The organism is Streptomyces sp. NPDC056224, assembly GCF_042267665.1.
Classification (GTDB): Bacteria; Actinomycetota; Actinomycetes; order Streptomycetales; family Streptomycetaceae; genus Streptomyces.
This window is the reverse complement of record NZ_JBHJTK010000003.1, coordinates 227452-283626: the sequence shown is the minus strand read 5'-3', so window position 1 is coordinate 283626 and position 56175 is coordinate 227452. Positions and strand designations below refer to the sequence as shown.

General features: G+C 73.3%; 51 protein-coding genes and 1 tRNA gene (2 of these 52 cut by a window edge). 25 read left to right on the top strand and 27 right to left on the bottom strand.

Going from position 1 to position 56175, the window contains the following annotated elements:
• Positions 1–2026, top strand: partial view of a malto-oligosyltrehalose synthase gene (gene treY, locus ACFCZ1_RS06905; RefSeq protein WP_376677320.1) — the 3' portion only. The gene continues 278 nt to the left of window position 1, outside the view; 2026 of the gene's 2304 nt are visible here — the last part of the coding sequence; its start codon lies off the left edge, out of view; its stop codon occupies positions 2024–2026.
• Between the two features lie 696 nt (positions 2027–2722).
• Positions 2723–4021 (top strand): M14 family zinc carboxypeptidase, encoded by a 1299-nt coding sequence (locus ACFCZ1_RS06900; RefSeq protein WP_376677319.1) that lies wholly within the window; start codon positions 2723–2725, stop codon positions 4019–4021.
• On the opposite strand, the gene ACFCZ1_RS06895 is transcribed toward ACFCZ1_RS06900, so the two are convergent.
• The 3 genes from ACFCZ1_RS06895 to ACFCZ1_RS06885 all read right to left on the bottom strand — a co-directional run bounded on the left by ACFCZ1_RS06895 (position 4018) and on the right by ACFCZ1_RS06885 (position 6215).
• Complete coding sequence (locus ACFCZ1_RS06895) at positions 4018–4227, bottom strand: hypothetical protein (RefSeq protein ID WP_376677318.1); 210 nt, start codon at positions 4225–4227, stop codon at positions 4018–4020. The two genes, ACFCZ1_RS06900 and ACFCZ1_RS06895, sit on opposite strands and share 4 nt — an antisense overlap.
• 166 nt (positions 4228–4393) lie before the next feature.
• Complete coding sequence (locus ACFCZ1_RS06890; protein ID WP_376677317.1) at positions 4394–4852, bottom strand: SRPBCC domain-containing protein; 459 nt, start codon at positions 4850–4852, stop codon at positions 4394–4396.
• A gap of 799 nt (positions 4853–5651) precedes the next feature.
• Positions 5652–6215 carry an FHA domain-containing protein gene (locus tag ACFCZ1_RS06885; protein ID WP_376677316.1) on the bottom strand — a complete coding sequence of 188 codons (564 nt, stop codon included), beginning with the start codon at positions 6213–6215 and terminating at the stop codon, positions 5652–5654.
• A gap of 110 nt (positions 6216–6325) precedes the next feature.
• Here ACFCZ1_RS06885 and treZ point away from each other — a divergent pair, with 110 nt between their 5' ends.
• Positions 6326–8074, top strand: a complete 1749-nt coding sequence (gene treZ / locus ACFCZ1_RS06880; protein ID WP_376677315.1) for a malto-oligosyltrehalose trehalohydrolase — start codon at positions 6326–6328, stop codon at positions 8072–8074.
• 50 nt (positions 8075–8124) lie between these two features.
• Here the strand turns inward: treZ and ACFCZ1_RS06875 are convergent, their stop codons facing one another.
• Both ACFCZ1_RS06875 and ACFCZ1_RS06870 read right to left on the bottom strand, forming a co-directional pair.
• Positions 8125–9267: a M24 family metallopeptidase gene (locus ACFCZ1_RS06875; protein ID WP_376677314.1), complete on the bottom strand. Its 1143-nt coding sequence runs from the start codon at positions 9265–9267 to the stop codon at positions 8125–8127.
• Positions 9264–10115, bottom strand: a complete 852-nt coding sequence (locus tag ACFCZ1_RS06870; protein WP_376677313.1) for a LysR family transcriptional regulator — start codon at positions 10113–10115, stop codon at positions 9264–9266. The genes ACFCZ1_RS06875 and ACFCZ1_RS06870 overlap by 4 nt, the downstream gene beginning before the upstream one ends.
• A gap of 87 nt (positions 10116–10202) precedes the next feature.
• Between ACFCZ1_RS06870 and ACFCZ1_RS06865 the strand changes: the two genes are divergently transcribed.
• Positions 10203–10997 (top strand): hypothetical protein, encoded by a 795-nt coding sequence (locus ACFCZ1_RS06865; RefSeq protein WP_376677312.1) that lies wholly within the window; start codon positions 10203–10205, stop codon positions 10995–10997.
• 74 nt (positions 10998–11071) lie between these two features.
• Positions 11072–11144: transfer RNA gene (locus ACFCZ1_RS06860), tRNA-His, on the top strand.
• 112 nt (positions 11145–11256) lie between these two features.
• Here the strand turns inward: ACFCZ1_RS06860 and ACFCZ1_RS06855 are convergent.
• The 4 genes from ACFCZ1_RS06855 to ACFCZ1_RS06840 form a co-directional block, all read right to left on the bottom strand.
• Positions 11257–11595, bottom strand: a complete 339-nt coding sequence (locus ACFCZ1_RS06855) for an XRE family transcriptional regulator (protein WP_376677311.1) — start codon at positions 11593–11595, stop codon at positions 11257–11259.
• A complete protein-coding gene (locus ACFCZ1_RS06850; protein ID WP_376677400.1) occupies positions 11592–11816 on the bottom strand; it encodes a type II toxin-antitoxin system RelE/ParE family toxin in 225 nt (74 codons plus the stop codon). Before ACFCZ1_RS06850 ends, ACFCZ1_RS06855 begins: the two co-directional genes overlap by 4 nt.
• Positions 11789–11944: a hypothetical protein gene (locus ACFCZ1_RS06845; protein ID WP_376677310.1), complete on the bottom strand. Its 156-nt coding sequence runs from the start codon at positions 11942–11944 to the stop codon at positions 11789–11791. Before ACFCZ1_RS06845 ends, ACFCZ1_RS06850 begins: the two co-directional genes overlap by 28 nt.
• A gap of 95 nt (positions 11945–12039) precedes the next feature.
• On the bottom strand, positions 12040–14100 hold the full coding sequence (locus tag ACFCZ1_RS06840; protein WP_376677309.1) for a phosphocholine-specific phospholipase C: 2061 nt from the start codon (positions 14098–14100) through the stop codon (positions 12040–12042).
• A gap of 303 nt (positions 14101–14403) precedes the next feature.
• On the opposite strand from ACFCZ1_RS06840, the gene ACFCZ1_RS06835 reads away from it, so the two are divergent.
• The 5 genes from ACFCZ1_RS06835 to ACFCZ1_RS06815 are packed head-to-tail and all read left to right on the top strand — an operon-like array spanning position 14404 to position 19700.
• Positions 14404–15426, top strand: coding sequence for a 3-oxoacyl-ACP synthase III family protein (locus tag ACFCZ1_RS06835; RefSeq protein WP_376677308.1), 1023 nt, complete (start codon positions 14404–14406; stop codon positions 15424–15426).
• Entirely contained in the window at positions 15423–16166 is a 744-nt protein-coding gene (locus ACFCZ1_RS06830; RefSeq protein WP_376677307.1) for a glycosyltransferase, read from the top strand. Before ACFCZ1_RS06835 ends, ACFCZ1_RS06830 begins: the two co-directional genes overlap by 4 nt.
• On the top strand, positions 16166–17641 hold the full coding sequence (locus ACFCZ1_RS06825) for a class I adenylate-forming enzyme family protein (protein ID WP_376677306.1): 1476 nt from the start codon (positions 16166–16168) through the stop codon (positions 17639–17641). Before ACFCZ1_RS06830 ends, ACFCZ1_RS06825 begins: the two co-directional genes overlap by 1 nt.
• Positions 17638–18768, top strand: a complete 1131-nt coding sequence (locus tag ACFCZ1_RS06820; protein WP_376677305.1) for a cytochrome P450 — start codon at positions 17638–17640, stop codon at positions 18766–18768. Before ACFCZ1_RS06825 ends, ACFCZ1_RS06820 begins: the two co-directional genes overlap by 4 nt.
• Positions 18765–19700 (top strand): NAD-dependent epimerase/dehydratase family protein, encoded by a 936-nt coding sequence (locus tag ACFCZ1_RS06815; RefSeq protein WP_376677304.1) that lies wholly within the window; start codon positions 18765–18767, stop codon positions 19698–19700. Before ACFCZ1_RS06820 ends, ACFCZ1_RS06815 begins: the two co-directional genes overlap by 4 nt.
• Here ACFCZ1_RS06815 and ACFCZ1_RS06810 read toward each other — a convergent pair.
• From ACFCZ1_RS06810 to ACFCZ1_RS06775, 8 genes are all read right to left on the bottom strand, one after another.
• Positions 19672–20265 carry an ATP/GTP-binding protein gene (locus ACFCZ1_RS06810; RefSeq protein WP_376677303.1) on the bottom strand — a complete coding sequence of 198 codons (594 nt, stop codon included), beginning with the start codon at positions 20263–20265 and terminating at the stop codon, positions 19672–19674. The genes ACFCZ1_RS06815 and ACFCZ1_RS06810 overlap by 29 nt on opposite strands.
• Positions 20252–20626 carry a DUF742 domain-containing protein gene (locus ACFCZ1_RS06805; protein WP_376677302.1) on the bottom strand — a complete coding sequence of 125 codons (375 nt, stop codon included), beginning with the start codon at positions 20624–20626 and terminating at the stop codon, positions 20252–20254. The genes ACFCZ1_RS06810 and ACFCZ1_RS06805 overlap by 14 nt, the downstream gene beginning before the upstream one ends.
• Positions 20626–21039 carry a roadblock/LC7 domain-containing protein gene (locus ACFCZ1_RS06800; RefSeq protein ID WP_376677301.1) on the bottom strand — a complete coding sequence of 138 codons (414 nt, stop codon included), beginning with the start codon at positions 21037–21039 and terminating at the stop codon, positions 20626–20628. The genes ACFCZ1_RS06805 and ACFCZ1_RS06800 overlap by 1 nt, the downstream gene beginning before the upstream one ends.
• Positions 21036–23402, bottom strand: coding sequence for a nitrate- and nitrite sensing domain-containing protein (locus tag ACFCZ1_RS06795; protein ID WP_376677300.1), 2367 nt, complete (start codon positions 23400–23402; stop codon positions 21036–21038). The genes ACFCZ1_RS06800 and ACFCZ1_RS06795 overlap by 4 nt, the downstream gene beginning before the upstream one ends.
• 260 nt (positions 23403–23662) lie before the next feature.
• Complete coding sequence (gene msrB / locus ACFCZ1_RS06790) at positions 23663–24070, bottom strand: peptide-methionine (R)-S-oxide reductase MsrB (protein WP_376677299.1); 408 nt, start codon at positions 24068–24070, stop codon at positions 23663–23665.
• A gap of 15 nt (positions 24071–24085) precedes the next feature.
• Positions 24086–25483: a UDP-N-acetylmuramate--L-alanine ligase gene (murC, locus tag ACFCZ1_RS06785; RefSeq protein WP_376677298.1), complete on the bottom strand. Its 1398-nt coding sequence runs from the start codon at positions 25481–25483 to the stop codon at positions 24086–24088.
• A gap of 59 nt (positions 25484–25542) precedes the next feature.
• Complete coding sequence (locus tag ACFCZ1_RS06780) at positions 25543–26010, bottom strand: indole-3-glycerol phosphate synthase (protein WP_376677297.1); 468 nt, start codon at positions 26008–26010, stop codon at positions 25543–25545.
• A 135-nt stretch (positions 26011–26145) separates the two neighbouring features.
• Positions 26146–26928: a pyrimidine reductase family protein gene (locus tag ACFCZ1_RS06775; RefSeq protein WP_376677296.1), complete on the bottom strand. Its 783-nt coding sequence runs from the start codon at positions 26926–26928 to the stop codon at positions 26146–26148.
• A 36-nt stretch (positions 26929–26964) separates the two neighbouring features.
• Here ACFCZ1_RS06775 and zapE point away from each other — a divergent pair, with 36 nt between their 5' ends.
• From zapE to ACFCZ1_RS06755, 4 genes are all read left to right on the top strand, one after another.
• Positions 26965–28068 (top strand): cell division protein ZapE, encoded by a 1104-nt coding sequence (gene zapE, locus ACFCZ1_RS06770; protein ID WP_376677295.1) that lies wholly within the window; start codon positions 26965–26967, stop codon positions 28066–28068.
• A gap of 62 nt (positions 28069–28130) precedes the next feature.
• Positions 28131–28559, top strand: a complete 429-nt coding sequence (locus ACFCZ1_RS06765) for an OsmC family protein (RefSeq protein WP_376677294.1) — start codon at positions 28131–28133, stop codon at positions 28557–28559.
• 129 nt (positions 28560–28688) lie between these two features.
• Positions 28689–30044 (top strand): alkaline phosphatase PhoX, encoded by a 1356-nt coding sequence (locus ACFCZ1_RS06760; RefSeq protein ID WP_376677293.1) that lies wholly within the window; start codon positions 28689–28691, stop codon positions 30042–30044.
• A 217-nt stretch (positions 30045–30261) separates the two neighbouring features.
• Positions 30262–31182: a polysaccharide deacetylase family protein gene (locus ACFCZ1_RS06755; protein ID WP_376677292.1), complete on the top strand. Its 921-nt coding sequence runs from the start codon at positions 30262–30264 to the stop codon at positions 31180–31182.
• Between the two features lie 9 nt (positions 31183–31191).
• On the opposite strand, the gene ACFCZ1_RS06750 is transcribed toward ACFCZ1_RS06755, so the two are convergent.
• The 3 genes from ACFCZ1_RS06750 to ACFCZ1_RS06740 are packed head-to-tail and all read right to left on the bottom strand — an operon-like array spanning position 31192 to position 32281.
• Entirely contained in the window at positions 31192–31383 is a 192-nt protein-coding gene (locus ACFCZ1_RS06750) for a hypothetical protein (protein WP_376677291.1), read from the bottom strand.
• 14 nt (positions 31384–31397) lie between these two features.
• Positions 31398–31595, bottom strand: a complete 198-nt coding sequence (locus ACFCZ1_RS06745; protein WP_376677290.1) for a hypothetical protein — start codon at positions 31593–31595, stop codon at positions 31398–31400.
• A gap of 11 nt (positions 31596–31606) precedes the next feature.
• Entirely contained in the window at positions 31607–32281 is a 675-nt protein-coding gene (locus tag ACFCZ1_RS06740; protein WP_376677289.1) for an AIM24 family protein, read from the bottom strand.
• Between the two features lie 71 nt (positions 32282–32352).
• On the opposite strand from ACFCZ1_RS06740, the gene ACFCZ1_RS06735 reads away from it, so the two are divergent.
• The 3 genes from ACFCZ1_RS06735 (at position 32353) to ACFCZ1_RS06725 (ending at position 35686) form a co-directional block, all read left to right on the top strand.
• The gene (locus ACFCZ1_RS06735; RefSeq protein WP_376677288.1) at positions 32353–33105 is read left to right on the top strand and encodes an aminoacyl-tRNA hydrolase; all 753 of its coding nucleotides are present in this window, start codon (positions 32353–32355) and stop codon (positions 33103–33105) included.
• Positions 33106–33236: 131 nt separating this feature from the next.
• A complete protein-coding gene (locus ACFCZ1_RS06730) occupies positions 33237–34622 on the top strand; it encodes a DUF692 domain-containing protein (protein ID WP_376677287.1) in 1386 nt (461 codons plus the stop codon).
• Positions 34619–35686 (top strand): TIGR04222 domain-containing membrane protein, encoded by a 1068-nt coding sequence (locus ACFCZ1_RS06725; protein WP_376677286.1) that lies wholly within the window; start codon positions 34619–34621, stop codon positions 35684–35686. The genes ACFCZ1_RS06730 and ACFCZ1_RS06725 overlap by 4 nt, the downstream gene beginning before the upstream one ends.
• A 556-nt stretch (positions 35687–36242) precedes the next feature.
• On the opposite strand, the gene hemQ is transcribed toward ACFCZ1_RS06725, so the two are convergent.
• Positions 36243–36956 carry a hydrogen peroxide-dependent heme synthase gene (hemQ, locus tag ACFCZ1_RS06720; protein ID WP_376677285.1) on the bottom strand — a complete coding sequence of 238 codons (714 nt, stop codon included), beginning with the start codon at positions 36954–36956 and terminating at the stop codon, positions 36243–36245.
• Positions 36957–36960: 4 nt separating this feature from the next.
• Positions 36961–38418 carry a protoporphyrinogen oxidase gene (gene hemG / locus ACFCZ1_RS06715; protein WP_376677284.1) on the bottom strand — a complete coding sequence of 486 codons (1458 nt, stop codon included), beginning with the start codon at positions 38416–38418 and terminating at the stop codon, positions 36961–36963.
• Between the two features lie 154 nt (positions 38419–38572).
• On the opposite strand from hemG, the gene ACFCZ1_RS06710 reads away from it, so the two are divergent.
• Both ACFCZ1_RS06710 and ACFCZ1_RS06705 read left to right on the top strand, forming a co-directional pair.
• Positions 38573–39562 (top strand): DUF4349 domain-containing protein, encoded by a 990-nt coding sequence (locus ACFCZ1_RS06710; RefSeq protein ID WP_376677283.1) that lies wholly within the window; start codon positions 38573–38575, stop codon positions 39560–39562.
• Positions 39563–39624: 62 nt separating this feature from the next.
• A complete protein-coding gene (locus ACFCZ1_RS06705) occupies positions 39625–41025 on the top strand; it encodes an FAD-dependent oxidoreductase (protein WP_376677282.1) in 1401 nt (466 codons plus the stop codon).
• On the opposite strand, the gene ACFCZ1_RS06700 is transcribed toward ACFCZ1_RS06705, so the two are convergent.
• Together ACFCZ1_RS06700 and hemE are read right to left on the bottom strand one after the other, a co-directional pair.
• Entirely contained in the window at positions 40938–42146 is a 1209-nt protein-coding gene (locus ACFCZ1_RS06700; RefSeq protein ID WP_376677281.1) for an NADAR family protein, read from the bottom strand. The two genes, ACFCZ1_RS06705 and ACFCZ1_RS06700, sit on opposite strands and share 88 nt — an antisense overlap.
• Before the next feature lie 40 nt (positions 42147–42186).
• On the bottom strand, positions 42187–43251 hold the full coding sequence (gene hemE / locus ACFCZ1_RS06695) for a uroporphyrinogen decarboxylase (RefSeq protein ID WP_376677280.1): 1065 nt from the start codon (positions 43249–43251) through the stop codon (positions 42187–42189).
• A gap of 91 nt (positions 43252–43342) precedes the next feature.
• Here hemE and ACFCZ1_RS06690 point away from each other — a divergent pair, with 91 nt between their 5' ends.
• The 6 genes from ACFCZ1_RS06690 (at position 43343) to ACFCZ1_RS06665 (ending at position 51275) form a co-directional block, all read left to right on the top strand.
• Positions 43343–43999 carry a DUF3000 domain-containing protein gene (locus tag ACFCZ1_RS06690; RefSeq protein WP_376677279.1) on the top strand — a complete coding sequence of 219 codons (657 nt, stop codon included), beginning with the start codon at positions 43343–43345 and terminating at the stop codon, positions 43997–43999.
• Positions 44000–44305: 306 nt separating this feature from the next.
• Positions 44306–44968: a response regulator transcription factor gene (locus tag ACFCZ1_RS06685; RefSeq protein WP_069922445.1), complete on the top strand. Its 663-nt coding sequence runs from the start codon at positions 44306–44308 to the stop codon at positions 44966–44968.
• A gap of 124 nt (positions 44969–45092) precedes the next feature.
• Entirely contained in the window at positions 45093–46376 is a 1284-nt protein-coding gene (locus ACFCZ1_RS06680) for an HRDC domain-containing protein (protein WP_376677278.1), read from the top strand.
• Positions 46377–46790: 414 nt separating this feature from the next.
• Complete coding sequence (locus ACFCZ1_RS06675; RefSeq protein WP_376677277.1) at positions 46791–48017, top strand: thiolase family protein; 1227 nt, start codon at positions 46791–46793, stop codon at positions 48015–48017.
• The gene (locus tag ACFCZ1_RS06670; protein ID WP_376677276.1) at positions 48014–50143 is read left to right on the top strand and encodes a 3-hydroxyacyl-CoA dehydrogenase NAD-binding domain-containing protein; all 2130 of its coding nucleotides are present in this window, start codon (positions 48014–48016) and stop codon (positions 50141–50143) included. The genes ACFCZ1_RS06675 and ACFCZ1_RS06670 overlap by 4 nt, the downstream gene beginning before the upstream one ends.
• Positions 50144–50234: 91 nt before the next feature.
• Positions 50235–51275, top strand: coding sequence for an LCP family protein (locus ACFCZ1_RS06665; RefSeq protein WP_376677275.1), 1041 nt, complete (start codon positions 50235–50237; stop codon positions 51273–51275).
• 87 nt (positions 51276–51362) lie between these two features.
• Here ACFCZ1_RS06665 and ACFCZ1_RS06660 read toward each other — a convergent pair whose 3' ends face one another.
• The 3 genes from ACFCZ1_RS06660 to ACFCZ1_RS06650 form a co-directional block, all read right to left on the bottom strand.
• A complete protein-coding gene (locus ACFCZ1_RS06660; RefSeq protein ID WP_376677274.1) occupies positions 51363–52859 on the bottom strand; it encodes an amino acid permease in 1497 nt (498 codons plus the stop codon).
• Positions 52860–52977: 118 nt separating this feature from the next.
• Positions 52978–54894: a 1-deoxy-D-xylulose-5-phosphate synthase gene (gene dxs / locus ACFCZ1_RS06655; protein WP_376677273.1), complete on the bottom strand. Its 1917-nt coding sequence runs from the start codon at positions 54892–54894 to the stop codon at positions 52978–52980.
• A gap of 228 nt (positions 54895–55122) precedes the next feature.
• A protein-coding gene (locus tag ACFCZ1_RS06650) for a sugar ABC transporter permease (protein WP_376677399.1) crosses the window boundary here: on the bottom strand, positions 55123–56175 show its 3' portion. Its footprint extends 237 nt past the window's final position; the window shows 1053 of its 1290 coding nt (coding positions 238–1290); its start codon lies beyond the right edge, outside the window; it ends in the stop codon at positions 55123–55125.

The window sequence follows — 56175 nt, the reverse complement described above, 5'->3', positions numbered from 1 at the left end:
CCGGGCGCACGGAATGGGCCTGGTGCTCGACATCGTGCCCAATCACATGGCGGTGCCCGCGCCCCTGCGGCTGAACCGGCCGCTGTGGGAGGTCCTGCGGGACGGGCCACGGTCGCCGTTCGCGCGCTGGTTCGACATCGACTGGGAGGCGGGCGGCGGCCAGGTGCTGCTGCCGGTGCTCGCCGGGCCCGTGGAGTCCTGCGACCTGCGGGCCGACGGCGAGGTGTTGCGCTACGGGGAGCAGGAGTTCCCGCTGCGGGAGGGCACCGCGGGGCTCGGGCTGCCCGAACTGCTGGCCGCGCAGTGGTACCGGCCGGCCTGGTGGCGGGAGGCCCGGACGCACCTCAACTACCGGCGTTTCTTCACCATTTCGGATCTGATCGGGGTTCGGGTGGAGGACCCGGAGGTCTTCACCGCCACCCATGCGAAGGTGCTGGAGCTGGTCCGGGACGGGGTGGCCGAGGGGCTGCGGATCGACCACGTGGACGGACTGGCGGACCCGGAGGGGTACCTGCGGCGGCTGCGCGCGGCGGCGGGACCGCACTGCTGGGTGGTGGTGGAGAAGATCCTGGCCCGCCACGAGCGGCTGCCGCCCGCGTGGCCGGTGGCGGGGACCACCGGGTACGACGCGCTCTACCGGGTGGACGGGGTGTTCACCGACCCGGCGGGCGCCACCGAACTGGCCCGGCGCTACGAGGAGTCGACGGGATCCCCGGAGTGGGCGCGGACGGCGGAGGCATGCGCGCGGGAGGTGCTGACCGGTGACCTGGCCGCCGAGCTGGCCACGCTGGAGCGGCAGGCTGGCCCGGAACGAGCGCCCGCGGTACGGGAGTTGCTGATCGCCTATCCGGTCTACCGGCCGTATCCCGGCGATGACGGGCCCGATCCGCGGGCCCTGGAGCGGGCGGCCGCGGCGGCCGGGCCGGCCGCGGTGGCCGGCGTACGGGAGCTGCTGCTGCGCGATCCCGCCTTCGCGGCCCGCTTCGCCCAGACCTCGGCCGCGCTGCGCGCCAAGTCCCTGGAGGACCGGGCCTTCTACCGGTACGCGCCCCTGCTGTCCGCCACCGAGGTCGGCGGGGACCCGGGGCGGCCGGCGGTGCCGGCCGAGGAGTTCCACGCGTACTGCGCACGCCTGGACCGGGACTGGCCCAGGTCCGGGACGGTTCTGTCCACGCACGACACCAAGCGCAGTGCGGACGTCCGGGCCCGGATCTCGGTGCTGTCGCAGGCGCCGGGGCCGATGGACGGGGTCGGTGGCCCGGATCCCCGGCTGGCGTGGACGGCCCGGCAGACCGCGCTGGGCCTCGGGGAGGTCCCGCAGGCCGCGCCCCGGCTGGCCGAGGCGCTGCTCAAGGGGGTCCGCGAGGCCGCCCTGCGCACCAGTTGGACGGACCGGGACGAGGGCTACGAGGCGAGCGTGGCCGGTTACGCCCCCGGTCCGCTCGACCTGCCGGCGGACCTCGCGGAGGCGGCCCGCGCCAATCTTCTGGGCATGACGCTGCTGCACCTGGCGATGCCCGGGGTCCCGGAGGTCTACCAGGGCGCCGAGACCGAGTTCCGGGCGCTGGTGGACCCGGACAACCGGCGCCCGGTGCGCTTCCCCCGGGAGGCACTGGCCCGGCTGGACGCGGGGTCCGCCCCGCACGGGCCGGCCGAGGAGAAGCTGGCGCTGACGGCCGCCCTGCTGCGGCTGCGCCGGGACCGGCCCGGGCTGTTCACCGGTTACGCCCCGCTGCCGGCCCGGGGCGCGGCGGCCGAGCACTGTCTGGCCTTCGCCCGCTCGCCCGGCCTGGTGGCGGTGGCCACCCGCCTCTCGCGCCGGCTGGCGGACTCGGGGGGCTGGCGCGGGACCGCCCTGCCGCTGCCACCGGGCCGGTGGACCCCGCTGCCGGGCCTGCCCGGCGGACGGGGGAAGGCGGACGGCAGCACATCAGGGAGCACGTACGGGCTCGTCTACGAGGGCGAGGCGGACCTGGCGGGTCTGCTGGCACTCTCGCCCGTGGGGGTCCTGCTGCGCGACGAGTAGGCCCTGTCGTCAAAGCAGCGCCTGGCCCGCGAAGGCCGCCGCCGCACCGGTCGGCGGGACCGGGAGAAGGCGTCCAGGGGCCGGTGCCGCGGCCGGTCGGCCGGGGAGAGCGGTGCGCAGCCCTTCCCCGAGGACGCCGGACGATGCGCCGGGGGACGGGTGCACGGGCAGGGCGGCGCGGGTGGAGGGACGGCGCGGTGGAGGGGCGGCGCGGTGAGAAGGGCACGGTGGAGGGACGGCGCGGGGCGGGGGTGGACGGGTGCCCGGGGTGCACCTGGCCGGGACGCCGGGCCGGGCTGGTGCGGCCCGCCACGTGTCCGCCCGCCCGACGCTGTCCGCGGCGGTGGGCGAGGGCCTCCTGACCCTGTCGGGCCGCGGCCTGTACCAGCAGTGGCCCCCGGGGCCGGCCGTCCGCGGCGGGGCCGCGCAAGGGCACCCGCGCTGTGGGCTCCGCCCCACACCCCCGCGCGCCGATCGCGGAGGAGCTGGAACGTGGCAGATACCGTCCGCCCGGCACGACGCGGCCCCGCCCGGGACACCTCCCAGCGGGGGCCGGGGAGGTCCCGGGCGCCGGGAGCCCCCTCGAACGGGGGCGAAGCCGCCGGCAGCGGCGCCACACGCTTCGAGCCCCTTCAGGGGCCCTCCCCGAAGGGAAGTACGGAGGCCGCGGAGCGGTAGGCGGTGGGCCCGGCGGGCATGGCATCCCTTGTGACCCTCATCCGTGACATGTGCTACCCGACACCGCGTGAACTCGCCCTGGCCGCCCGCGCACTCGCGGACGAAAACCCCCGCGAGGTACGGCTCCGGCAAGCCGGTACGTCGCGCGCCGGGCAGCCCCTCTGGCTGCTCTCCGTCGAAGCGGTCGGCCCTGCCGGGCCCGGCCGGAACGTCCTGGTCGTCGCCGGGGCCCACGCGAACGAGCCGGTCGGCGGCGCCACCGCCCTCTCCCTCGCCCGCCGCCTCCTGCACGAACCGGCCCCGCGGGCGGGCTGCGGCTGGCACTTCCTGCTCTGCGCCGACCCGGACGGCGCAGAACTGCACCGCACGCCCCGGCCGTACTCGCTCCTCGACTACCACCGCCACTTCTACCGGCCCCCCGGAACCGAACAGCCCGAATGGGCGCCGTCTTTACTGGCCCCGGACCGGCTGCCGCCCGAGACACTGACCCTCACCGCCCTCATCGACGAACTGCGGCCCGTGCTCCAGGCCTCCCTGCACGCCACCGACCTCGGCGGCTCCTGGGTCCAGCTCACCCGGGACGTACCCGGCCTGGCCGAGCCCTTCGCCAAATCGGCCGCCGGGCTGCGCATCCCGGTGGAGAACGGGGCCTCGGACGCCGCCGGCTGGCCCTCCCCCGGGCCCGGGATCTTCGTGATACCGCAGCCGGGGAGCGAGGCGGCCGGGGCTTTCCACCCCGAGGACACCCGGCTCAGCACCTGGTACCACGCCCACCGGTACGCCGGCACCACCGCGATCGTCGAAGTCCCCATGTGGGCCTCCGACCTGGTGGACGACCCCGCCCCGCACCCCGACCCGCGCCGCGCCCTGCGCATGCTGGCGGCACGGCTCGACGGCGACTCCGCGCTCGTCGCCGCCGTCCGTGAAGGGATCCCGCCCGGGCCTCCGCCGTACGGGGACCCGGGCGCGGCGCCCCTGCTGCGCGCGGTCGACTGGACGCTCGCGCTGATCCCCCGGATCACCGCCGAGTGGACCGGCCCCGCGGCTCCCACCGAGGCCACGGCGGCGTACATCGCCAGCATCGACGCCTTCGGGCGGCGCATGTCGCTGCGCGCCGCCGCGATGCTGCTGCGGGTGCTGCGCGCGCAGGGCCACCCGGCGGCGCCCGGACTGGACCGGCTCGTCACGGGTTGGTGCGAGGACTTCGCGGCCCGCTTCCAGGCCCGCTGGGTCCCGGTGGCCACCCAGGTGGAACACCAGTCCCGGACCGTCCTGGCCACGTACGCGTGCCTCACGGCGGCCGAGCGGGCCGCCTAGTACTCCAGCCGTAGATCCTGGTCTCCGGGCTGGACGGGCTGGACGGGCAGCGTGCTGAACAGATGCCGGATCCCGTTGCAGGTCGACGGGATCAACCCGTCCGGGAACGGATGGCCGGCCTGTTCGTGTGCGGCGGTGACGACGAGGACATCGTGCGCGAGCATCGCGAAGGTGACCCACCGGTGCCCGGACGTCCACCGCCGCACCTGCTGTTCGTCAAGTCCGGCCAGGCGTTGCCGCTCACCGCACGGGCCCCGGTCTGCGTTGCTGAAGCGGCTCGGGCATCACGCGATCTCGAGGGCGCCGGACACCGCGGTGGTGTGGACAGGTACGGGTACGGTCACGTGCAGGGCCCCTCCCCGCGGTAAAGACTTAGGCCGACGCATCCGACGACATCAGCTTCTCCAGTTTGTTGAGGCTCTGGGTCCAGCCTTCCTCGTGAAGAGCGCGGCGCCGCTCCGTGGCGAAGTCGCCCTGGGCGACGACCAGAGCAGCCGAGTTACCGCCGATATCGCGAAGGGACAGTGTCACCGTCGTCTCCCGGTCCTCGGGGTCGGGGTCCTCCCACCGGAAGGTGTACGACAAGCGTTCCGGAGGCTCGACCTCAAGGAATTCCCCCACCAGGTAGAACAGATCGCCTTCCGGAGGCTGCATCGCGATCCGATAGCCCCCTCCTGGCCGAAGATCACTTTCCACACTCGGGGTGGCGAACCCGTCAGGGCCCCACCACTTGGCCAGTTCCTGCGGTTCGGTCAGGGCTCGGAACACAACCGGCCGCGGTGCGCGAAGAACACACCGCACGTGCAGTCTCAGCCCGCCATCACGCGTCATCACGAACCTCCTCGAGCGAAGGCATCGAGATTGACCACCACATCCATCCTAGTGCTCCACCCGTGGCCCGCGATCTCACTGGTCAGGGGCGGTGTGAGGACGGGTGGGACCACCGGTGATCACCGCGTGTCGTGTGGACGAACGAAGATCGAGCAGCGGCCGCGGGCCATGGCGGAGACCCTGCTCGCCGGCTGGACGTGCTCGATGCCGCGATGGCCGGGTCGCGGGCCGTTTCGCGCGGATCGAACCGCGACGCCACGCACGGTCTCTCGTCCTGGGACTGCTGTCGAACCTGCCACGGAAGAACTGCTGGACGATCGCCGAGCATTCCGACACGCCACGCCTGACGGCGGCCGAGCCCGCGGGCCGCGGGCGTCCCCGGCGGGGTAGAGGCAGGCATGTGGAGGTGGTGCCGGGCGTCCCGGAAGGCGAACTCGGCCGATTTCAGGCGGCGTATCCGGCGATCGCGCCGTCCGGGACCCGGCGAGCAGCACCCGCATCCGGGACCCCGCGGCGAAGAGCTGCGGCCCGAGCCGCTCGGTGAGACCGGGCGGCCGCGGGGCCGATTTCCCCGACGCGACGTGCTCGTGGATGAGTTCGACCAGGCGGGGCAGGTCCCCGGCGCAGGCGCGTCGCGCGACCAGTGCGCGTGGGGTGCCGTGTTCGGTTCGCTGTCCGGCGCGCTGTCCGGCGCCGTGGTCCATGCCCGCCGTCCTGGCCACGGGGCGGCACGCCGGCGGTCCCCGTTCGCCCCTCAGCCTTCAGCCCGCAGCCCTCGGCCCTCGGCCCTCGGCCCTCCTCAGCTCGACGAGAGCCGGAAGGTCATCTTTCCGAAGCTCACCTGGTCGCCGTCCCGGACCACCGCGGAGCCCGTCACCCGACGCCCGTTGACCGTGGTGCCGTTGGTGGAGCCGAGGTCCTTGAGCACCCACATCCCGCCCTGCAGGCTGAGTTCCGCGTGCGCGCGCGAGACGGTCTCGTGGCTGAGCCGCAGCCCGTTGCCGGGGTCCCGGCCGATCCGCAGGGCCGCCGCGCTCGGGTGCGGCAGCAGCAGCTTGGGCAGCTTCTCGGCGGCCCAGGCGCGCCGGACGCCGACCGAGACGGCGGAGACCCGCCCGACCCAGCCGAACAGCCGACGGGTCCACGGACTCGTCGCTTCCTCGCGGACCTGGAGGTCTGCGGTGAGGACGGCCAGGTCCTCGGAGCGGCGGGCGACCAGGGCGAGTTCCATCCGGCGCAGGAACGTGTCGTGGGACAGCTTTCCGAGGGCGGCGCCCTCTCGCAGCTGGCCCAGCGCCCGGTCGCGCTCGGCGTCGGACAGCCGCGGCGCGGGGAAGGATGGGAACTCAAAACTCGACGTCACAGGGTGATTGTCGGCCCGGCGGGGCCGGAGTGTCCAGAACTCCCCCGCCACGCCCGGAATGATGGGCAGGATACGCATGCTGGACACCGCCGGAGACGAGGGGAACGTCCGTGCAGTTCGAGGTGTGGGCACCACTGACGGGTCATGTCGCCATGCGACTCGACGGCGCGACGTACGACATGGCGCGCGATCCGGAGCGGGACGGCTGGTGGACCGCCCAGGCCCCGGCCGGCGACGGGAGCCGGTACGGGTTCCTGCTGGACGGCGATTCGGTCCCGCGCCCGGACCCGCGCGGCCGGCGGCTCCCGGACGGGCCCGACGGCCTGTCGGCGGTGGTCGACTTCGAAGCCCTCCCCGCGCCGGGGGCCGGGGCGGTGCGCACCCCGCTCCAGGACGCCGTCCTGTACGAGCTGCACATCGGCACCTTCACCCCCGAGGGCACCTTCGACGCCGCCGCCGCCCGGCTCGGGCACCTCACCGCCCTCGGCGTCACGCACGTGGAGCTGATGCCCGTCTGCTCCTTCCCCGGCCGGCACGGCTGGGGGTACGACGGGGTCGCCCCCTGGGCGGTGCACGAGCCGTACGGCGGTCCGGCCGGACTGGCCCGCTTCACGGCGGCCGCGCACGCCGCCGGGCTGGGGGTGGTGCTCGACGTGGTCCACAATCACCTCGGTCCCTCCGGCAACCACCTGCCCGCCTACGGCCCGTACTTCACCGACACCCACCACACCCCGTGGGGCGCGGCGGTGAACCTGGACGCGCCCGGCTCCGACGAGGTGCGCGCCTACCTCCTGGGCAGCGCGCTGGCCTGGCTGCGCGACTACGGGATCGACGGGCTGCGGCTGGACGCCGTACACGCGCTGGCCGACGGCCGCGCCCTGACCTTCCTGGAGGAACTGGCCGCGGCCGTGGACGAGCTGGCGGCCGAGAGCGGCCGGCCGCTGTTCCTGATCGCCGAGTCCGACCGGTGCGACCCGCGCAGCACCACCCCGCGCGCCGACGGGGGCCTGGGCCTGCACGCCCAGTGGAACGACGACTTCCACCACGCCCTGCACTGCGCGCTGACCGGCGAGTCCCAGGCGTACTACGCCGACTTCGCGGAAGCTCCGCTGGCCGCCCTCGCCAAGACCCTGACCCGGGCCTTCTTCCACGACGGGACCTGGTCGTCGTTCCGCGGCCGCACCCACGGCCGGCCGGTGGACCGGCGCCGGACCCCGGCCCACCGCTTCCTCGGCTACACCCAGACCCACGACCAGATCGGCAACCGGGCGCTCGGCGACCGGCTCGCCGCCTCGCTCTCCCCCGGGCTGCTGGCGTGCGCCGCGACGGTGGCGCTGACCGGGCCGTTCGTGCCGATGCTGTTCATGGGCGAGGAGTGGGGGGCGGGCACCCCGTGGCAGTACTTCACCGACCACCCCGACCCGGAGCTGGCCGAGGCCGTACGCAGCGGCCGGCGCCGGGAGTTCGCGGCGCACGGCTGGAAGGCCGAAGAGATCCCCGACCCGCAGGACCCGGCCACCCGGGAGCGCTCCTGCCTGGACTGGGCGGAGCCCGAACAGGCCGGCCACGCCCGCCTGCTGGCCTGGTACCGCACCCTGGTGACACTGCGCCGCACCCATCCGGACCTGCGCGATCCGGACCTCGCGGCCGTCCGGGTCGCCTACGACGAGGAGCGCCGCTGGCTCACCTTCCGGCGCGGCGACGTACGGGTGGCCGTGAACCTCTCCCCGGAGCCGGCCACGATCGCGCTCGGCCGCAACGGGGTGCGGGTGCTGGCCGCCTGGGAACCCCTGGAACACCCGGGCCCGGACGGGCGGATCCACCTGCCGGGCGAGTCGGCGGTCGTGCTGGGCCCGTAGGGCGTGCTCGACCCGTAGGGCGTGCTGGGCCCCGTAGGGCGCGCTCGGCGCTACTCGACGACCGCCAGCTCGCGCGGCGCGTGGTTGAAGCGCCGCGCGCCGTCCTGGGTGACGGTCACGATGTCCTCGATGCGCACGCCGAACCGGCCGGGCAGGTAGATGCCCGGCTCCACGGAGAAGCACATGCCGGGGACCAGCGGCTGTTCCTCGCCCTCGACCATGTACGGCGGCTCGTGGGTGGTGACGCCGATGCCGTGGCCGGTGCGGTGGATGAACCGGTCGCCGTAGCCGAACTCGGTGATCACCGCGCGGGCCGCACGGTCGACCTCCTGGCAGGAGACCCCGGGCCGGACCGCCGCCACGCCCGCCTGCTGTGCCTCGCGGACGATGTCGTGGACGCGCTGCTCCTCGGGGCTCGGTTCGCCCACGTGCACGGTGCGGGAGATGTCCGAGCCGTACCCGTGGCGCAGTCCGCCGAAGTCGAGGACCACCATGTCGCCGTGCTGGATGACCCGTTCGCCCGCCTCGTGGTGCGGGTTGGCCCCGTTGGGGCCGGAGCCGACGACCGTGAAGTCGACCTGGGAGTGGCCGTGCACGCGCAGCAGGGCGGCCAGTTCGGCGGCGACGTCGGTCTCCCGTCTCCGGGCGAAGGGCAGATGGAGGATCTGTGCGTAGGCGGCGTCGGCGGCCTCGCCGGCCGCGGCGAGGCGCTCCAGCTCCCGCTCGTCCTTCACGGCGCGCAGCATGGGCAGGGAGTCGGTGAGCGGGACGTAGGAGGTGGAGGGCAACTCGCGCTGCATTCCCAGGAGATGCAGGGCCCAGGTGTTGTCGCTCACCCCGAAGCGCCCGGCCGCGTCCAGCAGCGGGGCGGTCACCGTGTACGGGTTCTTCCCGTCGGTCCAGTCCCGCAGGGTCAGCGCGGCGGCGCCGGGGGCCTTGGCCGCGTCCGGGGCCTCCAGCGTGGGCACGACGAGCACGGGTTCCCGCCCGGCGGCCAGCACGAGCAGGGTGAGCCGCTCCGTCTCGGCGGTGGGGCGGTAGCCGGTGAGGTGCGTGAGGTCGGGCCCGGGGGCGATCAGCAGTCCGGCGAGGCCCGCGTCAGCGGCGCTCTCGGCGGCCGCGGCCATCCGGGCGGCGTAGTCGGCGGCGGTGAAGGGGGCGGGGCCGGCTGCGTTGTCCGTGTCATCGGTCATACGGCGGATCCTGCCGTGAGCCGCGCGGCGAGGGCAGCGGCCGCGCCGGTCGGGGCGCCGGGTGACAGCAGTTCCGTACGGTGCACCAGGCGGGGCGCGGACACCGGTACGGCGGCCCCCGCCGCCGCTGCGGCCGCTTCGGCGACGCGGCGCGGCAGCAGCACCAGGCCGTGCCCGGCGGCCGCGAGGGCGCACAGGGCGAGCACGTCGGTGCCGTCGTACCGGGCGCCGGTGCGGGCGGCGGTCAGCGGCAGGCCGACACCGGGGGCGTCGAGCCAGCGCGCGTCGGCGAGATCGTCCAGCCGGACGCCGGCCCGCCCGGCGAAGGGGTGCCCGTCGGGCAGCAGGACGGCCAGTTCCTCCTCGCCCACGCCCGTCACGGTGAGCGGGGCCACGTCGGGCAGTCGCAGCGGATCGCTGGGCGCGGCCGGACCGTCCACGAGGCCGAGGTCGCAGCCCCCGGTGGCGACGGCGGCGGGCACCTCGGCCGGGGGCAGCACCCGCAGCGTGACCCCGGTGGCGGGCAGGGCCGCGAGCAGCCGGGGGCCGACGGCGAGGGGGGACGCGGCGAGTGTGATCCGCCCGGGCGGCGCGGCGGCCAGCCGCAGGACGTCGGCCCGTGCGGCGTCGAGCCGCAGGAGCAGCGGTCCGGCGTGCTCCAGCAGGCGCGCCCCGGCCGGGGTGGGTGCCACGGGCCGGCGTGTGAACAGCTCGGTCCGCAGGTCCCCCTCCAGTGCGGCGATGTGCTGGGACACGGCGGACTGGGTGTAGCCGAGCTCGCGGGCGGCGGCGGAGAAGGAGGCGAGGCGGGCCACGGCGACGAAGGTGCGGAGCAGGTGCGGGTCCATGTGATCAGACTGCCATCAGGGCTGCTTATCGATCCAGCAGGAACAATCGTTGGCGCTGAAGTGGGGCGCGGGCCGAGGATGAACGGCATGACGACCGCACCGATCGCCCGGATCGCCCTCGTCGGCGACCGCTCCCCGCACGTGAAGTCCCACACGAGGATCCCGCTCCTCCTCGACGCCCTCGCCTCCCGGGACGGGCTCGTCCTCGACGCCTGCTGGATCCCCACCGGCGACGCCGCGGCCGAGGCCGCCGCCGGGACGCCGGCCCGCTTCGACGCGGTCTGGGTGCTGCCCGGCAGCCCGTACGCCAGCGAGGCCGGGGTGCTGGCCGCGATCCGGGTGGCCCGGGAGGAGGGCATCCCCTTCCTCGGGACCTGCGGCGGCTTCCAGCACGCCCTGCTGGAGTACGCCCGTACGGTCTGTGGGCGGGACGACGCCGCGCACGCCGAGAACGATCCCGGGGCCGCCGACCCGATGATCACACCGCTGGCCTGTTCGCTCGTCGGGCACGAGGGCCTCGTACGGGCCGAGCCGGGCTCGCTCGCCGAGGCCGCGCTGGGCGCGGAGCGGTCGATGGAGCGCTACCACTGCAATTACGGCCCCTCGCCGCAGCACCTGCCGGCGCTCGCCGCGCACGGAATGCGCTTCTCGGGCCACGACGAGGACGGGCAGGTGCGCATCGCCGAGCTGCCCGGCCACCCCTTCTTCCTCGCCACGCTCTTCCAGCCGGAGCTGTACGGGGACGGGACGCGGCCGCACCCGATCGTCCGGGCCTTCGCCGCGGCCGCCGTCGCGCACGCCGCCCGCCGCACGGACGGCGCCGCCGGCCGGCTCTCCGCCACCCTCGCCGCCACTCTCGCCGGCAGCCGGTCCGCCGGATAACGCGTCGCGGGACCACCCGTCTGATCGGCTATGCTGTGCTTGCACATCGAACGGGCGGTCCGCCGCCCTTCGTGGTGGGTGTAGCTCAGTTGGTAGAGCACCTGGTTGTGGTCCAGGTGGCCGCGGGTTCAAGTCCCGTCACTCACCCTTTCGGTCCCGTGGGGGGTACGAGGTTTTCCTCGTACCCCCCACGGGCTTTTGCGTGCCTCGGTCACAACGCGACGTCGGCAGAACCATCACACCGTCACCCGCGCCGGGGTCACGCCACGGTGTACTCCGTGTCACCGAAGTCGGCGACCACGCGCAGCCGCCCGCCGAGTGCCTCGACGTAGGACCGCAGGGTGGCGACCTCCGTTCGGTCGGCTTCACCGTTCTCGATGGCCGACACCCTGGGGGCCGAGACACCCATGGTCTGCGCCACGTCCTTCTGGGTCAGAGCCTGCTCCTGACGGATCTCGGCCAGCCGATAGGCCCGCACCTCGGCCATGAGCCGGTCCATGGCCGCCTGCTTCTCTTCCGGGGACCGCACCGGCAGGCCGGCAGCCGCCCGGCGCTCGCGCGCCCGGCGCTTGGCCTCCTCCCAACCGACAGCGCTCATTCGTACTCCCTGGTGTCCAGCTCGGCGATGTGCGCCTGGTAACGCTTCTCCGCGAGGGGGATGTTGACCTCGTACCACCGCTGCCAGTTTCCTGTTCTGTCTACCGCAACCAGCAACACCGCGCGGCGGACCGGATCGAACGCGAACAGGATCCGGATCTCGCTGCCGCCGGAAGATCCCGGCCGGAGTTCCTTCATGTGGTGCTGTTCCGCACCTTTGATCCGGTCGACCAGTGGTCGCCGAGTGTCGGCCCGATCATCGCGAGGGCGTCCACCGCGTCTTCCACCTGCTCGGCGCTGCGCCAGTCAGCCTCCGCCAGCGCCGCGAACCACTCCGCCACCTCGCTCACGAGGATCACTTCCCATTGAGCCGCGCCCGCGAAGTTAACGCAAGCGTTAACTTCGCGGGCGCCGGATCAGAGCCGTTCACCCGTACGGGAACGGGTCAGACGGTCTTGATCGCCGGGTCGGAGAGGCCCGGGGCGCCCGTCTCCACGTGGCCGGCGAACCGGCGCAGGAAGGTGGCGTCGGTGTCGGAGACGACCTTGACGTCGTACCAGCGGCCCGTCGTGCGCAGGTCCACCGTGCGGGAGACCGTGGAGCCGGGGGTGACCCGGAAGGTCTGGGGCGCGCCGCCGTAGGCGTTGGTGACCGTGAGGTCGACCGCGGCCGGGCCGGGGTTGGTCAGGGTGAGGGCCAGGTTGCCGGTGGCGTCCACGTGGCGGGCCGTGACCTCGGGGCCGGCCTTCTTCGCCGGGCCCTTCCAGGTGCGCAGGAAGCCGTTCGGGCCCCACACCGTGAGGTTGATCTGGTTGCCGGTGGAGCTGCTGGTGCTCCAGGTGTCCGAGAGGGTCTTGCCCGCCTCGACCGTGTAGGGCCAGGGGCCGTCCGTGCGGTTGCCCGAGGTGCTGTGGAAGTGGGCGCCGAGGGCGGGACCGGCAGCGAAGGTCAGGGTGAACTTGCCGGTGGAGACGGTGGCCTTGCCGTCCACGTACGGGCTGTAGCCCAGGGCGCGGGTCGGCTTGGAGCCGGCCTCCTGCTTGGGCAGGGTGCCCGTGGCCGGCGGCACCGGGTGGTAGGACGGGTGGGCGTTGTGGTCCGGCGGGACGTAGCCCGCGGTGGACGGCAGGGCCGCGGGGGTCGCGTCCGCCTGGCTGAAGTCGAAGGCCGAGGTCAGGTCTCCGCAGACGGCGCGGCGCCACGGGGAGATGTTGGGCTCCTGCACGCCGAAGCGCTTCTCCATGAAGCGGATCACCGAGGTGTGGTCGAAGGTCTCGGAACAGACGTAGCCGCCCTTGCTCCACGGGGAGACCACGATCATCGGGACGCGCGGGCCCAGGCCGTAGGGCCCGGCCGTGTAACCGCCGCCCCCGGAGTACAGGTCCTCGGACACGTCCGCCGTGGACAGGCCCCAGGCCGAGGAGGCGGGCGGGTACGGCGGGACGACGTGGTCGAAGAAGCCGTCGTTCTCGTCGTAGGTGATGAACAGGGCCGTCTTGGCCCATACCGCCGGGTTCGCGGTCAGCGCGTCCAGGACCTGCGAGATGTACCAGGCGCCGAAGTTCACCGGCCAGTTCGGGTGCTCACTGAAGGCCTCGGGGGCGGCTATCCAGGAGACCTGGGGCAGGGTGCCGCTCGTCACGTCGGCGCGCAGCCGGTCGAAGTAACCGTCGCCCGCCTTGACGTCGGTGCCCGTGCGGGCCTTCTCGTACAGGGCGCTGCCGGGCTGGGCGCCCCGGTAGCTGTTGAAGTACAGCAGCGAGTTGTCGCCGTAGTTGCCGCGGAAGGCGTCGCTGATCCAGCCCCACGAGCCGGCCGCGTTCAGGCCGTCGCCGATGTCCTGGTAGACCTTCCACGAGATGCCGGCCGACTCCAGGCGCTCGGGGTACGTCTTCCAGCCGTACCCGGCCTCCTGGTTGCCGAGGACCGGTCCGCCGCCCGCTCCGTCGTTGCCCGTGTAGCCGGTCCACATGTAGTAGCGGTTCGGGTCGGTGGCTCCGATGAAGGAGCAGTGGTAGGCGTCGCACACGGTGAAGGCGTCGGCGAGGGCGTAGTGGAACGGGATGTCGTCCCGGGTCATGTACGACATGGTGGTGGCCGTCTTGGCCGGCACCCACTTGTCGTACTTGCCGTTGTCATAGGCCCGGTGGCCGCCGGCCCAGTCGTGGTTCAGGCCCTCGACGAACTGCATCCCCAGGTCGTCGACCTGCGGGTTGAAGGGGAGGACGTCCTTCGTCCCGTCGGACTGGAAGAAGACGGACTTGCCGTTGTCCTGGAGGACCGGCCGCGGGTCGCCGAAGCCCCGTACGCCCTTCATCGCGCCGAAGTACTGGTCGAAGGAGCGGTTCTCCTGCATGAGGACGACGACGTGTTCGATGTCCTGGATCGTGCCGGTGCTTCCCTGGGCCGGGATGGCCGCGGCCCGCGCGATGCTCTCGTTCAGCATCGCGGCGGCGGCCGTGCCGCCTGCGATCTGCAGGAACCTGCGGCGGTTGAGTTCTGCCATGGCGTGACGACCTCTGCGGGTGACGGGGAGGGGAGTCGAGGGGTGCCCCAAGGACAGCGGCCCCGGGGTACCGGACGGAGATCCTTGTCCGACACCAGGCCGTACAGCCGGAGAACGGAAGGGTCGCCGGCCACCGTCCCGCGCGTCCGGCGAAGACGGTAGGGGATCCGCTCGCCGCGCAACAGCCCCCGGAAGCAGCGCACTTCGAGGTCGGCGCGCCGAGAGGGTACTCATTGCGGCCTGTGCGCCGATCTGAGCATCCGTACTCAGGCCCGGGAGGGACCGGCTTGTCATCGTGTGGGCATGTCCTTTCAGCCAAGTGACCCGCGGCCGCGCGCCGGGATAACCGCCGTCGGCAGCCTGTTGCCCGAGGAGATCGTCTCCTCGCGATCCCTTCAGCGGGAGGTGGCCCGGCGCACCGGCCTCGCCCTGCCGCCGACCCTGCTGACCCAGGCCACCGGGATCGTCTCCCGCCGCGTCGCGGGCGAGGGGGTGTACGCCTCCACGCTCGCCGTGGGCGCCGCCCGCCGGGCCCTGGACGCCGCCGGCCTGTGCCCCCTGGACATCGACCTGCTGGTCTTCGCCTCCGCCTCCCGCGACATGGTGGAGCCCGCCACCGCCCACATCGTGCAGGCGGAGCTGGGCTCGCGGGCCCACGCGGTGGACGTCACCAACGCCTGCAACAGCTTCGTGAACGGGATCGACCTCGCCCGGTCGACGGTCCTGGCCGGGCGGGCCCGGCGGGCCCTGGTGGTGACCGGGGAGACGCCGAGCCGGGCGGTGCGCAAGGATCCCGCCGACTTCGCCGAGTTCCGCAGCGGCTTCGCCGGCTACACCTTCGGCGACGCGGGGGCGGCCGTGGTCGTGGAGGCCGTGGAGCGGGGCGGGATCCTCGACGTGGACACCGAGACCCACTCGGAGCACTGGGAGGTCGGGGGCATCCCGGGCGGCGGCTCCCGGCACCCGCGCGGCGACGAGCACACCTACTTCCGCGGCGACGGGCACGAATTGCGCCGCGTCTTCGAGAAGGTGGGCACCGCCGTCATCGACCGGACGCTGCACCGGACCGGGATGGACTGGGACGGCTTCGCCAAGGTGCTCGTGCACCAGGTGACGGTGCCGTACCTGGAGCGGTTCGCGGAGCTGACCGGGGTGCCGGCCGGGAAGCTGGTGGTGACGGTGCCCGAGCTCGGCAACATCGCGAGTGCGAGCATCGGGGTCCAGCTGGACCGGGTGTTCGCGGAACTCGCCACCGGGGACCGGGTGCTGTTCGTGGGTCTCGGCGGCGGCATCAGCATCATGACGATGGTCTGGGAGAAGTCGTGAACGCCCCGATGTGGGTGGTCGTGCCCGCGCACGAGGAGGAGGCGCGCCTCGCCCAGACCCTGCGGGCCCTCGCCGCGCAGCGGGACCGGGACTTCACCCTGCTGGTCGTCGACAACGCCTCGGCGGACCGGACGGGCGCCATCGCCCGGGAGTTCGCGGCGGGCGCGCCGTTCCCGGTGGAGGTGATCGAGGAGCCGCAGAAGGGGGTCGGCTCCGCCGTGGACACCGGTTTCCGGTACGCGATCGGCCGCGGCGCGGCCCTGCTCGCCCGCACGGACGCCGACTGCCTGCCCCGCCCCGGCTGGACCCGCGCCGCACGGACCGCCCTCACCCGGAGCCCCGGGCTGGTGTGCGGGCGGATCACCGCCCGGCGCGACGAGCACGGCCCGCCGGGCCGGGCCGGTTTCGCCCTGCTCGTGGCGCTCGCCGCGCTGTTCGGGCGGCTGCGGCCCGGGCACGCGCGCCGCAACGGCTTCCGGGCCCCGTACCGCATGCACGCCGGGAACAACATGGCCATCACCGCCGAGCTGTACCTGGCGGTCGGCGGCATGCCCCGGCGCCCCTCGCCCACCGACCGGCTCTTCCTCAACGCCGTACGCCGTCACACCGACCGGATCGTCCACTGCCGCCGGATGGTCGTGGAGAACTCCACGCGGCGCCTGCGGGCCTACGGGATCGCGGGCACGGCCCGCTGGTACCTCGACCAGGGAAGCGGCGGCCACGGAACGGATCCCCGCTGATGCTCGACCGTCTCGACCACGCGCTGCGCGACCGCCCGGAGCGGCCCGCCGTGCTCACCTCCACCCGTACGGGCACGTCCCGGGTCCGGGCCACCCGCGGCGAACTCGCCGAGCTGTCCGACGCGTTCGCCGCCGCCCTGCACGCGCGCGGGCTGCGCGCCGGGGACACCGTGGGCGTCGCCGTACGGCCCGGGCCGCGGGCCCTGGCCGTGCTGCTCGCCCTGTGGCGGCTGGGCCTGCGCGGCGCCGTGCTCGACCCGGGCGCGGGACCCGACGTGCTGCGCGCCCGGCTCGCCCTGGCCCGGCCCGCTCTGGTGCTGGCCGACGCGGCCGCTCAGGCGGTGGCGGGCTGGGCCCGGCCGCTGGCCCGCCGGACGGGGCTCGCGCTGCCGGACCTGGCCGCGCTGGGCCCGGTGGCCACCGTCGGCCGCCGGCTGCCGGGCTGCGCGCCCGCGCTGGACCTGGCGGCGCCCCGGGCGGGTGTGCCCGTCGCCCGGGACCACGACGGCGACGCGGTGATCGTGTTCACTTCCGGGACCACCTCCCGGCCGCGCGCCGTGGTCCACACCCGGTCGAGCCTGGCCGCCGGGATGGCCACGGTCGGCGCCCTGTTCGACGCGGCCCCGGACCGGCCCGTGCTCGGCGGCACCTTCTTCGTCCTGGTCCCCTCCCTCACGCGCGGCGCCCCCGTCGCCCTCCCGGCCCGCGACCCCCGGGTGCTGGCGCGCCAACTGGACCGGCTGCGGCCCCAGGACACCTACCTGACCCCGCCCGCCCTCCGGGACGCGCTGGGTGCGGGCGCCCGCTTCCACGGCCGAGTCTGGACCGGCTCCGCCCCGGCCGGGGCCGGGCTGCTGGAGCGGGTGCGGGCGGCGGGCGCGGCGCAGGCCTGGGGGGTGTACGCGCTCACCGAACTGTTCCCGGCCGCCGCGGTCGAGGCGCGGGAGAAGTCCGCCTTCGACGGCGCGGGTGACCTGGTCGGCGCCCCGCTGCCCGGCGTCACCGCCAAACCCGACGCGGACGGGCAGCTCCTGCTGTCCGGGTCCGCCGCCCGCCACCGCTACCTGGGCGAGGAGCCCGACGCGTGGGTGCGTACGGGCGACCGGGCGCGGCTGGACGGCGCGGGCCGGATCGTCCTCGAAGGCAGGGCCAAGGACATGGTGCTGCGCCGGGCGGAGAACATCTATCCGGGGCTGTACGAACCCTCCCTGCATGTACCGGGGGTGGAGCTGGCGCTGCTCGTCGGGATCCCGGCGGGCGAGGGGGACGAACGGCTCGTCGCCGTCGTGCAGCCGGGGCGCGGGGTGCGCGAGCCCGCCCTGCGCGCCGCGCTGGCGGCGCCGCTGCGACGGATGGGCACGGCCCGTCCCGACGCGCTGCTGTTCGCCCGGATCCCGTTGTCGGGGCGCTCGCGCAAACCGGACCGGGCGGCGACGGCGGCCCTGGCGGCCCGACGCCTGGGAGGGTCGGCATGAGGGCACAAGCACAAGCACAGGCACAGGCACAGGCACAGGCACGGGCACGGACACGGGCCCGCCGGCGCGACCGGCGGGTCTATCTGGGCGCGCATCCGCTGCTGTTCGCCCTGCTCGCCGCCACGCGCGGGCGGGGCGTGCGCCGGCTGGGGCGGACACTGCTGGTGCACGACGCGGACGCCTACCGCCAGGCGCTGACCCGGCTCCCCCTCGACCGTACGGCGGCGGGGACGACGGGCGGTGCCGCGCGCTCCGCGCTGCGGGGCGGTGAGGGCGTGCTGTTCGATCAGGAGGGCGGGGAGCACCGGGCCGGGCGGCGCGGTCTCTCGGGCGGGCTCGGGGCCGAGGGGGTGGAGGAACTGCGTTCCGTGTGGCGGCCGTTGCTCGTACGCCGCCTCGCGCCGCTCGCGCGCGGCGCCGAGGTGGACCTCGTCGGGCTGGCGCGGGAGCTGGCCGGCTCGGTGGTGTGCGCCCTGCTGGGCTCCACCGCCGATCCGCGGGAACTGGCGGAGGCGGCAGGCGAGGCCGCGGCCGCCTCCGTACGCAGTCACCTGCCGGGCCCGCGCCGCCCGGGCGCCGAGGCGGAGGCCGCCCGCTGCGCGGAACGGCTGCGCCGGCTGCTCGGCGCGGGGGACGAGGCGCTGGCCGCGATGGTGGCGGTGGCCGCCGTCAACACCACCGTCGCCGCGCTGCCCCGGGCGGTGGCGTGGTGCGCCGACGCGGACCTGTGGGACCAGGCCGCCGACGAGGCGCTGCGGCCGGTGCTGGCCGAGGAGCTGCTGCGGGTCACCGCGGCCTCGCCGCTGCTGCCCCGGGTGGCCGCGGCCGACGGGGCGGTCGGGGGCTGCCCGGTGCGCGGCGGCGACCGGCTGTTGCTGGTGGCCCGGCACGCGGCGCAGGCGCACCGGCGCGACCCGGACGCCCTGCGGCCGGCCGGTCCGGGTACCGCCCGGCTGGTGTTCGGGGCCGGACCCCACGCCTGTCCGGGGGCCCGGCTGGCCCACGTCCAGCTGGCCGATGTCCTCGGGGAGCTGGCCCCGTACCGGCCGGTGGTGACGCGGGCCTTGGTGGACCGGCGGGCCGCCCTGCCCGGCTGGCGTTCCCTGACCGTACGGGCGGGATCGTGATCGCGGTCACGGGCGCCAGCGGCTTCTGCGGCGGGCACGTCGCGCGCGCGGCAGCGGCGCGCGGGGAGCGGGTGGTGTGCCTGGGCCGCCGGCCGGGCCCGGTCGGCGAACACCGCTTCTGGGACGCCTCGTCGGGGACACCGGACCTGTCGGGCGTGGAGGTCGTGGTGCACTGCGCGGCGGCCGTGGGTGATCCGGCGCCCGGCTCGCGGGCCGAGGCGTCGATGCGCGCGGTCAACGTGGGCGGTACGCGGCGGCTGCTCGCGGCGGCGGGCGGGCGGCCGGTGGTGTGGGTGAGCAGTGCGAGCGTCTACGACCCGCGGCACGACCGGAGCCTGGTGGCCGAGGACCATCCGCGCGGCGGGCAGCTCAACGCGTACGGGCGGACCAAGGCGGCGGGCGAGGCCCTGGCGCTGGCCGCGGGCGCGGTGGTACTGCGGCCGCGGGCCGTCTACGGACCCGGGGACACCCAGCTGCTGCCGCGGCTGTTGTCCCGGGTCCGGGCCGGGACCCTGTTGCTGCCGGGGCCGGACGTCCGGCTGAGCCTCACGGCGGTGGAGAACCTCGCCGACGCCGCTCTGGCGGCGGCGCTGTGGCCCGAGGGGGCCTACAACGTGGCGGACGCCGAGCCGTACGGCCGCGACGAGGCCGTACGGGCGGTCCTGCGGGCCCACGGCGTGCGGGCCCGGATCCGGCACCTGCCGCTGGGGGCGGCCCGTGCGGCGGCCCGGTTCGCGGAGGCCCTGGCGAGCGCGGGCGCGAGCGCCGAACCGGCGCTGAGCCGCTACGCGGTGGACCAGCTGGCCCACTCGGTGGTCCTGGACACGGCCAGGGCCCGGTCCCGGGGCTGGACCGCGGGCCGCACCCTGGAGGACCACCTCCGCTCGGTGGCCGGGAACGGCCTCAGACGGTCGCCGGAACGCCCGTCTTGACGATGAGCAGGTCGAGCAGGGACAGCAAGGACCGGCGGACGTCGGAGCGGGAGCGGGCGTCGAGCATGAGGACGGGCGTGTTGGGGTCGCGCAGGTGCAGCGCGGCCCCGATCTCCTCGGCGGTGTAGTGCTGTTCGCCGTGGAAGCAGTTGGCGCCGACCACGAAGGGCAGTCCCCGGCTCTCGAAGAAGTCGACGGCCGGGAAGCTGCGGTCGAGGCGGCGCGTGTCGACGAGCACGATCGCGCCGAGCGCCCCGTTGAGGAGGTCGTCCCACATGAACCAGAAGCGTTCCTGGCCGGGCGTGCCGAACAGGTAGAGGACGACTCCGGCATCGGTGAGGGTGATCCGGCCGAAGTCCATCGCCACGGTGGTCACCGTCTTGGACTCGATGCCGTCGAGGTCGTCGACGCCGACACCTGCGGCCGTCAGCCGCTCCTCCGTACGCAACGGCTCGATCTCGGAGATCGTCTCCACCAGAGTCGTCTTGCCGACTCCGAAACCCCCGGCGATGAGGATCTTGACGGGGGCCGTTTCCGGAGGGGCGGGGGTGTCATATCCGGGCAAGGTTGTCCCTGATTCTCATGAGCAGGTGGACATTGGTGGTCTCGGCGCCCGCCAGGGGGGACCGGTGGTGGATCAGCCCGCGGTCCGCGAGTTCACCGAGCAGCAGCGTCATCGGGGTGAGCCTGATGTGCATCCGGGCCGCGATCTCGGCGACCGCCCGGCCGCCCGGCTCCCGGCACATGGCGAGGACGGCCTGCCACTCGGTGGGCAGGCCGCCCCAGGCGTCCTCGCCGGCCGCCGCCGTGATCGTGGTGTCCATGGTCAGGACGGCGTGCGGGGCGGCTGTACGGCCGTCGGTGAGGGCGTACAGCCGCGTCCGGCGGGGGCGGCCGGCGGGCTGCTGTGGCTCGTCCTCCGGCATTACGGCGTCGGCGCCTGGACCCGCTCGGGAGTGCCGAGCCACTCGCCGAGCGCCTGGGCCGTCCGTACGGCCTCGCCGCCCAGCTCGCCGAGGCGGGCCTTGCGGGAGGTCACCACGATGAGCGTGCTTCCCTCCCCGCAGCCGACGATGCACAGGTACCTGTCGTCCATCTCGATCAGCTGGCGGATGACCCGGCCGCCGTCGACCTCCCTGGATATCGCCTTCATCGTGGCCGCGATGCCGGAGGCCGCCGCGGCCATGCGCTCCGCCTGGGGCTGGTCGAGCAGGTAGGCGCTGAGCTTGATGCCGTCATTGGAGAGCAGCACGGCTCCCTGGATGCCGGCGATCCTGCTCAGGTTGTTGTCCAGGACGCTGTAGATCGCATCGTTGGATGTCGCAGTGTTTGTAGTCATGGCTGTTCCTGTCGGAGCTCTGCTTCCACTGTTCGGGTCCCCTGCTCGTAGTCCGCCCAGGCGTCGGCCACCTCTTCGGGTGTCTCCGTGTCCTGGCCGGCAACTGGTTCCGGTGCGCGTGGTGCGCGCAATTGTTCGGCGATGTGGGTCTGCGGAACCCGCTCGGGGAGTGCCGGGCGGGCGCCGCCGTCCCGGGCCGCGGGCGGGCCGTCCGTCCGCCGCTCGGGGGGCCTGCGGCTCGGCAGCCCGGATCCCGTGTGCAGGACCAGTTCGGGCTTGCGCTCCTCCGGCCTGCGTTCCTCTGCCTCGCGCTCCTCTGCCTCGCGCTCCCCGGCCTCGTGCTCCCCGGGAAGGCGCGGTGCGGGCAGGGGCGGTGCGGGCGCGGGCGGCGGCGATGCCGGCTTGCGCGGTGTCCCGCCCTCGGCCGGCACCAGCAGTTCCGCGGGAACGATCACCACGGCCGAGGTGCCCCCGTACACGGAGCGGCGCAATGTGACCGTGGCCTCGAGCTGGTCGGCGAGGTGGCCGACCACGAAGAGTCCCAGCCGGTGCGCGTTCTGCGCGAGGACGGAGAACGGCGGGGCCGAGTGCAGGCGCGCGTTCATCTCCTCGTAGCTCGCGGGGGTCACCCGCGGCCCGCGGTCCTCGATCTCGACCGACAGCCCGTCCGCCACCAGTTCGGCGCGGATGACCACCTTCGACCTCGGCGGGGAGAACCGGGTGGCGTTGTCCAGCAGTTCGGCCAGGAGGTGGCTGATCTGGCTGACCACCCGCGGTTCCACGCTCGCCTCGTCCAGGGCCTGCCGCTCGATGCGCCGGAAGTCCTCGACCTCGGCGGCCGCTTCGCGCAGCAGGTCGGCGACCCTCATCGGCTCGGTGTGCGGGTCGGGGACCTCTCCGCCCGCGAGGATGAGCAGGTTCTCGATCTGCCGGCGCATGCCCACGGTCAGCTGGTCGGACCGCATCAACTGGGCGAGCAGCGCCTCGTCGTGACCGAAGGTGTCCTGGAGCTCCTCGGTGAGGCTCAGCTGGCGGCTGACCAGGTTTCCGGTGCGCGAGGCGATGCCCGAGGCGAACATGCCGAAGCCGTGGCGTTCGGCGGCGAGCTGCCGGTGCCCGTCGACGGACACGGCGACGACGCGCGCGAACGCGTCGCTGATGCGGCCGACCTCGTCCTGTTCCCCGCGCACCGCCGGCAGCGCCCCGGAGTCGACGGGCTGCCCCCGCTGGAGCCGGGCCACGACCTCCGGCAGCGTGTCCTCGGCGACGGTCACCGTACGGTCGTGCAGGGAGCGCAGGCGGCGCAGGACCGAGCGCGTGGTGAGGACGACGACGGCCACGACGGCCATCAGGGCACCCGCGCTCACCGCGATCAGCCAGGCGACCTCGGTGTCCAGCTCAGCGGCCTTGGCCTCGCCGCGCGCCAGGACGGCCCGCCCCCGCTGGCCGTTGAGGACGCCCAGTTGGACGGCGAACTTCTCGTGCGCCGCCCGCCAGCCGGTGACCTCGGGGGGCAGCTTGACCCCGGACTCGATGTCCTTGTGGTCGGACACGATCGCGCTCTCGATGCGGATCTTGGTCTGCCACTCCGGCGAGGCCATGATCCCCAGGTAGAACTGCCGTTCGTCCGAGGGAAGGTAGGGGACGATCCAGGTGGCGTAGAGGTAGCGGTGGGCTCCGACCGCGCCGATGAACTCGTCGAAGTCCTCGGCGGTCAGTTCCCTGGAGGGCCCGGACAGCGCGATGGCCGTGTCCTCGCGGGCCACCATCTCGGAAGCCGAGAGCAGGGCGACGGCGGGACGGCTCAGTCGGGCGAGTTCGCCGTCGTCCGCGTGGCTGAACTCCTCCTGGTACAGGCGGATCGCCGCGTCGACGACTCCGCTGTAGTACCCGGTCGCGCTCGCCGCCGTGCCGTTACGGGCGTCTGCGCGCACCCGGTTCGCCGCCAGGCCGTCGAGCAGGTGGCTCACCTCCGCGACGCGATCGCTTTCGTGCCCGGCGCCCCGCGGATCGGTGGACAGCCGGCGGAACTCGGCCACGGCCCGGTCCGCCGCCGCGCGCCGGTCGCGCAGGTCCGTGTCGGGCACGGGTGTACCGGCCCACCGCGCGGCGGTCATCGTCCGCTCGGCCTGCATCTCGGTCACGAGCGTGTAGAGGGGTACCCCGATCCGCTCGCCGGCCGCCACATCGGCCCGCAGGTGCTGGGACTGGGCGAGCAAGCGCTGAGCGGTGACCGCCACTTGACTGGCCATCGCCGTGGTGGGGACCAGTGCCAGCAGGATGAGCAGCGTGCGCAGCCGCACGGTGCGCCGCCGAGGAGTCGTCGACTGCCCTGGTGCGCCTTCGGGTTCTATGGGAGACATCAGTCCTCGGGAGCGCGTTCGGGCTTCGACAGGGAATGCGAGGAAGCCGATCATAACCAGCCACCCCGCAGAAGCGGACGGCTGTCGCGCATAGCCGAAACGTGGTATCGGCTTTCCCCGTGCGCCGGCCGGAGACCGGATCGGAACCCAACCGCGATGTCTCCGACACCATGCCCGGGGGCAAGGGCCGGGAGAAGGGTCGGACATGGCAGTGACCCCGCCCGAGGGCAGGGTCACGTCCGGACACGGCTCGGGCGGCGTCAGCCCTCGGTCGGGGTCAGGCGCAGCGAGATGCTGTTGATGCAGTACCGCTGGTCCGTCGGCGTCGGGTAGCCCTCGCCCTCGAAGACGTGGCCCAGGTGGGAGCCGCACGCCGCGCAGCGCACCTCGGTGCGGACCATGCCGTGCGAGATGTCGGCGATCAGCTCGACGGCCTCGGTGTCCTTCGGGTCGAAGAAGGAGGGCCAGCCGCAGTGCGACTCGAACTTCTCCGAGGAGCGGAACAGCTCCGCCCCGCAGCCGCGACAGGAGTAGACGCCTTCCGTCTTGGTGTCCGTGTACTCACCGCGGAATGCCGGCTCGGTACCCGCGAGGCGCAGCACCTGGTACTCGGACGGGGTCAGCTCCGCCTGCCACTGCTCGTCCGTCTTCTCGACCTCGTACGCCATGACCTTCCCGCTCCCTCAGTTCGCCAGGCGGGCGAGGATCTGAGGCCCCAGATCCGTGACGTCGCCCGCGCCCATGGTGAGAACGAGATCACCGGGCTTGGCCATTCCCGCGATGACGTCGGCGACGGCCTCCTTGGAGTGCTCGGCGCTGACGTCGGCGCCCGCGGCCCGGGCGGCGGCGATGATCAGCTCGCTGGTGACGCCGGGGATCGGGTCCTCACGGGCCGGGTAGATGTCGAGGACGACCGAGGCGTCGGCCAGGGCCAAGGCCTGGCCCATCTCCTTGCCCAGCTCCTGGGTGCGGGAGAAGAGGTGGGGCTGGAAGACGACCAGGATGCGCGAGTCCCCGGCGGCGCCGCGGATGGCCTCCAGGTCCGCGGTCATCTCCGTGGGGTGGTGCGCGTAGGAGTCGATCACCTGGACGCCGGCCGCCTCGCCCTTGAGCTGGAGGCGGCGCTTGACCCCGGTGTACTTGCCGAGGGCGGAGGCGAGGTTGTGCGCCGGGATGCCGAGGGCGACGCCGGCGGCCAGTGCCGCGACGGCGTTGTGCGCGTAGTGGCGGCCGGGCACGGAGACGGTGAAGGTGAGCATCCGGCCGTCGAGGACGACCGTGACCTCGCTGGTCAGCCCGCGCGGGGTGATCTTCGTGATCCGGACGTCGGCCTCGGGCTCCTCGCCGTACGTGACGACGTTCAGGCCCTCCCGGCCGGCGACGCGGCGGGCGATCTCGGCCGCGCCCTCCTGGCCGTGGGCGACGACGAGCGTGCCGCCGGGCACGACCTTGGAGACGAAGGTCTCGAAGGACTCGTAGATCTCCTCGATCGACGCGTAGTTCGCGTGGTGGTCGAGCTCCGCGTTGAGGATGATCGCGACCTGCGGGGTGTACTTGTGGAAGGTGCGGTCGCTCTCGTCCGCCTCGGCGACGAAGATGTCGCCCTCGCCGTGGTGGGCGTTGGACCCGGGGGCGTCCAGGTCGCCGCCGATGGCGTACGAGGGGTCGAGGCCCAGCGCCGACAGGGAGACCGCCAGCATCGAGGTGGTGGTGGTCTTGCCGTGCGTGCCGGCGACGGCGATCGGGCGCAGCCCGTCCATCAGCGCGGCCAGCGCGTCGGAGCGGTGCACCACGGGGACGCCGAGTTCGGCGGCGCGCGCCAGCTCCGGGTTGTCGGCGCGGATGGCGCTGGAGACGACCACGCAGGTGGAGTCGGTGGCGAGGTGGACGGCGGCGTGGCCGCCGTGGACCGTGGCGCCGTGGGCGCGCAGCGCCTGGGCGGTCTCGGAATCCCCCCGGGCGTCGCTGCCGGCCACCTGTGCGCCGCGCTGGGCCAGGATCTTCGCGATGCCGGACATGCCGGCGCCGCCGATGCCGATGAAGTGGGGCCGTTCCATGGCGGTCGGCAGGCCGGGCTTCATTCAGGTCGCTCCAGGATCGAGTTCGGTACGTGTGCGCGTGGGGCTCTGAGTGCCTAAGCCTATTCGTTGTGGGCGAAGAGCTTGAGCACCGGAACGCCGACCTTGTGGCGGGCCCGGGAGGCCCAGTCCCGGTGGAAGAACTCCTCCACGAAGTGCGGGGCGGTCAGGACGATCACCTCGTCGGCCCCGGTCTCCTCCACGACGCTCTTCAGTTTGTCGAGCGGGTGTTCCTCGACGAGCTGCCCGGTGGCGTTGGCGCCCTTCTGCCGCAAAGCGTTCAGGGAGTGCGCGAGGGCGTGTGCCGCGGGGCCGCGGGCGGCCTCGCCCTCGGGCTCGTCGCCCTCGCGGATGGCCTCGGGGAGCTCACCGAGCGCTACGTCGTCGATGGCGCGCAGCAGCCGGTCCTGGTCGCCCCGGGGCTGCAGGAGGACGACGAAGGAGACCTGGTCGTCTCCGTGCAGGGTGGTGACGAAGTCCACGTCCACCGTGGTCAGCGGCTGCTCGATCATCAATACGCTCGTGAACACGGACGCCCTCTCCTTCATGGGCCGAGGCCGGGTGGCCGGCCCCTGCGGAAACCATCCTGCCCCGCTGTCACACGGGGCCTGCGCAGGTATATGTGCCCAGCGAAAGCTAAGCGGAACGGCAAATTCCGCCCCTTGTCAGATCCGACGGTAGCTCGTGAAGAGGAACCCGGCCTCTTCCAGTACACACGCGGGCGCGAGCCGGTGCGGAACCGTGACGGAGGGGCCGCCCGCGATCCGCTGGGCATCCCCCGCCGTGAGCATCGGCGAGATCGTCAGGCACAGCTCGTCCAGCGCGTCGGCGGCCACGAACTGGCCCAGCAGCCGCGGCCCGCCCTCGGTGAGCTGGCGGCGCAGCCCCCGCCCGGCGAGCTCCCGGACCGCGCGGGCCGGGTCCACGCCCGCCCCGTCGCCCGCCACCACGACCTCGGCGCCGGCCGCCCGGGCCGCGGCCACCCGGTCCGCGGGCGCGGCGGCCCCCGTGACGACCAGGGTCGCCGCGAGCGGGGAGGTGAACAGGGGCAGCGTGAAGTCCAGGTCCAGGCTCGCCGTGACCACCGCGATGGCGGGGGCGGGGCCCTGCCCGGCGGACGCGCGGCGGGCGGCGAAGGCCTCCCGCGCGCGGGCCGGGCGGTAGCCCTCCTGGCGAACCGTTTCCGCGCCGACGATCACCACATCGGCCAGCGCCCGCAGGGTGCCGAAGATCCGCATGTCGGTCTCGCCGGAGATGGGCTGCGAACGGCCGTCGTGCTGCGCCGCGCCGTCCAGGGTGGAGACCATGTTGGCCCGCAGCCAGTGGGCACCCTCGCCCAGGGCGGGGTACGCGTAGGCCTCCGCGAGTTCGTCCAGCGACCACTCCCGGTCGGCCGCGGCCCGGGACTGGCCTGGTGTCTGATCGGTCACAGGGAACAGGCGTCGCATCGGTGCAGTGTGCCACGCCCCGTAGAGTTGAGTGCTGTGTCAACATCACTCTCCACCTCCGGTGCCCCGTACGGTCGGCCCCCGATAGCCGATGCGGGACCCCAGGCCCTGTGCGCCCGCGAGCCGCGGGTACCCGCCGAACGGCTGGTGGCCGAGATGGTGCCGCCGCCGCGTTTCGACTCGGTGCGCTTCGACACGTACGACCCGGACCCGTCCCAGCCGAGCCAGGCCGAGGCCGTCACCGTGCTCAGCGGTTTCGCGGCCGGTCTGGGCGGTGCGCACGCGAGCGGCGCCGGCAAGAAGCGCTGGTTCACCAAGAAGGCGGCGGCCCCGGCCGCCCCGCGCGGCGTCTACCTCGACGGCGGCTACGGCGTCGGCAAGACCCACCTGCTGGCCTCCCTGTGGCACGCCACGCCGGCCGAGCCCGCGCTCAAGGCCTTCGGCACCTTCGTGGAGCTGACCAACCTGGTCGGCGCACTCGGCTTCCAGCAGACGGTGCAGACCCTGGGCGGGCACCGGCTGCTGTGCATCGACGAGTTCGAACTGGACGACCCGGGCGACACCGTCCTGGTGTCCTCGCTGCTCAGCCGTCTGGTCGAACAGGGCGTGGCGCTGGCCGCCACCTCCAACACGCTGCCCGGCAAGCTCGGCGAGGGCCGCTTCGCCGCCGCGGACTTCCTGCGGGAGATCCAGGGGCTGTCGGCGCACTTCCGGCCGCTGCGGATCGACGGCCAGGACTACCGCCACCGCGGCCTGCCCCAGGCTCCGGCCCCCTTCTCCGACGAGCAGGTCACCAAGGCCGCGTACGCGACCGAGGGCGCGAGCCTGGACGACTTCCCCGGCCTGCTGGACCATCTGGCCCGGGTCCACCCGAGCCGCTACGGCGCGCTGACCGACGGGATCTCAGCGGTCTGCCTGACCGACGTCGGCCCGGTGCCGGACCAGTCGACGGCCCTGCGGCTGGTGGTACTGGCCGACCGCCTGTACGACCGCGAGGTGCCCGTCCTGGCCTCCGGGGTCCCCTTCGACCGGCTCTTCAGTGACGAGATGCTGAACGGCGGCTACCGCAAGAAGTACTTCCGGGCCATCTCGCGGCTCACCGCGCTCGCGCGCGACGCGAAGCCCCTGGTCTCGCAGTAGGTTTGGGCACGCCGGGCCGTTTCGGGGGTCCGGCTGTTTCCACTTCTGCGAAGGGATCCACCATGGCCGCCACACGCAACGCACACGCCGTCTGGGAAGGCGACCTGCTCCAGGGCAAGGGCGTCGTCACCCTCGACTCGTCCGGCCTCGGCGAGTACCCCGTCTCCTGGCCCGCGCGCACCGACGAGGCCGCGAACGGGCGGACCAGCCCGGAGGAGCTCATCGCCGCCGCGCACTCCAGCTGCTTCAACATGGCCTTCTCGAACGTACTGGCGAAGGCCGGGAACCCGCCGGCCAAGCTGACCACCTCCGCCGCGGTCACCTTCGTACCCGGCAAGGGCATCACCGGCATCCACCTCACCACGGAGGGCGAGGTCCCGGGCCTGGACAGCGACGCCTTCGTCGCCGCCGCCGAGGACGCCAAGAAGAACTGCCCGGTCAGCCAGGCCCTGACGGGCACGACCATCACCCTGAGCGCCAAGCTCGTCTGATCCGCCTGATCCGCCACGGCTCCGGCGGGGCGCGCCCCGCCGGAGCGTGCCGCGTGGTACCACGGGCCGGGGGGCACCCCCGGCGGCAGCTGGGGGGAACATCTCCAGTTCAGCCACGGGGAGTTGCCCATGTCCGTGACCCGACGCAGCCTGCTCGCCGCAGGCGGGATCGCCTTCAGCGGGGCGCTCGGCGCCCTCTTCACCGGACGGGCCGGCGCCGCCCGGCCGACCCGGGGCTACGGGCCGCTCCTGCCCGATCCGCGCGGGCTGCTCGATCTGCCCGCCGGGTTCACCTACCGGGTGCTCTCCCGCGCGGGCGACCCGCTGCGCTCCGGTGAGGGCGCCGTCCCCGCCAACTGCGACGGCATGGCCGCCTTCCGCGCCGGGGGCGGCCGCGTGCGGCTGGTCCGCAACCACGAGAACCGCACCACGGCCGCCTTGCGCGTCCCCGCCGTCGACGGGCTCACCTACGACCCCCACGCCCTCGGCGGCTGCACCGTCCTGGAGATCGACCCGGCGGGTGCGGTCACCGGCGAGCGGGTCGCCCTCGCCGGCACGGCCGTCAACTGCGCGGGCGGCCGGACCCCTTGGAACACCTGGCTGAGCTGCGAGGAGACCGAGGACCGCGCGGGCACCGCGGGCTACACCAAGGACCACGGCTACGTCTTCGAGGTGGACCCCGCGGACCCCCGCCGCCCGGGCCCCGTCCCGCTCACCGCCATGGGCCGCTTCGCGCACGAGGCCGTCGCCGTGGACCCCTACCGCGGGGTCGTGTACGAGACCGAGGACGCCTTCGTCGAGCCCTTCGGGCTGTTCTACCGCTTCCTGCCCGCCCGCCCCCTCGGCGGACCGGGCTCACTGCGGGCCGGCGGCGCCCTGCAGGCGCTGCGCGTGCCGGGGCTGGCGGACCTGGCGGTGGTGGACGAGCCCGGGGCCGAGTTCCCGGTGGAGTGGGTGCCCGTACCGGATCCCTCGGCGGCCGGGACCGCGATCCGGTTCCAGGACTTCGGGCCGGGCGGGATCACCCACGCGCAGAAACTGGAGGGCTGCTACTGGGGCGCCGCCGCGCAGCGGCCCGGCGTCCACTTCGTCTCCAGCTACGCCCGTACCCGCGAGGGCGCGGGCGCCGACCACCACGGGCAGGTGTGGTTCTACGATCCGCTGCGCGCCCGGCTCCGGCTGGACGTGCTCTTCGGCCCGGCCACCGACGTCCAGCTGCCCGGGGACTCCCCCGACAACATCTGCCTGGCCCCGGACGGCGGGCTGATGGTGTGTGAGGACGGCGGCGGGGCGCAGTACGTGTTCGGCGTGACGGTCGGCGGCGAGGTCTACCCGGTGGCCCGCAACGCCGAGGACATCGGGCGGCCGGGCGCCCCGGAGTGGGGGGAGTTCGCCGGGGTCACTTTCTCCCCCGACGGGCGGACGATGTACGTCAACGCCTACGCCCCGGGGACCACCTTCGCGGTGACGGGCCCCTGGCAGTGACCTCGCGACCGACGCGCGAGCCGCCGCGCGTCCCCGTCGGCGAGCGGGTCGCCCTGCGGGCCGCTCGCCGGGCCGCTCACCGGGAGGTGCACCGCGAGGCGCACGAGCCGGCGCCGTAGCCTCCGCAGGGCATCGGCCCCGTGCGTCCGAAGGGTGACTTCGACGTCGGGGAGTGCCGCGCACGACTACTTGCCGGATAGTCATATATTTTGCCCGTGTGACCATTTCTGTGCGCAAAGCGGCGGCCGTGGCCGTCCTCAGTGCCGCCCTCAGTGCCGCCCTCGCGGGATGCGGGGGCGGCGCCGGCACCCCGGACGCCGGCCGGGCCGCCCGTATGGGCACGCCCGCGGCGACCGCCCCCGCCCCCGCCTCGCCGCCGACGGCCGGTTCCGCTCCGTCATCCTCCTCCGCCGCCCCGCAGGCCGGCGCCCCCGGCAAGGCCCCGACCATGGCACCCGGTCCCGGCGGCCTGACCCCGGTCTTCGAACGGACGAAGCAGAGCGGCGACAAGACCGTGGCGCTGACCTTCGACGCCGACATGACCGCCGACCAGGGGCCGCGCGCCGCGGACGGGGAGCACTTCGACAACCCCCAGCTGATCTCGGCGCTGCGCACCCTGAAGGTGCCCTCGACGATCTTCATGACGGGCCGCTGGGCCGAGGAGTACCCGGACCAGGCGAAGTCCATCGGCACGGACGCGAACTTCGAGATCGCGAACCACTCGTACAGCCACTACGCCTTCAAGTCCCCCTGCTACGGACTGCCCGCGCTCGACGGCGCCGCCGCCCGCGCGGACGTGGACCGGGCCTTCGCCGCCTTCCACAAGGCGGGGGCGGTCAACACCGTCCCCTACTTCCGCTTCCCCGGCGGGTGCTACGACGACCCGGCACTGCGGGCCCTGTCCACGGCCAAGGTGACGGCCGTCCAGTGGGACGTGGTCAGCGGTGACGCCTTCGCCAAGGACCCGGACGCGGTGGCCGAACAGGTGCTCGCGGGCGTCAAGCCCGGCTCGGTGGTGGTCATGCACTGCACGCGCAGCGCGGCACCGGTCACCGAGGAGGCCGTCCGCAAGATCGTCCCGGAGCTGCGCAAGCGGGGCTACCGCTTCGTGAAGGTCTCCGAGCTGATCGGGAAGTAGCCCTCGGGTTCAGCCGGAGCAGGCCGTGCGCTGCGCGTCCTGCCACTCGCACACCGGGCAGAGCACCCTGCCCGGGGTCGCGACCCCGTACTCGGTGGGTTTGCCGCACTCCGGGCAGTCGGCGTACGGCGGCCCCACCACCCGCCCGGCCGGGGCGGCGGGAGCGGGGCAGTACGACGCGGTTTCGTCCGGCTGATCCATGCGTACGAGGTTACTCAGCCGCGCCGCGCGCTGACGAGGCAGGCCACGGCGCCCGCCGCTGAGGCCAGCGCCAGGGCCCCGGCGAGAGCGCCGGCCGGCGGCCGCGCCGAGCCGGTGACCAGCCCGGTCACCGCCACCCGGGCCGGGGAGCCCGCGGTGACCACGGCCGGCAGGCAGCCGAGGGCCGCCCCCGTCCGTAGCGGCGGGGCCACCCCGGAGAGCTTCAGTGCCCCGCCACCGTTTCGGTCACCTCGCTGGGCCGGACGATGACGAAGCCCTCGCCGCTCAGCTTCAGCTGGACGGCCTCGCCGGAGCCGCCGCGGATCATCGAGCCGACCGACTGGGAGCGGTGCAGGCCCGTTTCCAGCTGGGCGCTCCAGCCGACCACGGCGTCCGTGTCCACGTACACGGGGGCCTGCGCCGTGACCGGGATGATGATCGGGCTGCCGTCGCAGACCACGGCGAGCTTGCCGCTGCCGGTGAAGAGGCTGTTGAAGAGTCCCCCGCCGGTCATGCCGGCGCCCTTCACCATCTTGATCTCGTAGGACAGGGTCGGGTCGAAGCAGAGCACGTTGCGGCCGTTGATCGTCAGCGCGTCGCCCGGCTCGATGTCGATGATGAAGCAGTTGCCCGCCTGGTGGGCGAACCAGGCCTCGCCCTGGCCGCGTACGGACATCAGAGCCAGGCCCTCGCCCGTGACGGCGCGCTTGAGCATGCCGCCTATGCCCTGGCCCTTGCGCTCGAACTGGAGGTTCCCGCGGAAGGCCACCATCGAGCCCTGGCGGGCCAGCATCTCGCCGTTGACGGCGTACTTCACGGACTTGGCGTTCTGCAGGGTCATCCCGGGGGCGACGGCTGCCTGGACGAGGTTCTCGGACGCGAAAAGATCACTCTTCATGGCCCCGATCCTCACCCGGAGCACCCACCCGGGGCATCATCCTGCAGGCTGAGCCTGGCATCCTTGGCGGGATGAGCAGCCAGCACACCGACGACACCACCGGCGTACCCGCGGTCGGGGCGGACAGCCCCTTCCGGCAGGAGCACGTCCTGCGCGACGAGGCCCCGCAGTTCGTCCTGCCGCTGGTGGTGCGGATCGAGAAGACCGAGCCGCCCGCCCGGACGGACGCACTGGAGACGGCGGCCCGCGCGGTGCTGGTCCTGCTGACCGACGAGCGGTCGCGGGGCGAGGGCGAGTGGGCCGAGGCCGTCCGCGACTGGCAGGACGCGCGGATCCGCAAGGTGGTCCGGCGGGCGCGCGGGGCGGAGTGGCGCAAGGCGCAGACCCTGCCCGGCGTCACGGTGCACGGTGACACCTCGGAGGTACGGGTCTTCCCGCCGGTACCCCTGGACGGCTGGCCCAAGGAGCTCGCCAAGCTCCAGGTGTCGGGCACCGATCTGGACGACCCGGAGCCGGTCACCGCGGCCACCGGGCCGGACCTTCCCGTGCTGTGGCTCAACCCCGGTCTCGACATGTCGGCGGGCAAGGCGATGGCCCAGGCCGGGCACGCGGCGCAGCTGGCGTGGTGGGAGCTGACTGACGACGAACGGGCCGCCTGGCAGGAGTCCGGTTTCGCACTGGCGGTGCGGACGGCGCCGCGCGAGCGGTGGGCGGATCTGAGCGCCGGCGGTCTGCCGGTCGTCCGCGATGCCGGTTTCACCGAGATCGCTCCCGGCAGCGCGACGGTGGTCTCCGACCACCCGGCCCTGCGGACGCGGCTCTGACGGATCCGGCCAGGTCCGGCGGAACCTCAAATGTTGCTCTGAACGTCCCGCTTCGCGGTTGGCCCGACTCCGCCGGGGCCATCACTTCGGCACACGGCGCGACGACATGCGCCGGGAGGGGGGCGAAGGACATGAAGCCCATGGCACACCTGGGGGTGGGCATCGGCTGGCGGCCGGAGATCGCGGACGCCGTCGAGCGGCTGCCCGGCCTGGACTGGGTCGAGGTGGTGGCCGAGAACATCTGCCCGGGCCACCTGCCCGAGGCTCTGCTGAGGCTGCGCGAGCGGGGCACCCGCATCGTGCCCCACGGGGTCTCGCTGGGCCTTGGCGGCGCCGACCGCCCCGACCCTGCGAAGCTGGTGGCACTCGCCGAACGGGCGGTGGCGCTGGGGGCGCCGCTCGTCACCGAGCACATCGCCTTCGTCCGCACCTCCTCGCCCGCGCTGGAGGCCGGCCACCTGCTGCCGGTGCCGCGCACCCGCGACGCGCTGGACGTCCTGTGCGAGAACGTGCGCATCGCGCAGGACGCCCTGCCCGTGCCGCTCGCGCTGGAGAACATCGCCGCGCTGATCTCCTGGCCCGGCGAGGAGCTGACGGAGGGGCAGTTCCTGACGGAGCTGGTCGAGCGGACCGGTGTGCGGCTGCTCATCGACGTGGCCAACCTGCACACGAACCGGGTCAACCGGGGCGAGGACCCGGCCGCCGTGCTGGACGCGATCCCGCTGGAGGCGCTGGCGTACGTGCACGTGGCGGGCGGGATCGAGCGGGGCGGTGTCTGGCACGACACGCACGCGCACCCGGTGCCGCCGGTGGTCCTGGACGTGCTCGCCGGGCTCCGCTCCCGGGTGGACCCGCCGGGCGTCCTCCTGGAGCGGGACGACGACTTCCCGCCGGAGGCGGAGCTGGCCGGCGAGCTGACGGCGATCCGCGCGGTACTGACGGCCGGCGCGGCCTCGGCACCCGCCGCCCCCGGCGCCCCTGCCGGACCCGCCGCCTCCGCCGCACCCGAAGCACCCGAAGCACCCGAAGCACCCGAAGCACCCGAAGCACCCGAAGCACCCGACCGGCCCGTTGCCGCGGCGGATCCCCGCCCCGCCGGGGACGACGAGGCCGCGCGTACCCGCGTGGGGCCCGCGCAGGCCGCGCTGCTGTCGGCGCTGGTGGCGGGGACCCCCGTGCCCGAGGGGTTCGACCGGCAGCGGATCCGGGTGCAGGCCCGGGCGCTGGCCGCCAAGCGGGCCGACGTGGTGGCCAGGCTGGCTCCCGAACTGCCCGTCATCCTGGGCGGCGACGCGCTGTACCGCACCGCCTTCCTCGCCTACGCCAAGGGCCGTCCCATGACCGGCGGATACCGCCGGGACGCGCTGGACTTCGCCGAGCACCTGCTGATCCAGGACCTGCCGGCCGACCCGGCCGCCCGGCGCCGGCTCACCGCGTGGTGGCGCGACCGGGCCGGGGCGCGGCCGCCCGGCCGGGTGGCGCGCTGGGCCCGGGCCCTCGTGGGGAGGGCGGCGTGAACCTCCTCGCCCTCGCCCTCTGGATCACCGTCGCCGCCTCCAGCGGCCTGCTGCTCCTCGGCCTGCGCCGGGCCCGTCCCCGGGCGGCCGGCCCCGCGCCGTCCCTCCACGACCTGTCCGAGGCCGCGTTCATGACGGGCGGACCGGGCAACGTCGTCGACACCGCCCTCGTCTCGATGCTCGGGGACGGCCGGCTGATCATGGGCGGCCCCGGGATCGTCCACCTCGGCCCCGGGGCGCGGGCGGGCGACCCCGCCGAGCGCGCCGTCCTGCATGCCCACCGCCGCGCGCCGTCGGGATGGCTCTACCAGCTGCGCTACGCCGCCATGCTCGACCCGGCCGTCCAGGAGACCGGGGACGCGCTGGCCGCCCGCGGGCTGCTCTCGCCGCCCGGATGGGGGCGGACCTGGCGGCGCTGGGGCCTGGCCCAGGCCATCGTGTGCGGATTCCTCGTGCCGGTGTCGCTGCCGCTCACCTTCGTCGGGTTCGCCGTCGACCCCGGCGCACAGGTGCCGTTCATCGCCAAGGTGCTGCCCGTCCTCCTGCTCGGGATCCTGGCGGGCGGGATCTGCGCGGCCCGGGCCGGACGGCGGATCACCCCGGCCGGGCGGCGGGCGCTGCGCGACTTCCGCGCGCGGTACGCGAACGACCGGACCCCGCACGTGCAGACCGCGCTGTTCGGCCTGCGGGGTCTGCGGGACCCCTACCTGCGCGGGCAGTTGGTGCCCGCAGCGCGCGGCACCCGGCTGGCCGCGGCCCAGTCGCGGTCCCGTCCGCACGGCTCCGACCCGGGCTCGCCGTACGCGTCCTCCGCCGAGATCCTGCCGGTGGTCTGGTGCGCCGGGAGCGACGGTGGCGGGGGCGGAGCGGGCGGTTCGAGCTGCGGCTCGGGTTCGGGACCGGGCTGCGGGTCCTCCGGCGGCAGCTGCGGGGGCAGCGGCTCCAGCTGCTCCGGAAGCAGTAGCTCCAGTTGCTCGGGCGGCAGTTCCAGCTGTTCCGGCGGCAGCAGTTCGAGTTGCAGCAGTTCCTCGGGCTCCAGCTGCTCCAGCTCCAGCAGCTCCTGATGCGGCAACCGGGGGTGGGTCCCGCTCCCCGGTCCGGGCCCGCGGGTGGTCCCGCTCCCCGGTCCGGGCCGCCCGCCGGGAACGCGACGGGCGGTGCGCGCGGCTGCGACCGGTGGACGTCGGGGCGCAGCCGGACCCGCTGTCCCGCACTCGGGACGTCGCGGCGGAACGGGACGGGGCGGCCCCCGGCCCGGACGCACTGGAACCACAGCGGCGGCTCGGCGGCTCGGCGCCGGGGCCGCGCTGGTCACGGGGACGCGGGTCCGCCGCCCACGCAGTGGCCGGCGGACGCGGACGCGATGACTGCGTGGACCGTCACGTGGAGCGGTATCTGTTGACAGGTGACACCGCGGTACTGCGTGTCACGTGTCCGCCGCATCCGGAGCCCGCACCGGTGTCGCTGGACGACCGGGCAGCGAGCGCCCACAGGGCACCGCTGCCGCCAGTCGTCTGAACTTCCGGGCGGGGTCTCCGGCTGCGTCGTTTCGGGGGCAGGGCCTCCCGATCCGCCGGAGGACGTAGTCAGTTCCTCCGGCCCTTCCCCCCAGGGGAGGTATCAGGCGAGCCCGGCCACCAGATCGGCGACGGACTTGCGGCGTCCGGTGTAGAAGGGCACCTCTTCACGGACGTGCATACGGGCCTCGGAGGCACGCAGGTGACGCATGAGGTCGACGATGCGGTAGAGCTCGTCGGCCTCGAAGGCCAGCAGCCACTCGTAGTCGCCCAGGGAGAACGAGGCGACGGTGTTGGCGCGCACGTCCGGGAAGCCCCGGGCCATCTTGCCGTGGTCGGCGAGCATGCGGCGACGGTCCTCGTCGGGCAGCAGGTACCAGTCGTAACTGCGCACGAAGGGGTACACGCTGACGTAGTCGCGGGCGGTCTCGTCGGCCAGGAAGGCCGGGATGTGCGACTTGTTGAACTCGGCCGGGCGGTGCAGGGCCATGTTCGACCAGACCGGCTCCAGCGCGCGGCCGAGCTTGGTGCGGCGGAACAGGTTGTACGCGCTCTGCAGCTCGTCCGCGGTCTCCGCGTGCCACCAGATCATGATGTCCGCGTCGGCGCGCAGGCCGGAGACGTCATAGGTGCCGCGGACGGTGATGTCCTTGGCGGCCAGCTGGTCGAACAGCTCCTGGACCTCGTCGGCGAAACCGGCGCGGTCCTCGGGCAGGACGTCCTTCAGCTTGAAGACGGACCACAGGGTGTAGCGGATGACCTCGTTGAGGTCCTTCGCCTTCTTCCCCGCGTTGGGAATCTTCTCTGGTGCAGTCATGTGTCTATTGTCCCGTGTACCGATCAGTGGTCTGTGCCAGGGGTACCGAACCCGCCCCCAGCGAGACGATCACCGCGTCCGCGGCCTTCTCCGCACTGGCGATGCACGCCGGGATGCCCACCCCGTCGTAGAGCGCGCCGCACACCGCGAGGCCGGGCAGGGCCGCGACGGCGGTGCGGATCCTGGCCACCCGGCCGAGGTGGCCGACCGGGTACTGGGGCAGGCCGCCGTCCCAGCGGGTGACCGTGGAGGCCACCGGCCGGGCCGCGAGGCCCACGGCTTCTCCGAGGTCGGTGAGCGAGACCTCGACCAGTTCCCCGTCCTCCCGTTCCAGCTCCGTCTCGTCGGCGTACCGGCCCACGGAGGTGCGCAGCAGGAAGAGCCCGGGATCCGACGCGGCCCAGCCCCACTTGTTGCTGGAGAAGGTGGAGGCCTTGATGGTCCGGCCGTCGACGGGCGGTACGAGGAACCCGCTCGCGCCGCTCCCGGTGATGGAGGCCGGCAGGTCGGAGCGCCGGAAGGCCATGGTGACCAGGGCCATGGAGGCGTACTCGACCCCCCGCAGCTCGGCCGCGGCGGCCGGTACGAGCTCGTCCAGGAGCCGGGCGGCGGGCCCGGCGGGGGTGGCCACGATCACGCCGTCGGCCTCGATGACCTCGGCGCCGGCGACGACCCGCCAGCCTTCAGCCGTGCGGAGGACCTCGCGCACGGGGGTCGCGGTGGCGATCCGGGCTCCGGCGGACCGGCAGGCCTCGGCCACGGCGAGCGGGAGCCGCCCGATGCCGCCGTCGATGCCGGCGAAGACCGGACCGGCCGGCCGGGACTGTGCCTGGTGCTGCAGTGCCCGTACGCCGTCGCCGAGCAGCGCGTGGGTCCGGGCGGCCTCGTAGAGCTGGGGCACGGCGGCCCGCATGGAGATGCGGTAGGCGTCGCCCGCGTAGACCCCGCCGAGCAGGGGTTCCACCAGCCGGTCGACGACCTCGCGGCCCAGGCGGGCGGCGACGTACTCGCCGACCGCGACGTCCTCGCCGATCTCGGCGGGCGGCAGCGTGCGTTCGGCCTCGGCGCGGGCCAGGCCCTCCGCGGAGAGCACCCCGGAGGCGGCGAGCGGTGCCAGGTCGCCGGGAACCCCCATGACGTGCCCGCGCGGCATGGGCCGCAGGGCGCCGCGGGTCCACAGCTGGGCGGTGGCGGTGGCGGGCGGCTGCAGGGCGTCGCCCAGGCCCACGGCCCGGGCGAGGGCCAGGGCTTCGGGGCGGCGGGCGAGCACGGATTCGGCACCGAGGTCGACGGAGGCGCCGGCGAGCTCACCGGCGTACAGCTTGCCGCCGAGCCGCGGCCCGGCTTCCAGCAGCGTGACCCGCACGCCGTCGGCGAGGAGCCGGTGGGCCGCCGCGAGGCCCGCGATGCCGCCGCCGATGACCACGACGTGCCGGGTCCGGCCGGGTCGATCCGTACACATGTCCGCTTCGTGCATGCACACATCGTCTCAGACCCGTCACCGACGCCTGACCGTGACCTCATCGGGACCGGCCCGGAACCCCGGAGGTGAAACCCGCGACGGGATTCTGTACGTCGAAACGGCAACACCAGCCGAACCTCGGGGGTTTGACACGATGCGCACTCCGCACAGACAGCGCTCCACGGCGGTCCTGGCCGCCCTTTCCCTGGCAGGAGCCCTCGCGCTCACCGGCTGCGGCGCGGACGGGAGCCGGGGCGGCGCGAGCGAGAAGGCGGCTGTCGCGCCCGCCCAGGGGGGCAAGGCCCCGGAGGGTGCGCAGGGAGCCGCGGCGGCGCCCGGCGCGGCCGACAAGAACGGGCAGCAGCAGCCCGCCGTCCGCCCCAACGTCATCCGGACGGCGACCCTCGGCATCGAGACGACGGACGCCCAGAAGACCCTCGCGGCGGCCCGGTCGGCGGCCGACGGCGCGGGCGGCTACGTCGGCAACGAGTCCACCAGACGCGGCGGAGACGGCCGGATGACCTCCACGCTGACCCTCCGGGTGCCGGGCGAACGCTATGACGCGGTGCTCGGCGCCATGGAAGGCAGCGGCAAGCTCCTGCACCGCAAGGTCGAGGCGCAGGACGTCACCGAGAAGGTCGCCGACATCGGCAGCAGGGTCGCGTCCCAGCAGGCCAGTGTGGCCCGGGTGCGGGAGATGATGGGCAAGGCATCGGCGCTGAGCGAGGTGGTGATGCTGGAGAGCGAGCTCAGCCGGCGCCAGTCCGACCTGGAGTCGCTGCTCGCGCAGCAGACGGCGCTGAAGGACCAGACCTCGCTGGGGACCATCACGCTGGAGGTCTCGGAGCCGGCCCCGCCGCGGGCGGAGAAGGCGAAGGAGAAGGAGCCCGGCTTCGGCGACGCCCTGAGCGGCGGCTGGAAGGTCTTCTCCACGCTCGTGCGCTACCTGGTGCTCGCCGCGGCCGCCGTGCTGCCCTTCGCGCTGGCGGCGGGCCTGCTGGCGCTCGGGTTCCGGGGGTACCGCAGGCTGCGCCCGGCGAAGCCGAAGGCGGCGGCGGGGCCCGCACCGGCCCGGGTGCCCCGCCAGGCCGCCCCGGCGGCGTCGGCCACCGCGGACGGGAGCGGGGCCGAAGCGCAGGACTGAGCGCACCCGCGCCCGTAGCGTGTCCCCGAAGGCGACGACGGCGGCAGAGGACGGTGCGGGCGATGGCGGCGGAACGACTCGTGGTGGTCGGCGGTGACGCGGCGGGCATGTCCGCCGCGTCACAGGCCAGGCGGCTCAAGGGCCCGGCGGAGCTGGAGATCGTCGCCTTCGAGCGCGGGCACTTCACCTCGTACTCGGCGTGCGGGATCCCGTACTGGGTCGGTGGCCTGGTCCCCGAGCGGGACGACCTGATCGCCCGTACCCCCGAGGAGCACCGGGCGCGTGACATCGACGTGCGCACCCGGACCGAGGTGGTGGAGCTGGATCTCGCGGGCGGCCGGGTCCGCGCCCGCGATCTGGAGAGCGGATCCGAATCCTGGACGGGCTACGACAAGCTCGTCCTCGCGACGGGCGCCCGCCCGGTCCGGCCCCGGCTCCCGGGCATCGGGGCGCACGGGGTCCACGGCATCCAGACCCTGGACGACGGCCGGCGCCTGATGGCCACATTGCGCCGCGAGGAGGGGCTGGAGCGGTCGGGGGGCCGCCGGGCGGTCGTGGTCGGCGCGGGCTACATCGGCGTGGAGATGGCGGAGGCCCTGGTCGGCCGGGGCTACGCGGTCACCGTCCTGCACCGCGGCGAGCAGCCGATGGCCACGCTGGACCCGGACATGGGCGGTCTGGTGCACCGCGCGATGAACGGCATGGGCATCCGTACGGTGTCCCGCGCCGAGGTCACGAAGATCCTCACCGACGAGGAGGGCCGGGCCCGCGCGGTGGCCACGGCGACGGGGGACGAGTACCCGGCGGACGTGGTCGTGCTCGGCATCGGCGTGGAGCCGCGCACGGCCCTCGCACGCGCGGCCGGACTGCCGCTCGGGCCGTCGGGAGGCATCCTCACGGACCTCTCGATGCGGGTCCGCGGCCACGAGAACATCTGGTCGGGCGGTGACTGCGTGGAGGTCCTGGACCTGGTCGCCGGCCGCACCCGGCACATCCCGCTGGGCACCCACGCCAACAAGCACGGCCAGGTCATCGGCTCGGGCGTGGGCGGGGGCTACGCGACCTTCCCCGGGGTGGTCGGCACGGCGGTCAGCAAGGTCTGCGACCTGGAGATCGCGCGTACGGGGCTGCGCGAGCGGGACGCGCTGGAGGCGGGCCTGCGCTTCGTGACGGCCATGATCACCTCCACCAACACCGCGGGCTACTACCCGGGCGCGGCGGAGATGACGGTGAAGATGCTGGCGGAACGCCGCACGGGCCGCCTCCTCGGCGTCCAGATCGTCGGCGGCGCGGGCTCGGCGAAACGGGTGGACGTGGCGGCGGTCGCCCTCACGGCGGGCATGACGGTGGACCAGATGGTCACCCTGGACCTGGGCTACGCCCCGCCGTTCTCCCCGGTCTGGGACCCGGTCCTGGTGGCGGCCCGCAAGGCCGTCTCAGCGGTCCGGGCCGCGGGCGTGTAGCGCTCCGCCTGGAGTTCGGAGCGGACCAGTTCCAGGAGACGGCCCGTCCAGTTCCGGCCGCCGCGGGGGCCCTCGTCACGCCAGAAGGGGGCGTCGGAAAGCCCGGTGTAGAGGATTGCGGCCTCCCCGGTGGCGGTCAGGAGCTCCGCGAGCCGCTGGTGCTGCCCGAACTTGGCCCGCAACAGTCCGGCCATGACGGCGAGCCGCACGGCGGCCCAGTCCTCGCGCCGCGCCGCCCGTCCGCCCGTCTCCTGCGCCTCGCGGGCGGTCACGGCGGCGCGGATGCGGTCGTGGTCGTCCTGGCCGGCGGCGGAGCGGGCCCAGTACCCGTGGACCACGGTGGGGTAGGTCTCCCCCTCGTACGTGAAGGGGGCGTCGTAGTCGTTGCGCAGCGCGAAGTCGCCGAGCTCGTCCGGCCAGCCCCCCGGATAGGTGGTCTCGTGGAGGACGACCGGGGGCTGCGGGGCGCCGGCCGGGTCGTCCGCGTACCGGACGGCCTGCCGTTCCTCGGCCTGGGCGACGTCCTGGTCCCGGGCCGTGAAATAGGCGAGCGCGTCGTGGTGCATCGCCTCCGTCACCAGCGGACCGTCCCCGTCCACGGACTCGCCGAGGTCGGTCACCAGGATCCGCAGCGGCCGGTCCTGGCGGTCCATGTCGCCCAGGACGTAGACCCGCAGGTGCGGGGGGACGGCGAGGTACGCAGCCCGGAGCAGGGACCGGTTGGTCTCCGTCGTCTCGCGCTGGTAGCACCGGATGGCCTCCCAGAGCAGGTCGCCGGCCGACGGACGGCCCGCGAGGCGGGTGATCTCGTCGGCGACCTCCAGGAGGAAGCCCTCGTCCGTCCGCGGCTCAGGCGAGCGGGACTCCCACTTCGACGACTCGTCCGGCCACTCGCGCGCGTCCGGCCGGTCCAGTGTGATCTTTCCCGAGGCCAGCCGCTTCGCCAGCCCGGCCAGGTCCGTCGCCGCGTACTGCCCGAGGGTGATGGCTCCGTCCGCGTAGACGAAGAGGTGCTCGGGGTAGTGCTCGTCCAGCCAGTCGTGCTTGCGCCAGACGAGGCACCAGGCCCCGGCGACGGTCTGTCCGTCGGATATGCGAAACGTCGGCCTGCGCCATGTCATGCACGGCACAGTACCGACGTTTCGTGCCGGGCCGTCCGGCTCAGCGGGCCGTCTTGGTGTGGACGTAGTCCACCAGGCGGGTCAGGGCGTCCGGGTCCGTCGTCGGGAGCACGCCGTGGCCCAGGTTGAAGATGTGGCCCTCCAGGCCGGCCGCGGCGGAGAGGACCTCGTCCGTCTTGGCCTCGACGGCCTCCGGGGTGGAGAAGAGCACCGCCGGGTCCAGGTTGCCCTGGAGCGCCTTGCCGGGGCCGATGCGGCGGACGGCCTCGTCCAGCGGGACCCGGTAGTCGACGCCCATGACGTCCGCGCCGGCCTCGCCCATGAGGCCGAGGAGCTCGCCCGTGCCCACGCCGAAGTGGATCCGCGGGACTCCGTAGGAGGCGACGGACTCCAGGACCTTCGCGGACGCGGGCATCACCGAGCGGCGGTAGTCCGCGGGGGCCAGCGCGCCGACCCAGGAGTCGAAGAGCTGGACGGCGGAGACGCCTGCCTCGATCTGGACCTTCAGGAAGGCGGAGGTGATCTCCGCGAGGCGGTCCAGCAGGTCCGCCCACAGCTTCGGGTCCCCGTACATCAGGGCCTTGGTGTGCTCGTGGTTCTTCGAGGGACCGCCCTCGACCAGGTAGCTCGCGAGGGTGAAGGGCGCACCCGCGAAACCGATCAACGGCGTGGAGCCCAGTTCACCCGTGAGCATGCCGATGGCCTCGGTGACGTACCAGAGGTCCTCGGGGGTGAGGTCGCGCAGCTGTGCGAGGTCCTCGCGGCGGCGGATCGGCTGGGCGACGACCGGGCCGACGCCCGGCTTGATGTCCAGGTCGACGCCGATGGCCTTCAGCGGGACCACGATGTCGGAGAAGAAGATCGCCGCGTCCACCTTGTGGCGGCGCACCGGCTGGAGCGTGATCTCGGTGACCAGGTCGGGCCGCATGCACGACTCCAGCATCTGGGTCCCCTCGCGCACCTTGCGGTACTCGGGGAGCGAGCGCCCGGCCTGCCGCATGAACCACACCGGGGTGTGCGGCACCGGCTCCCGCCGGCACGCCTTCAGGAAGGCGGAATCGTACGTCTGACTCGGCTGGCCCGTGGGGCGATCGTTGGCACTCACGACCCAAATCTTCGCACGTATGAAGAGTTGCCCGGCTCGGCGCGGGTGTCCCTGCGCCGCAGGGGCGCTCGTTCCGCCTAGTCTTCCCCGCATGGCTGCGGCTCAGGGACGATTTTCAGATGGCGCTGACGGCACGGACAGCGCGAAGGAGAGCTCCGTCCCGCTCCCGTTCCGGCGGGCGGTCGACGGCTTGAAGATGGCGCGGCTGCGCCCGGGGATCGAGATCGACCCGACGAAGCCGCCGCAGAGACTGGCCCCGTACGCCTACGCGCTGGAGGCGGCGGTGGTGGACGGCGAGGACGATCTGGCCGACGGCCGCCTCATCCTGCTCCACGACCCGGCCGGGCACGAAGCCTGGCACGGGACCTTCCGCCTGGTGACGCTCGTACGGGCGGAGCTGGAGCCCGAGATGGCCACCGACCCCCTCCTCCCGGAAGTGTGCTGGTCCTGGCTGACGGGAGCGCTGGACGCGCGCGGGCTGGGGTACGGGGAGGCGAGCGGGACCGTGACCATGGCGGGCTCGCACTACTTCGGCGGGCTCGCGGAGCGGCGGCCGGCGACGCAGATCGAGATCAGGGCCTCGTGGACGCCGCGCGAGGGAGTGGGCGGGGTGCCGGACACCTCCGCGCACCTGTCGGCCTGGTGCGAGCTGCTGTGCCAGATCGCGGGGCTCCCGCCGGTCGGGCCCACGGACAGCGTCACGGGCGTGGTCTCCCTGCCACAGCGCCGCGGTCCGCACCGCCCGTAGACCCGGGGACCACCCGTAGGCCCGGAGCCCGTACGGCCGCGCGAGCCGGCCCGAAAAGGGCGCCCGCGGCGGGGAACGCCCGAGCGAAGCCCGTAACGGAGTGTCGAAACCAGGCATCCGTTGTGGGCTTCTGATCACCCTATGATCGATCGTGCGTCCGAATTGCCCGAATTGTTACTCACCAAATCGTGATCATTTCCTAAAGCCGGGCGGGTGACGTGCCGAAGGAGTCAGTGACCATCCGCACGGTTCGCACCGGCTTCCTTCCCCGAGCCGGCCGTCCCGCCACTCCCCCAGGAGGCCTAGGTGTCCGTTCTTCTCGAGCAGCCCGCAAGCCTGGTCGCCTACCGCCCGAACAAGCCGACGGCCATGGTCGTCGTGGCCGACCCGCGCGTGCGTTCCACCGTGACCCGCCATCTGTGGGCCCTCGGAGTACGTGACGTGATCGAGGCTTCGTCCATCGCGGAGGCCCGCCCCCGCGTCGGCAGCCCGCGCGACATCTGCGTGGCCGACGTCCACCTGCCCGACGGTTCCGGTCTCACCCTGCTCTCCGAGACCCGCGCCGCGGGCTGGCCGAACGGCCTGGCCCTGTCCGCCGCCGACGACATCGGCGCCGTACGCAACGCCCTCGCGGGCGGGGTGAAGGGCTACGTCGTCACCGGCACCCGGACCAACATCGGGCTCCCCAGCCGGCCCGGCGCCGCCCCCATCGGCGCCGCCGCCGCCCGTATGCACCGCCGCCCCCCGGGTGCCCCGAGCCACCCGGGTGGCTACCGAGAGCTCTCCGGCCGCGAGGTCGAGGTCCTGCGCCTCGTCGCGGAGGGCCAGTCCAACAAGGCCATCGGCGTCTCGATGGGCCTGTCCGCCCTGACCGTCAAGTCCCACCTCGCCCGGATCGCCCGCAAGCTGGGCACCGGCGACCGGGCCGGGATGGTCGCCGTCGCCCTGCGGACCGGGATCATCCACTGACCCCGCCCCGAGGCTCCGGGGCGAATCCCGGGGAAACCCCGGGAATACGTCCGCCTGCCACCCCGCGCCCGTCGACGGAACGTTCCGGCGACGGGCGCGTCGCATCCACGGATACCCTTGACCGGTGACCGACGCCCAAGAGACCGCAGCAGACCTGCGCACCACCACCGGGGGCGGCCCCCCGGACGAAGTTCTCAGTTCGTCCGATGGGCCGCCGATTCCGTTGCTGGAACCCCGTGAGGGGATCCCCCCGGTGGTCGCCGACGCCGCCGCCCTCGCCGAAGTGGTCGCGGCCTTCGCCGCGGGCACCGGCCCCGTGGCCGTCGACGCCGAGCGCGCCTCCGGCTACCGCTACGGCCAGCGCGCCTACCTGGTGCAGCTGCGCCGCGAGGGCGCGGGGTCCGCGCTCGTCGACCCGGTGGGCTGCCCCGACCTCTCCTCGCTCGGCGAGGCCCTGACCGGCACCGAGTGGATCCTGCACGCCGCCACCCAGGACCTCCCGTGCCTGCGCGAAATAGGCATGGTGCCCACCTCCCTGTTCGACACCGAGCTGGCCGGCCGCCTCGCCGGCTTCCCGCGGGTCGGGCTGGGCGCGATGGTCGAGAGCGTCCTCGGCTACGCGCTGGAGAAGGGCCACTCCGCCGTCGACTGGTCGACCCGCCCGCTTCCGGATCCGTGGCTGCGCTACGCCGCGCTCGACGTGGAGCTGCTGGTGGACCTCCGGGACGCGCTGGAGGAGGAGCTGGACCGGCAGGGCAAGCTGGAATGGGCCCGCCAGGAATTCGACGCCATCGCCGCCGCACCGCCCGCGCCGCCGCGCAAGGACCCGTGGCGCCGTACGTCCGGCATGCACAAGGTGCGCCGCCGCCGGCAGATGGCGGTCGTACGGGAGCTGTGGGAGTCGCGGGACCGGATCGCCCAGCGGCGTGACGTGTCACCCGGCAAGGTGCTGGGCGACGCCGCGATCGTCGAGGCCGCCCTGGCCCTCCCGGCGAACGTGCAGACCCTGTCCGCCCTGCCCGGCTACGGGCAGCGGATGGGCCGGCGCCAGCTGGAGCAGTGGATGGCCGCCGTGGACCGGGCGAAGGCCCTGCCCGAGAGCGAGCTGCCGCAGCCCGGGGCGACCCCGGCCGGTCCGCCGCCGCCGCGCTCCTGGGCCGACAAGGACCCGGCCGCGGCCGCGCGGCTGTCGGCGGCCCGCACCGCCGTCTCCGCACTGGCCGAGCAGCTGAACCTGCCCCAGGAGAACCTGATCACCCCGGACACGGTCCGCCGACTGTGCTGGGAACCACCGCAGCGGCGGGAGGCCGAAGCGGTGGCCGAGGCCCTCGCGGGCTACGGCGCCCGCCCGTGGCAGATCGAGCAGGTGACCGCGGCGCTGGTCACCGCCCTCGCCGCGACCGCCTGACCGTCCGGCCCGCCGGAACCGGGCACGGGGTCCTCACTCCACGGGAGTGAGGACCCCGTTGTCGTTCCCGTGGCGGCTCCCGGAGACCTCGACCTCGCCGCGCCTGCGCGGGTGCCCGGACACGGCGCGAGGGTCGTTCGCCGCGCGGCCCCGGGTGCCCGGTGCCCCGCGCAGGCGATCGGGAACATCGGCACCGACACGGCCGTGCGGCCGGGCGTGCGACCCGTCGAGTCGGCGCGGGGCGCGAGGGGGCTCACGCCGTGCGGGCCGGTGTGACCTTCGCCGCTGTTCGGGGAGGGGGTGTGCACAAGGGTTACCCGCAAGTAGCATGGGCCAGGTGAGCGGGCGCTCAGTCCAGCAGGACGAGCATGCCCCCGCGCAGCAGTGCACACCCGCACCTGGAGGAGAGCCAACGTGCCTCGTACCGTCAGGGACGTCGTCTTCGTCGACGGCGTCCGCACCCCGTTCGGCAAGGCGGGCCCGAAGGGCATCTACCACGAGACCCGCGCCGACGACCTCGTCGTGAAGGCGATCCGGGAGCTGCTGCGCCGCAACCCGGACCTGGACCCCAAGAAGATCGACGAGGTCGCCATCGCCGCGACCACGCAGATCGGTGACCAGGGCCTGACGCTGGGCCGCACGGCCGGCATCCTCGCGGGCCTCCCGCAGTCCGTCCCGGGCTACTCCATCGACCGCATGTGCGCCGGCGCGCTGACCGCCGTGACCGCCGTCGCGGGCGGTGTGGCCTTCGGTGCGTACGACGTCGCCCTCGCCGGCGGTGTCGAGCACATGGGCCGTCACCCCATGGGCGAGGGCGTGGACCCGAACCCGCGCTTCGTCTCCGAGAAGCTGGTCGACGAGTCCGCCCTGTTCATGGGCATGACCGCCGAGAACCTGCACGACCGGTACCCGACGATCACCAAGCTCCGCGCCGACGAGTACGCCGTGCGCTCGCAGGAGAAGGCCGCCAAGGCGTACGCCGACGGCAAGATCCAGCAGGACCTGGTACCGATCTCGGTGCGCAACACCAACGCGGAGGTCGGCGAGACGGGCTGGGGCCTGGTCACCACCGACGAGCCGATGCGCCCGGGCACCACGCTGGAGAACCTTTCCGGCCTGAAGACCCCGTTCCGTACGCACGGCCGGGTCACCGCGGGCAACGCCGCCGGTCTCAACGACGGTGCCACCGCCGCGATCATCGCGTCCGAGGACTTCGCCCGGGAGAACAACCTCCCGGTCAAGATGCGCCTGGTCTCGTACTCCTTCGCGGGTGTCGAGCCCGAGGTCATGGGCTACGGCCCGATCCCGGCCACCGAGAAGGCCCTGGCCCAGGCCGGCCTGACGATCGATGACATCGGTCTCTTCGAGGTCAACGAGGCCTTCGCGGTCCAGGTCCTCGCCTTCCTGGAGCACTACGGCATCGCCGACGACGACGCCCGCGTGAACCAGTACGGCGGCGCCATCGCCTTCGGCCACCCGCTCGCCTCCTCCGGCGTCCGTCTGATGACGCAGCTGGCCCGCCAGTTCGAGGAGCAGCCGCACGTCCGCTACGGCCTGACCACCATGTGCGTCGGCTTCGGCATGGGCGCCACGGTCATCTGGGAGAACCCGCACTTCACCTCCGAGGGAGACGCCAAGTGAGCACCACCACTGAGCTCCTGAAGGGCGCGGCCGAGCTGTTCCCGGACGAGGTCGTCACGTCCGCGCACGTCCGCCACCTGGACCTGCCGTTCGGCGCCGGGCGCTTCGCGCTCATCACGCTGGACAACGGCTTCGACCACACCAAGCCGACCACCTTCGGCCCGCAGTCCCTCGCCAACCTGAACGCGGCGATCGACCAGGTCGAGCAGGAGGCCCTCGCGGGCTCCATCGTCGGCGCGGGCATCACCGGCAAGCCGTTCATCTTCGCGGTCGGCGCCGACCTCAAGGGCGTCGAGCTGCTGAAGAAGCACGACGAGGCGCTCGCCATCGGCAAGGGCGGCCACGACGTCTTCAAGCGCCTCTCCGCGCTGGCGGTCCCGACCTTCGCGTACTACAACGGCGCGGCCATGGGCGGCGGCGTCGAGGTCGGTCTGCACTGCACCTACCGCACCGTCTCGAAGGCCATCCCGGCCTTCTCGCTGCCCGAGGTCTTCCTCGGCCTGGTCCCCGGCTGGGGCGGCTGCGCCATCCTGCCGAACCTGATCGGCGCCGAGCGCGCGGTCTCGGTGATCATCGAGAACTCGCTCAACCAGAACAAGCAGCTGCGCGGCAAGCAGGTCTTCGACCTGGGCATCGCGGACGCGCTGTTCGAGGGCGCGGACTTCCTGGAGCAGTCGCTCCTGTGGACCGCGAACGTACTGAACGGCACCACCGAGGTCGTCCGCGCCGAGATCGACCGCGGCGAGGCCTGGGACGCGGCCGTCGCCAAGGGCCGCTTCATCGCGGACTCCAAGGTGCACGGCGCCGCCCCGGCCGCCTACCGCGCTCTGGACATCATCGCCGCGGCCAAGTCCGGCGACCTCCAGGCCGGCTTCGACGCCGAGGACACGGCCCTGGCCGACCTCATCATGGGCGGCGAGCTGCGCTCGGGCATCTACGCCTTCAACCTGGTCCAGAAGCGCGCCAAGCGCCCGGCCGGCGCCCCGGACAAGTCCCTGGCCCGTCCGGTCACCAAGGTCGGCGTGGTCGGCGCGGGCCTGATGGCCTCGCAGCTGGCGCTGCTCTTCCTGCGCCGCCTGGAGGTGCCGGTGGTCCTCACCGACATCGACCAGGAGCGCGTGGACAAGGGTGTGGGCTACGTCCACGCCGAGATCCAGAAGCTGCTCGGCAAGGGCCGCATCAACCAGGACAAGGCGAACCGCCTGACCGCCCTGGTGACCGGTGTCCTGGACAAGGCCGAGGGCTTCTCGGACGCGGACTTCATCATCGAGGCCGTGTTCGAGGAGATGTCCGTCAAGCAGAAGGTGTTCGCGGAGGTCGAGGCGGTCGCCCCGGCGCACGCGATCCTCGCCACCAACACCTCCTCGCTGTCGGTCTCCGAGATGGCCTCGAAGCTCCAGCACCCGGAGCGCGTGGTCGGCTTCCACTTCTTCAACCCGGTCGCGATCCTCCCGCTGCTGGAGATCGTCCGCGGTGAGCAGACCGACGACGCCTCGCTGGCCACGGCCTTCGGCGTCGCCAAGAAGCTGAAGAAGACCGCGGTCCTCACGAAGGACGCCCCGGCGTTCGTCGTGAACCGCATCCTGACCCGCTTCATGGGCGAGATCCAGAACGTCATTGACGAGGGCACCCCGGTGGTCACCGCCGAGAAGGCCATCGAGCCGCTCGGCCTGCCGATGTCCCCGCTGGTGCTCCTGGAGCTCGTGGGACCCGCGATCGGTCTGCACGTCTCCGAGACCCTGAACCGCGCCTTCCCGGAGCGCTTCACGGTCTCCCCGAACCTCGCGGCGGTCGTCAAGGCCGGCAAGCGCGGCTTCTACGTCTACGATTCCGGCAAGCCGGAGCTGGACCCCGAGGTCGCCGCCCTCCTCGTGCAGGGCGACGCCGTCCTGACGGAGGAGCAGGTCCGCGACCGCGTCCTGGACGCGGTGGCGCAGGAGATCGGCCTGATGCTGGAGGAGGGTGTCGTGGCCGAGGCCCAGGACATCGACCTCTGCCTCATCACCGGTGCGGGCTGGCCCTTCCACCTGGGCGGCATCACGCCGTACCTGGACCGCGAAGGCGTCTCGGAGCGCGTGAACGGCAAGAAGTTCCTGGCTCCCGGCCTGGCGAGCATCCCGGCCTAGTCCGGGTCGCAGACGGGCATCTGACGGCCTGGCCCGCCCCTTCCCGGGGGCGGGCCTCGGCCGTTCGAATATCTGTCTAAGATTCACCCCCATGACGGACACGCACGCGCGGCCCAGGCGCCGCCGACGCCGCATTCTGCGGATCACCCTGCTCCTGGTCGCCGTGCTGATCCTGGGCGCCGCCGGGGCCGGCTGGTGGACGTACAGCCACCTCAACGGCAACATCGACAGCGTCGACCTGGACCAGGCCATCGGCGACAACCGGCCGCCGAAGGTGGCCGCGAACGCCCAGAACATCCTGGTGCTCGGCTCCGATTCGCGCGCCGGGGCCAACGCCGACCTCGACCACGGCGACGTCAGCGGCGCCCGCTCGGACACCGCGATGCTGGTGCACATTCCCGAGGGCCGGGCCAAGGCCACCGCGGTGAGCATCCCCCGCGACACCCTGATCACCCGGCCCGAGTGCAAGGACGGTGACGGCAAGACCGTGCCGTCCGCGAAGCGGGTCATGTTCAACTCGGTCTACTCGCTGGCCGGTCCGGCCTGTGTGGTCAACACCGTGGAGCAGATGTCCGGCGTTCGCGTGGACCACTTCGTCGAGGTGGACTTCGCCGGCTTCAAGGGCCTGGTGGACGCGCTCGGCGGGGTCACCGTCACCCTGGACAAGCCGATGAGCGGGGCCAAGGGCGGGCTGAAGCTGGACGCGGGCACGCACCGGCTGGGCGGCACGGACTCGCTCAAGTTCGTCCGTACCCGCTACGGCTACGGCGACGGCAGCGACCTCGGACGCATAGGCCTGCAGCAGCAGTTCATGATGGCGATGCTGACCGAGATCAAGAAGCAGGACGCGCTCGGCAACCCGGCGCGGCTCTACAAGCTCGCGGACGCCGGGACCAAGTCGCTGACCACCGACTCGGACCTCGCCTCCCTCACCGCCCTCTCCGACTTCGCCAAGAGCATGAAGGGCGTGGACCCGGACACGATGGAGACCATCATGCTGCCGGTCGCCTACGACAAGGTGGACCGGAACCGGGTCGTCGTGGCCGAGCCGCAGGCCACCCAGCTGTGGGAAGCCCTCCGCAAGGACGAGAAGATCCCGGCCACCGCGAAGGACTCCCCCGCCAAGGGCTGACGGAGCCTGCGGGCCGATGTCGGCGACGCCGGCCGAACGGGTGACCCGTTCGGCCGGCTTCGCCGTTCCGTGCCCGGCTCCACAGCACTAGAACTTCGCGTCCTGGCCGACCTTGGCGAGGCGGCTGTGGCTGCGCCCGTACAGGAAGTAGACGACGAAGCCGACGACCATCCAGATGCCGAACCGGATCCAGGTCTCGGCCGGCAGGTTGAGCATCAGCCAGAGCGAGGCCGCGATCGACAGGATCGGGACCACCGGCACCCACGGGGTGCGGAAGGACCGGTGCAGGTCGGGGCGGGTCCGGCGCAGGACGATCACGCCGAGGGCGACCACCACGAAGGCGAACAGGGTGCCGATGTTCACCAGTTCCGCGAGCTTCTCCAGGCTGGTGAATCCCGCGACGACGGCGATGACCCCACCGAGCAGGATGGTCGCCCGGTACGGCGTGCGGTACTTCGGGTGGGTGACGGAGAAGACGCGGGGCAGCAGTCCGTCACGGCTCATCGCGAAGAACACGCGCGTCTGCCCGAGCAGCAGGATCATGCACACGGTGATCAGGCCGACGGAGGCCCCGAGGCTGATGGCGCCGGCGAAGAACGGCTGGTTCACCGATTTGAAGGCTTCGGCGAGCGGGGCGCTGGGCGACATCTCCGTGTACTTCTGCATGCCGGTGACCACCAGCGTCACGGCGACGTAGAGCACCGTGCAGATCAGCAGCGAGCCGAGAATGCCGCGCGGCATGTCCCGCTGGGGATTCTTGGTCTCCTCGGCCGCGGTGGCCACGACGTCGAACCCGATGAAGGCGAAGAAGATGAGGGAGGCCGCGGTGAAGATGCCCATGACACCGAAGTTGGTGGGCGCGTAGCCGAAGAGCAGCTGGACCAGCGGCGCGTGCAGGCCGCCGCCCGCTTCCTGCGGCTGCGCCGGGGGGATGAACGGCGAGTAGTTGTCGGCCTTGACGAAGAACAGGCCCGCGATGATGACCAGCAGGACCACGGTGACCTTGATGGCGACGACGACCGCGGTGATCCGGGCCGACAGTTTCGTCCCGACGACCAGGATCAGGGTCAGCGCCAGGACCAGCAGGAAGGCGAGCACGTCGAAGGATCCTCCCGCGTCGGGCCCGGACAGCGCGGCGGGCATGTCCCAGCCCAGGTTCGTCGACATGAGGTGGCGCACGTACCCGGACCAGCCCACCGCCACGACGGCGGTGCCGAGCGCGAACTCGAGCACCAGGTCCCAGCCGATGATCCAGGCGGGCAGCTCACCGATCGAGGCGTACGAGAAGGTGTACGCCGAGCCGGCCACCGGCACGGTGGACGCGAACTCGGCGTAGCAGAGCGCTGCGAGGGCGCAGACGATGCCCGCCGCCACGAAGGAGAGGGCGGTGGCCGGTCCGGCGTTGTTCCGGGCCGCGATGCCCGTGAGGACGAAGATGCCGGTGCCGATGATGACGCCCACACCGAAGACCGTCAGGTCCCAGGCGGAGAGCGACTTGCGGAGCGCGTGTTCCGGCTCCTCCGTGTCGCGGATGGACTGCTCCACCGTCTTGGTGCGGAAGGGGCTGTTCAGATCCTTACTCACCGACGCACCTCCGACAGGTGATGACGCACGCGAACGGGCCGGGAGGCCCACCCCTCCAAGGGTGATCTCCCGGCCCGTGACGTGCAACCGCGCGGCGATCTAGGCGCCGGTGTCCGGCCTAGTCGACGGTGGCGGCCGGCTCGCTGTCGTAGCGCCCGTCCAGCTTGGCCACCAGGCCCGTGACCTGCCGGGCGATGTCCGGAGCGGTCAGCCCGATCTCGGCCATGACCTCCTTGCGGGAGGCGTGGTCCAGGAAGCGCTGCGGGATGCCGAAGTCGCGCAGCGGTACGTCGACCCCCGCGTCCCGGAGCGCCTGCGAGACCGCGGAGCCCACGCCGCCGGTGCGGCCGTTGTCCTCGACGGTGACGACCACGCGGTGGCGGTCGGCGAGCGGGGCCAGGGCCTCGTCCACGGGCTTGACCCAGCGGGGGTCCACGACCGTCGTGGTGATGCCCTGCTTGTCCAGCAGATCGGCGATCTCCAGGCACATCGGGGCCAGCGCGCCGACGGAGACGAGCAGTACGTCCGGCCGGGTGACTTCGGGGGCCGGGGCGCGCAGCACGTCCATGCCGCCGACGCGGCCGACGGCCGGGACGGCCGGGCCGACGACGCCCTTGGAGTAGCGCACGACGGTCGGGGCGTCCTTGACCAGGACGGCCTCGCGCAGCTGGGCGCGCAACTGCTCGGCGTCGCGGGGGGCGGCGAGCCGCAGACCGGGTACGACCTGCATGATCGACATGTCCCACATGCCGTTGTGGGAGGCGCCGTCGGTGCCGGTGACACCGGCCCGGTCCAGGACGAAGGTGACGCCGCACTTGTGCAGGGCGACGTCCATCAGGACCTGGTCGAAGGCGCGGTTGAGGAAGGTGGCGTACACCGCGAAGACCGGGTGGGCGCCGCCGGTCGCCAGGCCCGCCGCCGAAGTGGCGCCGTGCTGCTCGGCGATGCCGACGTCGAAGATCCGGTCGGGGTAGGCGTCCGCGAACTTCTTCAGGCCCACCGGCTGGAGCATGGCCGCGGTGATGGCGACGATGTCCTTGCGCTCCTTGCCGAGCTTGACCATCTCGTCGGCGAAGACGGAGGTCCAGCTGGCGGCGTCGGTGGAGACGGGCAGGCCGGTGTCCGGGTGGATCACGCCGACCGCGTGGAAGCGGTCCGCCTCGTCCTGGACGGCCGGCTCGTAGCCCCGGCCCTTCTGGGTGAGGCAGTGCACGATGACCGGGCCGCTGAAGCGCTTGGCGCGCTGCAGGGCGGACTCCAGGGCCTCGATGTCGTGGCCGTCGATGGGCCCGATGTACTTCAGGCCCAGGTCCTCGAACATGCCCTGCGGGGCGATGAAGTCCTTGAGGCCCTTCTTGGCACCGTGCAGGGTCTCGTAGAGCGGCTTCCCGACGACCGGGGTGCGCTCCAGGAGGTCCTTGCCGCGGGCCAGGAAGCGCTCGTAGCCGTCCGTGGTGCGCAGTGTCGCCAGGTGGTTCGCGAGGCCGCCGATGGTGGGGCCGTACGAACGCTCGTTGTCGTTGACGACGATGACGAGGGGGCGGTCCTTGGCGGCGGCGATGTTGTTCAGCGCCTCCCAGGCCATGCCTCCGGTCAGCGCACCGTCGCCGATGACGGCGGCGACGTGGTGGTCCGCGCGGCCGAGCACCTCGTTGGCCTTGGCGAGGCCGTCGGCCCAGCCGAGCACGGTGGAGGCGTGCGAGTTCTCGATCACGTCGTGGTCGGACTCGGCGCGCGAGGGGTAGCCGGAGAGGCCGCCCTTGGCGCGCAGGTTGCCGAAGTCCTGACGGCCGGTGAGCAGCTTGTGGACGTAGGCCTGGTGGCCGGTGTCGAAGAGGACCTTGTCCTTGGGCGAGTCGAAGACCCGGTGCAGGGCGATCGTCAGTTCGACCACCCCGAGGTTGGGGCCGAGGTGCCCGCCGGTCTTGGAGACGGCGTCGACGAGGAAGGACCTGATCTCGGCCGCGAGCTGATTGAGCTCCTCCTGGCTGAGCAGGTCCAGATCGCGCGGTCCCTTGATGCGGGGCAGCAGCACCCGTGCCTCCTTGCAGTTGCTTGCTGGTCTGACGAGTCTAATGTTCCGCTCGCGGGTGCGGTCATCGGGCCGTCCCCGGTGAGTCACACCTTTGTCATACATGAACACACCCTCACGAGGTCACACATCACAAACAGGCGTATACCCGCACAGGCGTACGTACATATGTACGCACGGATGCCCGGCGCCACGCGAAGTGGCACCGGGCATTGTGACGGGTCTTACCGCTTAGGCACGTCCGGCCGTCTTCTGGGTCTTGCGCGTGATCGAGTCGATCACCACGGTGGCCAGCAGTACGGCACCCGTGATCATGTACTGGATCGGGGTCGCGATTCCCTCCAGGGCCAGACCGTACTGGATCGAGACGATGACCATGACGCCGAGGAGGGCGTTCCAGGTCCGGCCGCGGCCACCGAAGAGGCTGGTGCCGCCGATGACGGCCGCCGCGATCACGTTCATCAGCAGGTCGCCGGCGCCGGCGCTCTGGTTGGCGGCCGCGATCTTCGAGGCCCAGAACAGACCGCCGATGGCGGCGAAGGTGCTGGAGATCGCGAAGACCGTGATCCGGATCCGGGTGACGTTGATGCCCGCGCGGCGGGAGGCCTCGACGCTGCCGCCCAGTGCGAAAACGTTTCGTCCGAAGGTCGTGCGGCGGAGCAGGAAGTCCGTGACGACCAGGGCCAGCAGGAAGAGCACCACCGCGAGCGGCAGGCCCTTGTACTGGTTGAACAGCACCGCGGGGCCGAAGGCGACCAGCGCGAGCAGGCCGGTGCGCAGCAGGATCTCGGCGAGCGGCCGGGAGGGCATCCCGGCGGCCTCGCGGCGCTTCGCGTCGAAGAATGCCGCGAGGAAGTAGCCGGCCACCGCCAGCGCGGCCAGCCCGTAGGCGACGGCCACGTCCGAGAAGAAGTACGTGGTCAGCTGGCCGACCACGCCGTCGGAGTCGATGTTGATCGTGCCGTTGCTGCCGAGGATCTGCAGCATCGCGCCGAGCCAGAAGAGCAGGCCCGACAGGGTGACGGCGAAGGCCGGGGCGCCGATCCTGGCGAAGAAGAAGCCGTGGATGCAGCCGATCAGGGCGCCGCCGGCGATGGCCGCCAGGATCGCCAGCCACTCGTTCACGCCGTGGGTGACGGCGAGGACGGCGACGATCGCGCCCGAGACGCCGCTGACCGAGCCGACCGAGAGGTCGATCTCACCGAGCAGCAGCACGAAGATGATGCCGATGGCGATCATGCCGGTGCCGGTCATCGTGATCGCGATGTTGGTGAGGTTCTCCGG

Coding starts and splice junctions, on each gene's coding strand:
- ACFCZ1_RS06900 (WP_376677319.1), top strand. CDS start 2,723: ATGGCATCCCTTGTGACCCTCATCCGTGACATGTGCTACCCGACACCG.
- ACFCZ1_RS06890 (WP_376677317.1), bottom strand. CDS start 4,852: ATGACGCGTGATGGCGGGCTGAGACTGCACGTGCGGTGTGTTCTTCGC.
- ACFCZ1_RS06875 (WP_376677314.1), bottom strand. CDS start 9,267: ATGACCGATGACACGGACAACGCAGCCGGCCCCGCCCCCTTCACCGCC.
- ACFCZ1_RS06870 (WP_376677313.1), bottom strand. CDS start 10,115: ATGGACCCGCACCTGCTCCGCACCTTCGTCGCCGTGGCCCGCCTCGCC.
- ACFCZ1_RS06865 (WP_376677312.1), top strand. CDS start 10,203: ATGACGACCGCACCGATCGCCCGGATCGCCCTCGTCGGCGACCGCTCC.
- ACFCZ1_RS06855 (WP_376677311.1), bottom strand. CDS start 11,595: ATGAGCGCTGTCGGTTGGGAGGAGGCCAAGCGCCGGGCGCGCGAGCGC.
- ACFCZ1_RS06840 (WP_376677309.1), bottom strand. CDS start 14,100: ATGGCAGAACTCAACCGCCGCAGGTTCCTGCAGATCGCAGGCGGCACG.
- ACFCZ1_RS06835 (WP_376677308.1), top strand. CDS start 14,404: ATGTCCTTTCAGCCAAGTGACCCGCGGCCGCGCGCCGGGATAACCGCC.
- ACFCZ1_RS06825 (WP_376677306.1), top strand. CDS start 16,166: ATGCTCGACCGTCTCGACCACGCGCTGCGCGACCGCCCGGAGCGGCCC.
- ACFCZ1_RS06820 (WP_376677305.1), top strand. CDS start 17,638: ATGAGGGCACAAGCACAAGCACAGGCACAGGCACAGGCACAGGCACGG.
- ACFCZ1_RS06805 (WP_376677302.1), bottom strand. CDS start 20,626: ATGCCGGAGGACGAGCCACAGCAGCCCGCCGGCCGCCCCCGCCGGACG.
- ACFCZ1_RS06800 (WP_376677301.1), bottom strand. CDS start 21,039: ATGACTACAAACACTGCGACATCCAACGATGCGATCTACAGCGTCCTG.
- ACFCZ1_RS06795 (WP_376677300.1), bottom strand. CDS start 23,402: ATGTCTCCCATAGAACCCGAAGGCGCACCAGGGCAGTCGACGACTCCT.
- msrB (WP_376677299.1), bottom strand. CDS start 24,070: ATGGCGTACGAGGTCGAGAAGACGGACGAGCAGTGGCAGGCGGAGCTG.
- murC (WP_376677298.1), bottom strand. CDS start 25,483: ATGAAGCCCGGCCTGCCGACCGCCATGGAACGGCCCCACTTCATCGGC.
- ACFCZ1_RS06775 (WP_376677296.1), bottom strand. CDS start 26,928: ATGCGACGCCTGTTCCCTGTGACCGATCAGACACCAGGCCAGTCCCGG.
- ACFCZ1_RS06765 (WP_376677294.1), top strand. CDS start 28,131: ATGGCCGCCACACGCAACGCACACGCCGTCTGGGAAGGCGACCTGCTC.
- ACFCZ1_RS06760 (WP_376677293.1), top strand. CDS start 28,689: ATGTCCGTGACCCGACGCAGCCTGCTCGCCGCAGGCGGGATCGCCTTC.
- ACFCZ1_RS06750 (WP_376677291.1), bottom strand. CDS start 31,383: ATGGATCAGCCGGACGAAACCGCGTCGTACTGCCCCGCTCCCGCCGCC.
- ACFCZ1_RS06740 (WP_376677289.1), bottom strand. CDS start 32,281: ATGAAGAGTGATCTTTTCGCGTCCGAGAACCTCGTCCAGGCAGCCGTC.
- ACFCZ1_RS06735 (WP_376677288.1), top strand. CDS start 32,353: ATGAGCAGCCAGCACACCGACGACACCACCGGCGTACCCGCGGTCGGG.
- ACFCZ1_RS06730 (WP_376677287.1), top strand. CDS start 33,237: ATGAAGCCCATGGCACACCTGGGGGTGGGCATCGGCTGGCGGCCGGAG.
- hemQ (WP_376677285.1), bottom strand. CDS start 36,956: ATGACTGCACCAGAGAAGATTCCCAACGCGGGGAAGAAGGCGAAGGAC.
- hemG (WP_376677284.1), bottom strand. CDS start 38,418: ATGTGTACGGATCGACCCGGCCGGACCCGGCACGTCGTGGTCATCGGC.
- ACFCZ1_RS06710 (WP_376677283.1), top strand. CDS start 38,573: ATGCGCACTCCGCACAGACAGCGCTCCACGGCGGTCCTGGCCGCCCTT.
- ACFCZ1_RS06705 (WP_376677282.1), top strand. CDS start 39,625: ATGGCGGCGGAACGACTCGTGGTGGTCGGCGGTGACGCGGCGGGCATG.
- ACFCZ1_RS06700 (WP_376677281.1), bottom strand. CDS start 42,146: ATGACATGGCGCAGGCCGACGTTTCGCATATCCGACGGACAGACCGTC.
- ACFCZ1_RS06690 (WP_376677279.1), top strand. CDS start 43,343: ATGGCTGCGGCTCAGGGACGATTTTCAGATGGCGCTGACGGCACGGAC.
- ACFCZ1_RS06665 (WP_376677275.1), top strand. CDS start 50,235: ATGACGGACACGCACGCGCGGCCCAGGCGCCGCCGACGCCGCATTCTG.